We start from the raw sequence: 56,264 nt of genomic DNA on the forward strand, positions 1-56,264 counted from the left end.
TTTGTTGCGCTGTGGCTTTGCCGCCCCTACCAGCCGCTGGGCCGGGGCCGCGGGGGTGACCCGCCCCCCGCGCGTCGACCGGGGGGGCGTGGGCGGCCCCGGCCCGGCGCAGCGCGGCCACCTCGGCGGCGGACTTGCGCATCCGCAACTCGCGCAACACGTCGCCGGCGAGCGACTGTTCGGCGGCGGGCAGGGCGGCGCGGAAGGCGAGCACCTTCTCCGCCCACATGTGGTTGTCCAGGCCGATCCGGGCCACGCCGGCGGGCAGCCGCTCGGCGATCAGCGCGTACGGATCGTCGGTCTCGGCCCAGCCGGCCACGTCGATGCCGAGCGCTCCCGCGGGTGACGCGAGGGCGGCGGGCTTCTCCAGGCCGGGTACGACCAGGAAGGGCTCCGCGCCGACGGGCACCACCAGGCAGGTCAGGCGCTCCAGCGGAAGCGCCTCGTAGCCGGTGAGATAGCGCAGGTCGGCGCCGGGCGAGATGAGCAGGGCGTCCAGTCCCGCGTCGGCGGCTGCCTTCTGGGCGCGGCCGAGGCGGTCTGTGGGGTACAGGGCTGCGTCGTGGGTCACGCGCTTAACATATGACACGTCACACGACTCCGGGCAGTCCCGGAACCGGATCAGCAGGCCGCGGGGCGGGTCGCCTCGATCGCCGTGTGCACCGCGTCCCACAGGTCGGCGCGGGCGCGCAGCGAGACGGTGACGGTGCCGGCGCTCTCCCGCCACGCCCGGGCCGGGTCCGCGGTGGCGGAGCACAGCTGGGCGAGCAGACGCAGCGCCATCGGGCCGTGGTCGTCGCCGTCCACCTCGATGTGCCGGGCGAGGTACTCGCCGAACACCGCGAGCCGGCCCTCGTGCCGGGAGTCGAGCGTGGTGAGGTGGTCGAACATGCGCGGGATGAGTTCCTCACGGCCGAGTGCGAAGGACGCGGCGATGCAGTGCAGCGGGGCGTGTTCGACGACCTGCCAGGTGCGCGCCACGAACGCGGCGGCGCCGGTGGGTGCGCCGCACGCGACGACGGCCTCGGGCACCGGGACCTGGTCGACGAGCAGGCCGAGGAAGCGCCGGGCCGGGCGGGTGTCGGCGCCGGCGGCGTCCATCGCGGCGAGGTAGAGCTCGAAGTGGCTGAGCGGGCCCAGCGAGGTGGTGTCGCTCTCCTCGCCGAGCACGATCTCGTTGACCATGCGCCGGATCTCCGCGTCGCCGCGCGGCACCCACGGGATCTCCACGCAGGTCAGCCGCCGTTGCAGGCTTTTGAGCAGGGACATGAAGTCCCAGACGGCGAACACGTGGTGCTCCATGAACACCCGGATCGCGGTGATGTCGGTGAGGTCCCGGTAGACGGTGTGCCGGAGCACGCGTTGCCGCACGGGTGCGGTCTCGCCGAGCAGCCGCGCGATGTGATCGGTGGCACGTTCCGTGGCGTGCGCGCGCGGGAGGGTGGTGCCGATGGGGCTGGTGAGTGCGGTGGTGTCCATGGTTCCTCGCGAGGGATCGGCAGTTGCGGCTACCGATGGTAGAGAGAGCGCTACGCGGTGAAACATTTGTCGCGGATTTCCGGGCGCGGGTAGGACGCGCGTGCCATGATGCACGTTTGCGCGAAGCGCTCGGGCACGGGTCGCCCGTCGTCGACGTCGCGCCCGGGGCGGGGCAGGGATAGACCGCCCGCACCGCCCGTGGCGGCCGGCTCGACGGTCGGGGTTGCCCGGGGGCCGGCCGCCCGGTGCCCGTCCTCGATCCCGGCGGGCCCTCGCGGCCCGGTTCGGCTTACCCGGTCAGGAGTCCTGGGTCAGCTTCGCGGCTTCCTCCGGGGACAGGCCCCAGGATTCGAGGAGGGCGGCGTCGACCCGGGTCGAGGCGTCCCCGACCGTGGACGGGGTGTCGGACAGTCGCGGGGCCGGGGCGGGCTGAAGGGTGCCGTCGGGGCGGATGAAGGTCTCCCGGGCCCGGTTGTGCGGGTGCTCGGCGGCCTCCTCCCAGGTCAGTACCGGCGTCACGCACGCGTCCAGCGGCTCGAAGACCGCCGTCCACTCGTCCCGGGTCCGCCCGGCGATCACCGCGGCGAACCGCTCGCGCAGGACCGGCCAGCCGGCCCGGTCCATCTGTGCCGGCAACTCCTCCTCGGCGAGCCCGAGTCCGGCCAACAGCAGGGCGTAGAACTGCGGTTCGATCGCGCCCACGGCGACGTGGCGTCCGTCGGCGGTGGTGTACACGTCGTAGAACGGCGCGCCGGTGTCGAGCAGGTTGCCGCCGGGCTCGTCCGCCCAGCCGCCGAGCCCGCGCATGCCGTGGATGAACGCACTGAGCAGCGCCGACCCGTCGGTCATCGCCGCGTCGACCACCTGGCCGCGCCCGGACGTACGGGCGGCCAGGAGCGCGGCGAGGATCCCGAACGCGCAGAACATCGCGCCGCCGCCGTAGTCCCCCACCAGGTTCAGCGGCGGCACCGGACGCTCGCCGGTGCGCGCGAAGGAGTGCAACACCCCGGAGATGGAGATGTAGTTGATGTCGTGCCCGGCCCGCGGCGCGAGCGGCCCGTGTTGCCCCCACCCGGTCATCCGGGCGTAGACGAGGGCGGGGTTGCGCTCCAGGCAGACGTCCGGTCCCAGCCCGAGCCGCTCGGCCACGCCCGGGCGAAACCCCTCGACGAGCACGTCGGCGCCGGCGATCAACCGCAGTACCGAGTCCCGCGCGGCCGGGTCCTTGAGGTCGAACTCCAGGGTGCCCAACCGCCCGCGGCCGACCACCATCGAGGGCATCGACGCGCCGCCGGGGCGATCCACCCGGAGCACGCCGGCGCCGGCGTCGGCCAGCATCATCCCGACGAACGGTCCGGGCCCGATCCCGGCCAGTTCGACCACCTTGACGCCATCCAGCGCACCCATGCCCACTCCCCACGCCACGCCACGATCGAATACCTGGCACAGTCAAGCAGACCTGTCGCCGGCGCGCCGCTCCCCTGCACGAACCGGGTGAGCCGCGCATCGGACCGGCCGCGAACCGAGCGGCCGGTCTCCGGGCGGGTGAGAAGTGCGGGCGGGACGTGCGGGCCGGAAGTGCGGGCGGTCTCAGCCGCCTTGCATGCGCACGATCTGGAGCGCGATCATCAGATTCAGCCGTAGGTGCGGATCCTGGGTGAACGGCCCCAACAGCCGCTCCAGCTTGGTGATCCGATAGCGCAGCGTGTTGTAGTGCACATACAGCCGGCGTGCGGTCTCGGCGACGTTGAGGTTCGTGTCCAGCAGTGCCTGCAGCGTGTTGCGCAGGTCCGCCGCCTCCGGATCGCGCGGGTGGGCCAACGACCGCAGCGCCTCGCGTGCGAAGCGGTCCAGCTCGCCCGGATCCGGAATCAGGCTCAGCAGCCGAAAGACGCCCAGTTGATCGAAGTCCGCCACCGCGCCCGGCCCGTGGATACGCCGACCCGCCGCCACCGCGCGTCGGGCCTGTTCGTACGCGGTCGGCAGTGCGTCCAGGGACTCCGCCGGTCTGCCGATGCCGGTGCTGAACGAGCGGATCACGGTGCCGCAGTCGGCGTGCACCACTGCGGCGAGTTCGGCCACCAGCCGCGCGGACTGCCCGTCGTCCGGCGCGCCGAGCAGGGCGACCACCTCGCGCGGATATGCCGCGACGGCCGCGTCCGGTGCCCGGGCGGCGACCGCCGTGAACCAGGCAAGGGCCAGCGCCTCCTGCCCGGCCCGCACCGCCCGCGCATCCCCGCTCGCCGCGGGCGGATCGGCCTCGGCAACCACGACCAGCAGCGGGCCGCTCGGCAGCACCGTCCACCCGGTGAGGTCGGTGCTGCGTCCGGTCAGCAGGTCGCGCATCAGGTCGCTGCGGTACTTGGCGTCCGATGCGGCCCGGGCCAGCCTGCCCGTGAGCCCGACCGCGGTCTCCACGATCGGCCGCCCGGCCGGGCGCGGGACCTTCGTCGGGGTGGGGGCCAGGGCGCCCGCCGCGGGGTGCGGGTCCTCGCCCGCGTCCCACGCCGTCGACGCGCCCGCCACCCGGGCCCTCGGCAACGACGCCGGGTCGGGCGCGCTCGCGCCGCCGCCGACCGCCTTGCGGCGCCGGGGCGGCAGCCGACGTGGGGCCGCGCCGGCCACCACCGCACGCGCGGTACCGGTCCCGCCGGCACTGTTGTCACCGGGACGAAGCGGTGGTTCGCCCCCCGTTGCCGTTCCGCCCGTGTCCCCGTGGTTGCCCATATACCGACCGTAGCGTCACGAACACGCGCACGTCAGCACCGCGGAGAGCGTGCGGGCAGTGCACACCCGGAGTGCGCGGGGCGCACGATCCCGGTGCGACGCCCTTCTCGGTGGGATCGCATTCCGTCCGGAGATTTCCCGGCGTGGCGTGCTTGACCGTTGTGTCCGGATCGCCATAGCTTGCGGTCCAGCGGCAGTGCCGAATCACTCCCCGGCCCCGCATCGAGACGAAGCCTCCGGTCGTTCCCCCGCGACCGGGGGCTTCCTCGCGTCACGCCGGTCGGATCGCCGTCCGCCCCTTGGCGTTTCGGGCTCCGACACACCACCGCCCGCCCCCACGAGCGGCACCTCACCACCCCAAATGCCGTTCGCCCCTCGGATTGCCGGGCCCCGCTCGGTACGATGCGCGGGGACGAACGCGTGGCGGCGCGGACACCATCCGTGACCGCCTCGTACGAGCCGGCGTGACGGGCAGCGGAACGGGAGAGGCTCTAAGGGGCGTCGCCGATCGGGCGGAATGGACGCACCGGGATTCATCGGCAGCGGGCCGACATCCTCTCGAAGTCCCCTCGGGGACACGGGCACGCGGAGAGGACCGGCCGGGGGAAGGGGGGTCCACCGTGGGACAGACCGAACGTGGCGCACGCACCGGAAGTCCGGCCGAACTGGCCTGGTTGCGCGGCATGGACGCCTACGTCGCCGGCGAATACGGCCAGGCGGAGGTGCAGTTCCGGGCCGCGGTCGAGGCCGACCCGGGCATGGCCGACGCATGGCTGGGGCTGCATGCGCTCAAGGTGGAGGTGGCCACCGCCGTGGTGGCCATGCACACCCACCGAGAACGCTTCGGCGAGCAGCGCGCGAAATACGGCCGGCCGCTCAACTCCTGGTACTGGCTGGGCTGGTGGGTGCAACTGGTCCTGGAGACCCCGCGCGACCTGGCGCTGGCCCACGCATCGCACTGGTTGGACGGGCGCCACCTGCCCGAATTGGACGCGGCACTCGCCCTGTGCCCACCCGCCGAACAGGACGCGGCCACCCGGTTCCTGCTCGCCTGCCGGGCCTATCTGGGCAAGGACTGGCAACAACTGCTCCGGCACACCGCGGGGTTGGACGACGACGCGCTGCTGGGCGTGGAGGCGGGCCTGTTCGCGGGCATGGCCCGGGTCCGCCTGGGCCTGTACGCCAAGGCCGAACAGGTGCTCGCCACCGCCCTGGTGCGCTGCCGCTCGGAGCACCCGCAACGCAAGGAGTTGCGCTACTGGCTCGCCCGCGCGTACGAGGAGACCGGCCGCACCCCGGCCGCGCTGCCGCTGTATCGGGCCGTGCACCAGGCGGACCCCTCGTTCATGGACACCGCCGCGCGGCTGTCCTCGCTGGCGGCCGGCGAACCGCTGGACGAGTACGGCGGGATGACCGCTCGCCTGGCCGGGCCCGTGGTCGGCCGAGGCCCGCTCCCGGACGTGCTGCCGCCGATACCCGCGACCGCTCCCCCGCCGGCCGGCCCGCCGCCCGCCGCCGAGATCGAGCGCGAGCCGGACCCGACCCCGGACGGCGACGACCTCGACCCGCGGCCCGACGCGGACGTGCGGGCGGCCGGCCGATCCGCGCCGATGCGCCCGGCCGCCGCCCCCGAGGAACTCGCGCTGGTGTTGGCCGAATTGCAGTCGATGGTCGGCCTGGAACCGGTCAAGCGTCAGGTGCGCGCGTTGTCCGCGCAGATGCGGATGGCCCGGCTGCGCGAGGCCCAGGGCCTGCCCGCGCAGGCCCCCAAGCGGCATTTCGTCTTCTCCGGCCCCTCCGGTACCGGCAAGACCACCGTCGCCCGGCTGCTCGGCCGGGTCTTCGCCGCGCTGGGCCTGTTGGAGAGCGACCGCCTGGTCGAGGCGCAGCGCTCCGACCTGGTGGGCGAGTACCTGGGCCAGACCGCGGTCAAGACCAGCGAGTTGATCGACTCGGCGCTGGGCGGCGTGCTGTTCGTGGACGAGGCGTACGGCCTGACCAACGTGGGCTATTCCAAGGGCGACGCGTACGGCGACGAAGCGCTCCAGGTGCTGCTCAAGCGGGCCGAGGACGACCGGGACCGGCTGGTGATCATCCTGGCCGGCTATCCGGAGGGCATGGACCGGCTGCTCACCTCGAATCCGGGCCTGATGTCGCGGTTCACCACCCGGGTCGAGTTCCCGTCCTACGGCGCCGAGGACCTGGCCCGGATCGCCGAGGTGATGGCGGCCGGCGGCGGCGACACCTGGGACGAGGACGCGGCGGCCGAGTTGCGCAGCATCACCGGCCATGTGCGCGAGCAGGGCTGGATCGACGAACTGGGCAACGCCCGCTTCGTCCGCACCCTGTACGAGAAGTGCTGCATGTATCGCGACGTGCGCCTGGTCGAGCTGCCGGACGGCCCGGACCTGGCCGAGCTGACCACGCTGCGCCTGTCCGACCTGTTCCAGGCGTACGGGGATCTGGCGGACGGCCGGGGATAGCCCGGCGCGGCACGGGTAGGGCTATCCGATCATCGCTTTCTTGCCGATGGCCGGGCGCGGCAGGCACCCGCCGGGTCGCCGGTCGAGCAGGACGGAAGGGTCTCCCGTGGCCAAGCAGAGCGTCGCCGAGCAGTTCGTGGACATCCTCGCCCAGGCGGGGGTGCGCCGGTTGTACGGCGTGGTGGGCGACAGCCTCAACCCGATCGTGGACGCCGTGCGACGCAATGCCGCGATCGATTGGGTGCACGTGCGGCACGAGGAGGTGGCCGCGTTCGCCGCGGGCGCGGAGGCGCAGCTGACCGGTCGGCTGGCCGCGTGTGCGGGCAGTTGCGGCCCGGGCAACCTGCACCTGATCAACGGCCTGTTCGACGCGCACCGCTCGCACGCCCCGGTGCTGGCGCTCGCGTCGCACATCCCCAGCGGCGAGATCGGCACCGGGTTCTTCCAGGAGACGCACCCCGAACGACTGTTCGTCGAGTGCAGCCACTACAGCGAGATGATCGGCACGCCCGAGCAGATGCCCCGGGTGCTCCAGTCGGCGATCCAGCACGCGGTGGGCCTGGGCGGAGTCTCGGTGGTCACCCTTCCGGGCGATGTCGCGGACCGGCCCGCGCCGGAGCGGGCCTACCAGTTGGCGCTGCCCACGGCGCTGCCGGCGGTGCGCCCGGGCGACACGGACCTGGCCACGCTGGCCCGGATGGTCGACGAGGCCGCGCGGGTCACCCTGTTCTGCGGCGCGGGCACGGCCGGCGCGCACGAGGAGGTGATGGCGTTCGCCGCCCGGATCAACGCGCCGGTGGGCCACGCGCTGCGCGGCAAGGAGCACATCCAGTACGACAACCCGTTCGACGTGGGCATGTCCGGGCTGTTGGGCTACGGTGCCGCGTACGAGGCGATGCACGAGGCGGACCTGCTGATCCTGCTGGGCACCGACTTCCCGTACAACGCGTTCCTGCCGCAGGACGTGGCCACCGTGCAGGTGGACGTGCGCCCGGAGCATCTGGGCCGGCGGACCACGCTCGACCTGGCGGTGTGGGGCGATGTGCGCGAGACGCTGCGGGCGCTGACCCCGATGGTGCGGGCCAAGACCGACCGCCGGTTCCTGGACCGTATGCTCCGCAAGCACGCGGACGCCCTCGAAGGGGTGGTGAAGGCGTACACCCGCAAGGTGGAGAAGCACGTGCCCATCCACCCGGAGTACGTCGCCTCGATCCTGGACGAGGAGGCCGCCGAGGACGCGATCTTCACCGTCGACACCGGCATGTGCAACGTGTGGGCGGCGCGCTATCTGACTCCGAACGGGCGACGCCGGGTGATCGGTTCGTTCTCGCACGGCTCGATGGCCAACGCGCTGCCGCAGGCGATCGGCGCACAGTTCCTGGACCTGGACCGGCAGGTCGTGTCGATGTCCGGCGACGGCGGCTTCTCGATGCTGATGGGTGATCTGCTGACCCTGGTGCAGTCCGACCTGCCGGTGAAGATCGTGCTGTTCGACAACTCGTCGCTGGGCATGGTCGAGTTGGAGATGATGGTCGCCGGGCTCGAACCGTTCGGGACGACGAACAAGAACCCGGACTTCGCCGCGATCGCGCGGGCTGCGGGTGCGTTCGGGGTGCGGGTGGAAAAGCCGAAGCAGGTCCGCGGTGCGCTGCGGGACGCCTTCGCACACAAGGGCCCGGCGCTGGTCGACATCGTCACCGACCCCAACGCGCTGTCCATCCCGCCGAAGATCACCGCCGGACAGATCCAGGGCTTCGCCCTGAGCGCGGGGCGAACCGTCCTCAGCGGCGGCGTCGGCCGCAGGGTCCAGATGGCCCGGTCGAACCTGCGCAACGTGCCGAGGCCCTGAGCCCGCAGCCGCAGCGGGGCTCGACGCGAACCATCCGGCCCGGTGGTGCTAGCGCGCGTCGGGGGCGGCGCCGTACTTCTCCGCCAGCGAGCGCAGTTCGCGTGCGGCGGTGATCGCCTCGGCCTTGCCGTTGGAGGTCTGAATGCCCATCACCGGCAGGGTGTCCCCGTTGGACATGTCGATGTAGACCCACGGGTCGCCCTGGCGCAGGTAGACCCGGACGATCTGGGCCCAGTCCAGATGGGTGGTGCGCAGCAGGTTGACCACGGTCACCCCGCCCGCCGCCGCGACCACCTTCGGTCGGCCGAGCATGATCATCGCGGCGAGACCGAGCACCCCGGTGCACGCGACGCCGAGCCGCGAACCGAGCCCCCAGCCGCCCTTCTCCGGAAGCATCACCGCCAGCACGCAGAGCCCGACCAGGATGACCGCGCCGAGCACGGCGGTGATGAGCCGACTGCGCTTGGCGTACCAGGTGCGCGGAAGGTCGGCGGCAGGGGTGGGGGCGCTCATGGTGGAACGGATCTCCGGGGGAAGAGGGTGATCGGTCCGCCGACGCACGCGCCGGCGGACCGATCGGGTGTCAGAGGCGGCAGGCGTGGATGCCGGTGACCAGGATCGCGCGGGCGCCGATCTCCCACAGGTCGTCCATGATCTGCTGGGCGTTCTTGCGCGGGACCATCGCACGCACCGCCACCCAGCCCTCGTTGTGCAGCGGGCTGACCGTGGGCGACTCCAGGCCCGGGGTCAGCGTGACCGCCGCCTCCACCCGCTCGACCCGGATGTCGTAGTCCATCATCACGTAGCTGCGGGCCACCAGGACGCCCTGGAGCCGGCGGACCAGTTGTTCCAGGGCGGGCGAGGTCTCCGCGCCGGCGCGGCGGATCAGCACCGCCTCCGAGCGCAGGATCGGCTCGCCGAACACCTCCAGGCCGGCCTGCGCGAGTGTGGTGCCGGTCTCCACGACGTCGGCGATCACGTCGGCGACGCCCAGCTGGATCGCGGTCTCCACCGCGCCGTCCAGCTTGACCAGCGCGGCGGCCTCGATGCCGTTGTCGGCGAAGTCGCGCTCGACGATGCCGATGTAGGAGGACGCCACCCGCAGTCCGGCCAGGCCCTTCTTGCCCTGCCCGGCCAGCTCGCGCGCCAGTGTGGCGGGCGCGGCGTAGCGGAACGTGGCCGGGGCCAGCCCCAGTTGCAGGATCTCCTCGGCCTCGGCGCCCGAGTCCATCAGCAGGTCGCGCCCGGTGATGCCGGCGTCGAGCCGGCCGGAGCCGACGTAGATGGCGATGTCGCGCGGGCGCAGGAAGAAGAACTCGACGTTGTTGTCGGGGTCGGTGAGGACCAGTTCCTTGGAGTGCTTGCGCTGGCGGTAGCCGGCCTCATGCAGCATCGCCGACGCAGGCTCGGAGAGGGAACCCTTGTTGGGGACGGCGATGCGCAGCATGAAATGACCCTTCGGGAAGTGCCGAACGAGGTTGCGGGTACGACGGCGTCCCCGGCCCGGGCGACGGGCCGGGGACGGCGGTCGTCACAGGTGAGCGTATACGTCCTTCAGCGAGATGCCGCGAGCGACCATCATCACCTGGAGGTGGTAGAGGAGCTGGGAGATCTCCTCGGCGGTGCGGTCGGCGCCCTCGTGCTCGGCGGCCATCCACACTTCGGCGGCCTCCTCGACGACCTTCTTGCCGATCGTGTGCACGCCGGCGGTGACGAGCTCGACCGTGCGCGAGCCCTCCTGGCCCGAGGCCGCCTTGGCCTGCAGCTCGTCGAAAAGCTGTTCAAACGTCTTCATGGTGCCCATCGCGTGGTTGTGGGTGGCGTGGCGCGGACGACCCGTGGGTGCATCTGCGGGTGCGTCGATCAGGCCGAACGCCGCGGTTCGGAGAGCGTACGCAACACCATCGCCGTCGCGACGGCCGCCTCCACCGCTTCGCGGCCCTTGTCCTCGCGCGAGCCGGACAGGCCGGCCCGGTCCAGCGCCTGCTCCTCGGTGTCGCAGGTGAGCACCCCGAAGCCGACGGGCACACCGGTGTCCAGCGCGACCCGGGTCAGGCCGTCGGTGGCGGCCGAGCACACGTACTCGAAGTGCGGGGTGCCGCCCCGGATCACCACGCCGAGCGCGATCACGGCGTCGTGACCGCTCCCGGCCAGCGCCTTGGCCAGCACGGGCAGTTCGAACGCGCCGGGGGCGCGGATCAGCGTGGGTTCGGTGATGCCCAGCTCGCTCAGGGCCTTGAGGGCCCCGTCCACGAGCCCGTCCATCACGGTCGTGTGCCACTGCGCGGCGACCACGCCCACGCGCAGGTCACGGCAGCCCTCGACGGTCAGTTTCGGGGCTCCTGCGCCACTCATGTCTGTCGGTGTCCTTCGGCTGGAACGGCTGAAAGCCTGGATGCGGTATGCGGTATGCGGTGGTGGAGTACGACGAATCGAGCTCCGGTGCGGTGCGGCGGGGACCGACGGGTCGAGCAGGGTCCGACGGTCGAGCAGGTTCGAGCGGGTCGAACCTATCGGCGCGGCCGGGACGGTACCGCGCGCGTGTCACCGGTACGGGTGAGGCCGATCGGGTCAGGCGGTGCTGACCGCGTGGCCCTTCGCGTCGACGACCTCGGCGACCTCGCCGACCGAGGGCGCGGTCGCGGCCTCGTCGTCGGGGTCCAGCCAGGGCAGGTCGTGCCCCATCCGGTCGCGCTTGGTCAGCAGGTAGCGCAGGTTGTCCGCGGTCGCATGCACCGGAAGCGCGACCCGGCCGGTGATCTCCAGGCCGTAGCCCTCCAACCCGGCGCGCTTGGCCGGGTTGTTGGTGAGCAGGCGCATCGAGCGCACGCCCAGGTCGACCAGGATCTGCGCGCCGGTGCCGTAGTCGCGGGCGTCGGCGGGCAGGCCCAGTTCCAGGTTGGCGTCCACGGTGTCGTGGCCGGCGTCCTGGAGTTGGTAGGCCTGGAGCTTGTGGATCAGCCCGATGCCCCGACCCTCGTGGCCGCGCATGTACAACACCACGCCCCGGCCCTCGGTGGTGACCCGCTCCAGCGCGGCCTGCAACTGCGGACCGCAGTCGCAGCGCAGCGAGCCGAACACGTCGCCGGTCAGGCACTCGGAGTGCACCCGCACCAGCACGTCCTCGCCGTCGCCGAGGTCGCCCGCCACCAGCGCGATGTGCTCGACGCCGTCGGCGGTGCTGCGGTAGCCGATCGCCCGGAACGTGCCGTGCTCGGTGGGCAGCCGGGTCTCGGCGGCCCGCTCGATGGTGCGTTCGGTGCGCCGGCGGTAGGCGATCAGGTCGGCGATGGTAACGATCTTGAGGCCGTGCTCGCGGGCGAACGGGACGAGCTGCGGCAGCCGGGCCATCGTGCCGTCGTCGTTGACCACCTCGCAGATCACGCCGACCGGCGCCAGCCCGGCCAGTTCGGCCAGGTCCACGGCCGCCTCGGTGTGCCCGGGGCGGACCAGCACCCCGCCCTCGACCGCACGCAGCGGGAAGACGTGGCCGGGTCGGGTCAGCTCGGTGGGCACCGTGTTCGGGTCGGCCAGCAGCCGCACGGTGTGGGTGCGGTCGGCCGCCGAGATGCCGGTGTCGACGCCGTCCTTGGCGTCCACCGAGACCGAGTAGGCGGTGCCCTTGCGGTCCTCGTTGACGGCGGTCATCGGGGGCAGCTTGAGCCGGTCCAGGTCGGCGCCGCGCATCGGCACGCAGACCACGCCCGAGGAATAGCGGATCATGAAGGCCATCAGCGCCTGCGTGGCCAGCTCGCCGGCGAAGATCAGGTCGCCCTCGTTCTCCCGGTCCTCGTCGTCGACGACCACGATCGCCTCGCCGGCGGCCATCGCCTTGATCGCGTCCTCGATGGTGTCGAGCACCAGTGGCGCCTCCGGCGCCGCCTTCTGTGCCGGCACCTCGATGTCGGTGTTTTCGCTGCTGGTCTTCACGCCGTTGCCCCTTCCAGGTGCCGATCTGCCCCGCGGGCAGCCCCGTTGTCCCGGTACCGCCGGGAGCGGTTCCACCAGTCGACGAGCCCGGCCACGCACATCACGAAGAAGACGCCGTAGACCAGTCCGCTGAACACCAGGCCGTGCTGCACGGCGAGCGGCACGCCCACCATGTCCACCGCGATCCACACCAGCCAGAACTCGAACAGGCCGCGGGCCTGGGCGAGCATCGCCACGACCGAGCCGACGAAGATGTACGCGTCCGGCCACGGCGCCCACGAGATGCCGGTGTGTTCGAGCAGCAGTGCGAAGCCGACGGTGCCGGCCGCCATCAGCGCGACCAGCGCGATCCGCTCGTGGGTGCTCCCGAAGCGGATCTCCACCTCGCCGGTGTCGCGCCGACCGCGGGCCCAGCGCCACCAGCCGTAGCCGGCCGCGAAGATGATGACGACGTTGCGCATCGCGCTGCCGCCCAGGTGCACCGAGGTGTTGGCGGCGATCAGCAGCGCCGCGCCGAGGATCTGTACGGGCCATGCCCACAGGTTGCGGCGCAGCGCGAGCCACACGGTGGCCAGCGACGCGGTCTGGCCGAGCAGGTCGGACCACGGCACCGGCTTGTCGGCGACGGTGAACGCGGCGTCGTTGAGCCAGCCGATCACGATGCCCCCACCTGTGTATCGGTCCCGTGTGTGCCCAGCCGCTCGACGTACTTGGCGATGATGTCGACCTCGAGGTTGACCGGGTCGCCGACCGTCTTGACGCCCAGCGTGGTCAGCGCGAGCGTGGTCGGGATCAGGCTGACCGTGAAGCTCGCGTCGTGGGCCTGCACGACGGTGAGGCTGATGCCGTCCACGGTGATCGAGCCCTTGTCCACCACGTAGCGGGCCAGGTGCGCGGGCAGCGCGATCTCCACGACCTCCCACTCCTCGCCGGGCGTGCGGGCGAGGATCTCGCCGGTGCCGTCGACGTGGCCCTGTACGAGGTGGCCGCCCAGGCGACCGCCGAGCACCATCGGGCGCTCCAGGTTGACCCGTGCGCCCGTGGTGAGCGCGCCCAGGCTCGACTTGTCCAGGGTCTCCTGCATCACGTCGGCGGTGAACGTCGCCTCGACCGGGTCGACCTTGTCGTCCACGACGGTCAGACACACCCCGTTGACGGCGATCGAGTCGCCGTGCCGGGCACCGGTGGTGACGACCGGGCCGCGGATGGTGATCCGGGCCGAGTCGGTCAGCCGCTCGATGGCCACGATCTCGCCGAGTTCCTCAACGATTCCGGTGAACATGCGTCAGGACTCCTTCGTTCGGCCGGCGGGTTCCGGCCGCGGGCGGGCGGTGATGCGAATGTCGGTGCCGAGGCGGGCGACGTCGTCGACGTCCAGTCGCAACACCTCGGAGATGGTGCCGATTCCGGCCGGACCCAGGGCGGTGGGTCCGGCGCCGAGCAGGGCCGGGGCGAGATAGCCCACGACGGTGTCGATCAGGCCGGCCGCGGCGAACGCACCGGCCAGGGTCGGGCCGCCTTCGAGCAGCACGGCGCGCACGTCGCGCGCGTACAGCTCCTTCAGCAGCGCGGGCAGGTCCAGGCCGGCGTCGGCGCGGGGTATGCGCAGCACGGCGGCCTCGGGCAGGTGGGCGGCGTCCGCGTCGGGGCCGACCGCGATCAGGGTGGGTGCCGCGTCGTCCAGGACCCGGGCGGTCGCCGGGGTGCGGGCGTGCGTGTCCACGATCACCCGCAGCGGCTGCCGGGCGCCGGGCACGTCGCGCACGGCCAGGTGCGGGTCGTCGGCGAGCAGCGTGCCGGAGCCGGCCAGCACCGCGTCCACGCTCGCCCGCAGGGTGTGTACGTCGGCGCGCGAGGCCGCGGAGGTGATCCAGCGGCTGCTGCCGTCGGCGGCGGCGCTGCGGCCGTCCAGGGTGGCGGCGTACTTCCAGGTCACGTGCGGGCGGCCCAGTCGGGTCGCGGTCAGCCAGGCCCGGTTGCCCGCCTCGGCCTCGGCGGCGAGCAGGCCGCCCTCGGCGTCGATGCCCGCCGCGCGCAGCACCGCGCCGCCGCCGGCCGCGGCCGGGTTCGGGTCGGCGACCGCGTAGCGCACCCGGCGGATGCCGGCGTCGATCAGGGCCTGGGTGCACGGGCCGGTGCGGCCGGTGTGCGAGCAGGGTTCGAGGGTGACGAAGGCGGTGCCGCCGCGGGCCGCGGACCCCGCCGCGCGCAGCGCCTCGACCTCGGCGTGCGGGGCGCCGGCGCGGGTGTGGAAGCCCTCGCCGACCACGGTGTCGTCCGGGCCGAGCACGACGCAGCCGACCACGGGATTGGGGCTGGTGTGGCCGAGCGCGCGGCTCGCCAGCGAGATGGCGCGGCGCATGGCGGTGGTCTCGTCGACCGGCCGGGCGGTGTTGCCCTTCACCTCGTGCCTCCTCGCGTTGCGACGCGGGGCACCGGGGTGCTTTCGGGCAGGACGGCACGACGAATCGACGGGCGGGGATGCCGGCGCACCGTGGGTACGCGGACATGCCGCAGTCGCTCGCCGCGCGCTACCTCCCATCCGGACTTTGACCGTCGGTACCGGAATTCCACCGGTTCAGCCGGCCGTCGCTCCACGTGATGTGGGGCGTCGACCGGGTCGCGGACTGTAACCGCCGGTTCGGATTTTCACCGACCCCGGAGCGCGCGTACGTGACTTTCGTACACCTCGAAGTGTGCCACGACGGCCGACAACGTTGACCTTGACCAACCTGTGCCGTCCGTCACGGTGCGTTCGTATACCCGAACGCGACTGCGGCGTGGATGATCTGACGTATCGTCAGCTCGACGGTCGAGGCGGTGCCGAAGGACTGCCCCGACGATGAGATTCTGTGCGCATGACCGTGCAGATCAATCCGAGCATCCTGTCCGCCGACTTCGCCCGCCTCGCCGACGAGGTGGCGCAGGTGCGCAACGCCGACTGGCTCCACGTGGATGTCATGGACAACCACTTCGTCCCGAACCTGACCATCGGCCTGCCCGTGGTCGAGAGCCTGATCAAGGCCACCGAAACGCCGATCGACATGCACCTGATGATCGAGGACCCGGACCGCTGGGCACCCGCCTACGCCGAGGCCGGCGCGGGCAGCGTGACCTTCCACGTCGAGGCCGCGACCGCCCCGATCAAGCTCGCCCGGGACCTGCGGGCCAAGGGGGCGCGGGCCTCGATGGCGCTGCGACCGGCCACCCCGATCGAGCCGTACGAGGATCTGCTGCCGGAGTTGGACATGCTCTTGGTGATGACCGTCGAGCCGGGTTTCGGCGGGCAGAGCTTCCTGGACGTCATGCTGCCGAAGATCCGCCGCACCCGGCAGTTGATCGCCAAGCACGGCTTGCAGATGTGGCTCCAGGTGGACGGCGGGGTGTCCGCGAAGACCATCGAGATGTGTGCGGAGGCCGGCGCGGACGTGTTCGTGGCCGGGTCGGCGGTGTTCGACGGCCGCGATCCCGGTGCCGCGGTGGACAGGTTGCGCGCGTTGGCCACCGGAGCCGCGGAGCGCTGCGCTCACTAGGGCGGTTGGTGTGCCCACCCGCCCGTCCGTTGCGCTGGGTGAGCAGGCTGCGGTTTCACGGACTCGGGGTGGGGCTGATCGGGCCCGTGGAGCTTCGTCACAATGAGTGAAGCCGGGGCCTCTCGTCGTCCTCGCCGGGGCGGGAGGCCCTCAGGTCGTCGCGGACCAGATCGTCCAGTGGTCGGTTTCGTGGATCGGGCCCCGGGCCGGGAGCCTGTCCCGGATGTAGGCGGCCAGGTCGGAGAGTTCGTCGTCGGTGAGGTCGTGCAGGATCGACCGGCCGGTACGGGCCGTCAGGTCGGCGACCACCTCGCGGGCGTCGGCGTACTCGCGGCGCGTCTCGGTCAGCGCCGCGGTGCGCACCGCGCCGAAGCCGGCCTCGCCCAGGGCCGCCGTCACGGCCTCGGCGGTGGGGCGTCGGGCCGCTTCGATGTCGAGCAGGGCGGGGAACCGCTCGAAGAACCAGCCGCGCAGGTGGGTCGGTGTGCCGGGGCGGGTGACATCGGCCGGGGTGCGGTCCTGGACGATCAGCGCGCCGCCGGGCGCGAGCAGTCGGCGGGCCTCGCGAAAGCATCCGACGAGGTCGTCGAGGTGGTGGATCAGGGCCCGCTCGAACACGATGTCGGCCGCGCCGGCCGGAAGGCCGGTGGCGTACGCGTCGCCCTGGTGGAAGGACAACCCCGGCCGCTCCCCCGCCCGCTCCCGGGCGCCGGACAGGATCGTGGCGGAGAAGTCCACCCCGATCGCGCTCGCCGCGCCCAGATCCAGCCACGCCGTCGTGTACACCCCGCCTCCGCAACCGACGTCCACCACGCGTGCGCCGGCCGGGGGGACCAGGTCGCGAATCAGGCGCGCCCAGTCCTCGCCGGCGGCGCGCCGGGCGTAGGTGAGCCGGTTGGCGGGGCTGTGGAAGTCGATGGGCATGGTCGCCCTCCCTGTCGAGGCTTCGTTCGCCCTGTTCTTCGTTCGTTCGCTCTGGTTCCGACCACTTCTACCTTGATATCAAGATACTTGAAGTCGAGAGGGTTCCTCAAGGCATCCTCGGCGGTTCACGGGAGGCGGGTGGTCTCGCGTGGCCGGGCGCGCCGGTCGGCGGTCGGCGATGGTCGGGTCCGGGGTGTGCGGCGGCGTTGCCAGGCCAGGTATGCGCCGGTGCACAGGGTGACGCCGGTCATCGCGGCGATGTGCTCGCGGCCGGCCAGGTTCGGCTTGACCACCACCTCGGCGATCATCAGCAGCCACACGCCGGCGAGCAGGATCGGCGCACGACGCACCATGGCGATGCACACCACCAGGCCGACCACCGCGGCCGAGGGGCCGGTGTCCAGGATGTCGCCGTGCCGGGCGTCGATGCCGAGCAGGTGGTCCGGGCCGAGCCCGACCATCACCCTGGCGGCCAGCGTGCCGCACAGCGTGGCCACGTAGGCGATCACCAGCGTGCGGCGTGCCCCCAGGTCGAGTTCGGCCAGCCCGAACAGGACGAGAACCTGGATCAGCGCACCCCACACCGGCAGGTCCGGCGCGGGCACGAACAGCGAGACGGGCGTGCGCAGCAGCGCCAGAGGGAGCGGAATGCCCGCGCTCACCCCGCCCAGCGCACGCACCACGTCGCCGCCCCACGCGGTGCGCCAGGCGAACCAGAAGCCGAGGGTCAACAGCACCGTGCACATGGTGAGCGGGATCGCCGACAGGCCGTGCGCACGCAGCTCGCGCGCCGGAATCGCGGTGAGCCGACTCCACTCGCCGCGCACCGCTCGCGCCGTGCGGGCGAGCAGGCCGGGGCGCGGGGTACTGCGGGCGAGCGTGGACATGGGTACGGCGGCTCCTGCGGTGGTCGGCCGGCGGTCGCCCTCGGGTCTCTCGGACCCGAGGAACGACCGATGCGGCCGAGCCCGAAGTGACGACCACCCTCGCCGTTATGCCCCGCATCGGGGGTATCCAGCCGCTTTTCACCCCGTCCGTGCGGGTGATCGCGCCGTGCGTGCGGGTGATTCAGCCGGTACGACGAAGCAGCGCGAGGTACATCGCGTCGGTGCCGTGCAGGTGCGGCCACAGCTGTACGTCCGGGCCGGTGCCCAGGTGCGGCACACCCGGGAACAGCGGCCGGGCGTCGACCAGCTCGGCCTCGCCCGCGCGCAGGATGTCGTCCACCACCACGCGCGTCTCCGCCGGATGCGGCGAGCACGTGACGTACGCGATCACTCCGCCGGGCCGGGCGGCGGCCACCGCGGTGCGCAGCAACGCGCGCTGCAACTCGCCCAGTTCGGGAATGTCCTCGGGCTTGCGGCGCCAGCGCGACTCGGGTCGGCGGCGCAGCGCGCCCAGGCCGCTGCACGGCACGTCGGCGATCACCCGGTCGAAGCTGCCGGGTTGCCACGCGGGTCGGGTGCCGTCCGCGGTGATCACCTGATGGTGGGTCAGATGGCCGATCGCGTTGCGGACCAGGCGGGCACGGTGGTGCCGGCGCTCGACCGCGAGCAGCGACACGTCGCGCCCGGTGGCGATCGCGGCGAGCAGGCCGGCCTTGCCGCCGGGGCCCGCGCACAGGTCCAGCCAGCGGCTCTCGGCACCCTCGACCTCGGCCTCGGCCAGTGCGGCGGCGACCAGTTGGCTGCCCTCGTCCTGGACCGCGGCCCGGCCGTCGCGGATCGCCTTGATCCCCGCCGGGTCGCCCTCGGGGAGGGTGGCCGCGTACGGCGACCAGCGGCCGGGGGTCGCGCCCGCCTCGTACAGTTCGGCGAGTTCGACCCGGCCCGGGCGGGCGACCAGGGAGATCGTCGGGGCGATGTTGTCGGCGGCCAGCAGCGCCTCCATCGCGGCGCGGTCGTGCGGGTTGCCGCGCGCGCCCAGGGCGTCCCACAGGGCCTGCACGATCCAGCGCGGGTGCGAGTGCAGGACCGCGAGGTGGCCCTCGGGGTCCTCGTCGTAGGGCGGCGCGATCTGCCGCAGCCAGGTGTCCAGGTCCTGCTTGGAGACTCGGCGCAGGATCGCGTTGACGAACTTGGCACGACCGTCGCCGAGCACCGCGCGGGCCAGTTCCACGGTGGCCGAGACGGCGGCGTGCACGGGGGTGCGCATGCTCAGCAGCTGGTGTACGCCGAGCGCGAGCACGTCCAGGACCGGCGGGTCGATCTCCTTGATCGGCCGGTCGGTGCAGGCCGCCACGATCTGGTCGTAGGTGCCTTGACGGCGCAGCGTGCCGTGCACGAGTTCGGTCGCGAAGGCGGCGTCGCGCGGGATGATCTTGCGTTCGCGCAGCAGTGCGGGCAGCACCAGGTTGGCGTACGCGTCGCGTTCGCCGACCGCGTGCAGGACGTCGTAGGCGGCCAGGCGCGCGGCGTCGGGACGCGGGCGGCGGTAGGGGCGTGCGGCGGGGGCGTTGGTCACGGTGCTCAGTTCGTGCCGAGGGTTTCACCGGGCTCGGGGTGTGCGCCCCGGGCCCAGTCGGTGGCGGCCATCATGCGTTTGCCCTGGGGTTGGACCTGGGTGAGTTCGATCGCGTGGCTGCCGGTACCCACCCGGACCACCTTCTTCTCCACCGCGATCTCGCCGGGGGCCAGCGCGTTGTCGCCGCCGCGCAGGCGGACCGGGGCGAGCTTGAGGCGCTCGCCGCGGAAGGTGGTCCACGCCCCGGGTGCGGGCGTGCAGCCGCGCACCACCCGGTCCACCCGCAGGGCGGGCGCGGTGAAGTCGACGCGGGCGTCCTCGACGGTCAGTTTGGGCGCGAGGGTGACCCCGTGCGGCGGCTGGGGGCGGGCCTCCAGGCTGCCGTCGGCGATCCCGTCCATGGTCGCCACCAGCAGGCGTGCGCCGGATCGGGACAACCGCTCCAGCAGGTCGCCGCTGGTGTCGGTGGGGCGGATCTCGTCGGTGACCGTTCCGAAGACCGGGCCCGAGTCCAGGCCCTGCTCGATCAGGAAGGTGCACGCGCCGGTGATGTCGTCGCCGGCCAGCACGGCGTGCTGCACGGGCGCCGCGCCACGCCATGCGGGCAGCAGCGAGAAGTGCAGGTTGACCCAGCCGTGCGCGGGGATCTCCAGCGCGGCCTTGGGCAGCAGCGCGCCGTAGGCGACCACGGGGCAGCAGTCGGGGGCGATCTCGGCGAGTCGGGCCAGGAACTCCGGGTCGCGCGGCTTGGCCGGGCGCAGGATCTCGATCCCGGCCAGGGCGGCGCGTTCGGCCACCGGGCTCGCGACGAGCTTGCGGCCGCGGCCGGCGGGCGCGTCCGGCCGGGTGACCACGGCGACCACCTCGTGCCGGGATTCCAGCAGGGCTTCGAGTGCGGGTACGGCGACCTCGGGGGTGCCGGCGAAGACTAGGCGCATGGGGGTTTAGAGGGCCTTCCCGAAGGTGCCGTGAGGGGAGAACTTGACCTGCGGCGGGGCCTGGCCGGCCCATTCCGCCTCGCGCAGCGCGCGCAGTGCGGCCTTGCGCTGCTCGCGGTCGAGCCGGTCGATGAACAGGATGCCGTCGAGATGGTCGGTCTCGTGCTGGATGCAGCGCGAGAGCAGTCGGGTGCCCTCGATGGTGACGGGGTCGCCGTGCATGTTGAAGCCCTTGGCGACCACGCCGTACGCGCGCTTGGTGTCGTAGCGCAGACCCGGCAGCGACAGGCAGCCCTCGGGGCCGTCCTGTTCGTCCTCGGACAGGTCCAGGTTCGGATTGATCAGGTGCCCCACCTCGCCGTCCACCTGGTAGGTGAACACCCGCAGGGCGACCCCGATCTGGGGTGCGGCCAGACCGCTTCCGGGCGCATCGCGCATCGTGTCGGTGAGGTCGGCGACCAGTCGCCGCAGCTCCTTGTCGAACACGGTGACCGGGTCGGCCTTGCTCCGCAGGACGGGATCCCCGAACAGGCGGATCGGCTGGACTGCCACGGGTGTGCTCCCCCATCGGTGGTCGGACGTGGTGCCGGGTGTCGCCGGTGCGCGACGGCGCCGCGGCACGGTCGTGCCGGGCGGTGGTGCTGCCGTGCTGTTGTGGTGCCGTGCTCGGTGGCGTGTGGTGCTGCCGTGCGGTGGTGCCGTCGATCGAAACCGGAGAGTGACAAGTCTACTGAGCGGCCGGGCCCCGATCCGCGCGTGCACCGTGGCACGAGGCGAGCACGAGGTGAGGTCACGCGGGGCGCGGCCTCGTGGGTCCGGGGCGGGTGGGGTCGGGGGCGGGGTGCGCGGTCCATCGGGGCGGGGTCCGAAGGCGGGATGCGGAGGGTGGATGCGGCGCGGGGCAACCCCGATCCGCGAGGCGGACACTCTCGGGGTGTGACCACGGATCAGGAGCAGGAGGACGCGGACCACGTGTTGTGGTCCCGGGTCCGAACGGGGGATCGCGATGCGTTCGCGGTGGTGTTCGACCGGCACGCGGGGGCGGTGTATGGGCATGTGTTGCGGCGGATCGGGGACGGAGGCGAGGCCGAGGACCTGACCTCGGCGGTGTTCCTGACCGCGTGGCGGCGCCGCGCGGAGGTGACCTTCGACCGGGACAGCGCACTGCCCTGGCTGCTGGGTACGGCCAATCGCACGCTCGCGAACCGGCGGCGTGCGCTCAAGCGCTATCGGGCGCTGGCGGCGCGTGTTCCGCTGCCACGGGACGTGCCCGATCACGCGGACGAGGTGGCCCGGCGGATCGATCAGGAACGCGCGGCGGAGGCGTTGCGGCGCTCGGTGGCGCGGCTGCCCCGGCACGAGCGCGACGTCGTGGAGTTGTGCGTCTGGGGCGGCCTGGACCAGCAGGCCGCCGCAACCGCGCTCGGCGTCGCGCTGGGCACGGTCAAGGCGCGGATGCATCGGGCGCGGAAACGATTGGGCGGCCTGTTGGCCGAAGAGGGCGTGCACGCGGGCACGTACCGAGGCATCGAGGAGGCACGATGAGCCCGTACAGCGAGGACCGACTGCCGGGGCACGAGCGACGCAGGCGCGAACTGCTCGCGATGCTGGACACCCCGGAGCCGTCCCGGAGCCGGGCGTTGATGCCGGGGATCGCCGCGGGCGCGGTGCTCGCGGTGTGCACGGTCGCGATCCTGGCCGCGCAGCCGTGGCGCGACCCGCGGAATCTGTCGCCCGCCGGCCCGGTGGCCGGGCAGGACCCGACACAGGGAGTGCCCGCGGACGCGGCGAAGCCGGGCGATCCGGTGCCGTGGGATGTGGCGAACCGAACGTTGGCCGCGTGTCTCGGGCAGGGTCGCATGGCCGCTGCGTCCACGCCGCCGACCTTGGCGTCCGCGCCGCGGGCGAGCGGACCGTCGCCGTCCGAAATCGCCTCCGGATGGCCGGCGTCCTCGCCGCCGGGGTCGGGTTCGCCCGGAACCCTCCCGCCGCCGAGCATGGGGGACACGCTGCCGTCCGGCACTCCGCCGGAGACGGGCGACATGCCGATGCGCACGCCGATGGGAGGAGCGGACGCCACCGGCCTGCCGAGGCAATCGACCGGGTCGACTCCCCTGTGGTGGCCCACGGCCGGGCCGACCGTCGGCGGACCGGGCGGCACCGGTGGCCCGACCGTGCCGCCCACGTGGACTCCGCGGCCGTCCGGGACCTCGGCCGCGCCCGATCGTCCGGTGTGGAAGGTGCGCGAGCCGGACGCGGCGTTCAAGCCGTACTTCACCGCGTGGGAGCAGGACTGGACCGGCGCGCTCCAGCCGTTCGTGCTGGGCAAGGCCGGCAAACCCGATCTGGTGGTCTGCCACGGGGAGCAGTCCCCGCCGGAGTTGCCCGCGCCGACGGCCGCCGACGGCACGCTTGCGGGGGTGTTCGAGGTACGCCGGAGTCCGGCCTCGCCGCGTCTGTCCGAACCACTCGCGGCGCGCCTGACCTCCTCCACGACGTGGTGGGGCCGCACGACCGGTGCGGTCGCGCGGGTCGTGGTCGAATTGCCCGACGGGAGCACGCGGGGCGCGGTGGTCCGCAACGGTGTGTGGCTCGCGAACGTGCCGGGCGAGGACATCGTCCCGGTCCGGATCAGGGCCTACGACGCGGCCGGCACCCTGCTCCACGAACGCGCCGCCGACCCCGAATCGCTGCGCTGCGCGGACGCGCCGACGACCAAGGCGTGCGGGCGCCGAACCCACTGGGGCTGAGCACCGGCGGGGCCTGGGCACGACGGTTTCCCGAGACGACCGTCCCGCCTGCCGGCCGGGCGCCGGCGAGCGCGGGGGCGTCGGGGCGCCCGCGGGCCGATCCCGATCTGCGCCGGTCCGCTCCCTCCCGGTCCACCGGGCGGGAGCGACCCACGCGGCGGCGGCCCCGGCTTGCGCCGCGCCGACCACCGCTCAGCCGATGTCCGGCGGGTCGATCCTGATCTGCACCGGGTCGCCTGCGGCCCGGGCCAGGCGCAGGGTCTGGGCCGCCTTGAGGGCGTGCGCCAACTCCGCGCCGCGGCCGGGTTCGATCCGGAGCAGGACCCGTTCGTGGCGGGTGGGCGGGGCGATCCGCCGGGCCGGTTCGCGGGTCGGCGGCGGGGCGTCGCCGAACAGGGCTCGGGTGAGTTCGGCACGGGTTTCGGCCGCCCTGGGGTCGGGCTTGGCCGGCGCGGGGGGTGGCGTGCGCGGCGTGGTCGGGGCGACCGGGACCGGGCCCAGTACGTCCGCCCCGTCGGGCAGCCGAAGCACCGCCAGGAAGTCGGCGATCCCGGCCGGCGGGCCGGTCACCGACGCCATCCGCGACACCGGCGGCAGGTTCAATTCGGCCCGCTCGACCAGTTCGGTCAGCGCGTACCCCTGCGGGTCCCATCGCACCAGCGCCTGTACCGGGCGCAGCGTGGACTCGGCGACCACCACCAGCGTGCCGCCCTCCCCCGCGGGCCGGACCAGGCTCGCCGCGTCCAGCCACCGGCGCAGCGCCTGCTCGCCGGCCCGCAGGTCGGGCCGGGTGAGCAGGGCCCAGCCGTCCAGGAGCAGGGCCGCCGCGTAGCCGCCGGGCGCCACCGGTTCGGCGCCGGGCGTGGCGATGATCAGCGCGGGCAGGTCCGGCACGGTGGTCAGGATCGCGTCCCGCCCGGAGGTGCGCACCGGCACGGTCGGGAACGCCCGGCCGAGTTCCTCGGCGGTCCGGCGCGCGCCGATCACGCCGGCCCGGATGCGCTCGCCGCCGCACACCCGGCAGCGCCACTGCGGCGCCGGACGAGTGCACCAGCCGCAGGTCAACACACCGTCCCCGGAGGGCAGTTCGAGCGGGCCCGAGCAGTGTGCGCAGCGCGCGGGTTCGCGGCAGCGCAGGCACGAGGTGCGGACCAGGTAGCCCCGGCGCGGGACTTGGACCAGCACCGGCCCGGTCCGCAACGCCTTGCGGGCCACGTCCCACGCCAGGCTCGGCAGCCGTGCGGCTCGGGCGGCCTCGTCCCGGGCCAGGTCCAGATCGCTGCCGGTGGTGCGCACCAGCGGGGCGGCGGCGCGCACCGCCGCGCGGTCTGCGTCCAGCGGCCGGGCCCACCCGGAGCGGACCAGCTGGGCGGCCTCGACCGTGGTGGCGTGCCCGCCGACGGTGAACGCGGCGTGTTCGCGCGCGGCCCGCATCGCCAGCACCTCGCGCACGTGCGGGTGGGGCGCGTTGAGGTCGGCGTGCGAGTCGTCGCCGTCGTTCCAGACCAGCGCCAGGCCCAGCTCCACCACGGGCGCGAACATCGCCGCCCGGGTGCCGACCACCGCGCGAACGCTCCCGCGGTTGATCGCCAGCCAGCGCCGGTAGCGCTCCTCCGGCCCCAGGCCCGAGGTCAGCGCGACGTGTCGGCCCCGGCCGAGCAGGGCGGTCAGCGCCGCGTCCACGCGTTCCACCGACTTGGCGTCCGGGACCACCGCGAGCGCACCGCGGCCGCCGGCCAGGGTCGCCGCCATCGCCCGGGCGATCTCGTCCGGCCAGTACGGCCCGGGCAGCGCGGTCCACACGGTGCGCGGCGAGTCGCCGGCGGTGAGCTCGGCCAGGTGTGCGGTGCCCGTCGGGTAGCGCGTCCACGGGCCGGGGGGCGGCGGGGCAGGCCGAATCAGCGGCTCCCCCGAGGGTTCCGCCTCGGCCCGCGCGTGCCGCGCCGGCAGCGCGAGCTGGACGATGTCGGCGAGGCTGCCCGCGTACCGGTCCGCGACCGCCCGGGCCAGCTCGATCATCGGCGGCGCGAGCACGATCTCGGGCGAGACGACGCTCGCCAACGGCGCCAGTGGCCCGCCGTACGTACTGCGCTCGACCCGTTCGACGATCACCCCGTCGATCAGCCCGCCGCCCTGCCGCCGGCCGTCCACGACCTTGGCTCCGAACCGCACCCGCACCCGCACTCCGGGCTGCGCCACCTCGGCCAGCTTGGCCGGCACCGAGTAGTCGAACAGCCGATCCAGGTGCACGAGCCCCTTGTCCACCACGACCCGCGCCACCGGCAACCGCTCGGCCTGCGCCTTGGGCCTGGCCCTGCGCACCCGCGCCCGCGCGCCCCGCACCGCCCGCCGCGCGTCCTCGACCCCGAGCGTGAGCTGCCCGTCCCCCTCGTCACCCACACCCGGATCGTTCGTCGCCACACCAGGCATCCTGACAGACGGGTACGACGATCCCGCACAGGTACCGAGCCACCCGGCGGGGTCGACCTTCCCGCGGCGTCGGGCGGCTCTCCGGCCCATCACATACCGAGGGGCATACTTCGCAGTATGACTGCGACCACCATAAAGGTTGAGATGAGCGTCCGAGACGATCTCGCTCGAGTAGCCGCAGAGGATCTCGGCGGCGTCACCTTGAACACCGCGCTCACTCATCTGCTCACCGAGCACCGCAAAGCGGCCGTGCTAGCCGCCTACGCGCGATTGCAGGCCGACGCCTCCGCATGGACCGATTACGAGAACGAACTCGACGAGTGGGACGGCGTGGCCGGCGACAATCTCGGCAGTGAGCAGTGAGCCGGAAGTCCGCCCCGTGGCAGGTGTGGATGGCCGACCTTTCCCCCGTCGTCGGCTCGGAGCAAACCGGTCGACGGCCGGTGGTGGTGGTCAACTCGCCGTTCTACGCCTCCTTCCCCATCGCGATGGCGATCGTCGTGCCGCTGACCACCCAGGACCGGGGACTGCCTCATCACGTCTCGGTGTCCTCGGCGCGGTCCGGCCTTCGCCGGCGGAGTTGGGCACGCACCGACGACGTGCGGGCGGTTTCCGAGCGGTGGCTCCTGGGACGCCCGTTGGGGAGCGTCGACGACAAGGAAGCCGACGACATCCGTACCTACCTGCGGTTGATGCTGGACATCTGATCGGGCGACGTGCGTCGGGGGCCTTCCCGGCCTACTCGACCTCCACGCCGTGTGACTCGGCGACGCCGAGGAGGCCGTTGCGGAAGCCGTTGGTGGTGGGGGAAAAGGTCCAGGCGTCGTCGGTGCGCACGAATGCGCCCAGGACCATGGCGGTCTCGCCCGGGCGGCGGGTGGGTACGGGGTGGTCGCCGAGCCGGCGGCCGTCGGCCTGGTCGAGGCGGGTCAGTCTGGCTCCGCGCAGCGCGGCCAGGTCGCCGCTCGGGGCGCGCTCCTGGTCGACGGCCGCGGCCAGCACCAGACGGTCGGCCGCCCGGGGCAGCAGGGCCAGGTCCACCAGAAACGCCACGCCGTCACCGATCCGGACCGCACCTTCGGGGCTGGCCGGATTGTTGAAGAACACGAAGTGCTCGTCGCCGAGCACCCGTCCGCGGCGGCAGACGAACGCGCACGGGTCCAGGGGCGGCGCGTTGCCCGGTTCCCAGGCGAGTTGCACCAGGATCCGGCTGCCGGGCGCGGCGGTCGGCGCCCCGCCGGTGCCCGGACCCAGGCGACCGCGCAGGCCGTGTTGGGCGAGCAGGCCGACCAGTTCGGGTCCGGTGACCAGGCCCAGCGGCTTGTTGCGGATGAACTCGTGGCTGCCGGGCCCGAAGCCGGACGTGGTGACCAGCAAGCCCTTGTTCGCGCCGTGGTGTTGCACGGTGCCGGCCAGATCCCGCACGGCCGTGGGCGGGACCGTGTTGCGGTAGCGCTTGACCTGCACGACGATCTTTCCGCCGCGGATCGGGTCCGGGTCCACCGCGACCACGTCCACCCCCTGGTCGCCGCTGCGCGCGGTGGTCTCGACCTGCATGCCCATGCGCGAGAAGAGCTCGGCGATCAGGTTCTCGAACTCGATCGGATCCATCACGAACAGATCCGGATCGTCGTCGCCGGGCCGGGCGGGCGCCGGGGTGATGGTGGGAGTCGGCGCCGGGGTCGGCGCCGATGCGACGCTGTCCGCGAGCCGGCTCGGTTGTACGGGGGTGGGCCGGTCCGGGCGGGCGGACAGGGTCCCGCCCATCGCCTCCAGGCACGCGACCGCGTCCACCCGATCGAGGCTGATCTGCCGGAACTGCTCGGCCCGCGCGGTCACCGTGAGCAGGTACGTGCGCCCGTGTCGACCGGTGGCCGGGTTCACCGCCTGGACGAAGCCGTTGAGCACCACCGAATCGAGGATGCCCTCGTGGTCGGCGAAGAAGACCTCGGCCAGTATCCGGATCGCGCTCTGCGCCAACACGTCGCGGTGGATCGTCCGCCGATCGGTCGCGGTACGCGCGACCTCCTTCTCCTGGTCGTCGGTCTTCACGTAGCGCACCCGGGCCACGGCCGGCACCACGTCCGTCGTCGGCAGCTCGTGGTCCACCACCAACTGCCGCGCGGCGGCGTCGAAGGCCACCGTCGAGTGGTCGGAGAAGCCCTCGGGCCAATCCGGCGATGCCAGCAGGACACCCTCGAAGTAGTCCTCGATCGCCTCGGGATCGCGCGCCGCGAGCCGCCGCACGAGATCGTCCACCTGCTGGTTGCGCTGCGCGGCCAGGGCGCGTTGGCCGTTCGCCCAGTCCTCGAACCGGCGGCGGTAGTCGTCGTATTGCTGCTGCCGCTGGTACTCGGCGGCCTGCGCCGCCCGCAGGTCGTGGTCGTAGCGCGCCTGCGCCTGCGCCCGGTCCTGCTCGTAGCGCGACTGTGCACCGGGCGCGAAGCTGCCCAGGCCGGAGGGAGGGGCCACCTGATAGCGCGCCGGATCGGGCATCGGGATGGGTCGGGCGAGTTCGCCCGGTTGGAACGGCGGGATCTCCACGGCGCTGCGCAACCGCTCGATCCGGAATCCCGGCGCGCTCAGCCGGGCCCGAAGCACGCCTTGCAGCTCGGCGACCCGGTCCTCGATCTCCGCTGTCCGGCGGGCCACTTCGGCCTCGCGGGACTGCTGATAGGCGCGCTGCGCCTCGCGGTCGGCCCGCGCGGCGGCCTTCTGCGCCTCGCGCCGGTTGCGTTCGTCGGCTCGCAGTTGTTGCTGCTGCGCCCGCAACTCGGCCTCGCGTTGCCGTTGTTGTTGCCGCTGCAGCTCGGCCCATGCCCCCAGCACGCCGGTGCTCCGCCGACTCGCCACGCTATCGCCCTTCCGCCCTGCACCCGTCCGCCCCCCGCGCTCGAACACATCCTGCCGTGTCGGACCGACCAGCGCGAAAGCGGTCGGTGTCCGCACGTGAACGCGCCTCCGACCGCCGCCGGGAACCGTACCTGCCCGCTCCCGGCGGCGACCGGAACGTGTCACTCGCAGCCGACTCCGTCTCCGTCGCGGTCGAGGTGCCGGCCGTAGCCGGGGTCGCCCCGGCGGATCGGTGCGGCACCCGCGGCCCGGACGGCGGAGCAGTTCTTGTAGTAGGCGGGGCCGCTGCCACCGGTGCTGCTGCCGTCGCCGATCGTGCCGGCGCCGGGGTCACTGCCGGACGTCCCGCCACCGGACGTTCCGCTGCCGGACGAACCGCCGGACGCGGAACCACCGTTGCCGCCGGTTCCGCTCGCGCCGCCGCCCGAGACGTTCCCGCCCGACCCGCTGCGGGGCGTCGGTGCCGCGCTGCTCGGCTGCGTGGTCGTCGGCGGCGCCGTGGACGGTGCCCGGGTGGTGGGCGGTGCCGAACTCGGCGGGGCCGTGCCGGGCGACGCGCTGCCGGCCGGCGTGCTGCTGCTCTGCGACGGCTTGGGCCGGTCGGACTTCTTGTCCCCGTCCCCGTCGCAACCGGTCAGGGTCAGCGTCAACGTCAAGGTCGCCGTGACGATCCCGGGAAGCAGGGCCGACCGGGTTTTCGGCAAACGGGTAGCCGATATGCGCATGTGCGAGTTCCCCCCTCGATATGTGCCGCCCGGACTCTAGCCCTCATCGGGTCCACCGACCCGGGCAACCACCGATCTCGTCTTCGAGCGGACGTCGGGCGCGTCGGTTCGGGACGCACTGCGCCCAGCCGGGACGGGACGGGACGGGGCGGGCCGGGCCGGGCCGGGGCCGGGGCGGCCGGGGCCGGGGCGGCCGGGATGGGGCGGGCCGGGATCGGGGCGGTCGCCGAGCGACTCGCGAAGGGTGGGCGATTCTCGTTCCTCGTGATGTGCTGGGCTCTGTCGATTCCGTTCGTGCGGTTCACCCGAGACCGCACGACGGACGGCACGGCGAACAGCACGGCGGACGGCACGAGCAACGGCACGGTGAACGATCCGGCGGATCGCACAACGGTCCGCACGACCGAGCGGGAGAGCCTCATGCGCACGATATATCCACCCATCGAGCCCTACGACCGGGGCAAGTTGGATGTCGGCGACGGTCAGTCGATCGCCTGGCGACGCTACGGAGTCCCGGGTGGCAAACCGGCCGTCTTCCTGCACGGCGGCCCCGGCGGAGGTTGTCTGCCCGACCATGCGCGGGCGTTCGATCCGGAACGGTACGACGTCCTGCTCTTCGATCAACGCGGCTGCGGCGAAAGCACGCCGCACGTGAGCCGGTTCGAGGTGGACCTGAGCACGAACACCACCTGGCATCTGGTCGCCGACATCGAGAAGTTGCGCGAACTGCTGGGCGTGGAGCGGTGGTTGGTCTTCGGTGGTTCATGGGGCAGCACCCTCGCGCTCGCGTATGCGCAAACCCACCCCGAGCGGGTCACCGAGTTGGTCCTGCGTGGCATCTTCACGCTGCGACGCCGGGAACTGGCGTGGTTCTACCAGAGCGGGGCGTCGATGTTGTTCCCGGAGGCCTGGCAGGAATTCCTCGCGCCGATCCCGGAGGACGAACGCGACGACCTGATCGGCGTTTCGGGCGCCGGCTCAACGATCCGGATCCGAAGGTGCGCGAGCAGGCTGCGATCGCGTGGAGTGCGTGGGAGGGCACGTTGGTCGCCCTGCTTCCCCGGCCCGACCTGGTCGAGATGCACCGACAACCGGAATTCGCCCTGGCCTTCTCCCGGATCGAGAACCACTACGTGCGCAACGGCGGTTTCCTGGAGGAGGGCCAACTGATCCGCAACGCCGACCGGCTGCGCCACATCCCGGGCGTGATCGTGCAGGGTCGCTACGACCTGTGCACTCCCCCGGCGACGGCCTACGATCTGCACCGGGCCTGGCCGGAGGCCGAATTCGTGATAGTGCCGGATGCGGGTCACGCCTTCTCCGAACCGGGCATCACCCACCACCTGATCGAGGCCACGGACCGCTTCGCGCGGTGAGGTACGCGCCGTGTCGAGGCGCCTGGACGGGGTGGGGCGCTCCGCACGGTCGGGTGCGCGGGCCGTGTCGGGGCCGAGGCGCTTCGCGTGGCGACGTGCGCGGGCCGCGTCCGGAGCCGAGCCGGAACGCTCCGCGCGGTCGGGCGCGTGCGCCGCGTCCGGGCCCGGAGCCGGGGCGGAGCGCTTCGCGCAGTGTGGTGGGTCGCGTCGGGCCGGAGCGGCGGGGCGGAGCGCTTCGCGCAGTGTGATGGTGGGTCGCGTCGGGGCCGGGTCCGGGGTCCCGGAGAATGGTCGGATGAGTGCTTCCCGTGACATCCTCACGCGCCCGGCCGCCGGCCCCGACCGCACGCTGCGGTACGGGCCGGCGGCGGATCAGGTCGTCGACCTCTGGCAACCCGCGGCCGACCCGCACGCGCTCGTCGTGGTCGTGCACGGGGGGTATTGGCGGGCCGAGTACGACCGCAAGTACACGTATCCGATGTGCGTCGCGCTGGCCGCCGACGGCTACGCCGTCGCGAGCATCGAGTACCGCCGGGCCGGGCAGCCCGGCGGCGGGATGCCCGGCACGTTCGAGGATGTCGCCGCCGCGCTCGATCTGTTGTGCGCACAGGCCGATTCACCCGTGGTCCTGCTGGGGCACTCGGCGGGCGGGCACCTGGCGGTCTGGGCGGCGCTGCGCGATCGGCTGCCGGTGGGCGGCGTGGGCCGATTGCCGGCCGCGCCGCCGATCGCGGGCGCGGTGTCGTTGGCGGGCGTACTCGATCTGGACGCGGCCCTCGCCCTCGACCTGGACGACGGTGCGGCGGCGGAGTTCCTGGGCGAGGACCGCTCGGAGGCGGTGCTCGCGCAGGCGGACCCGACGCGGTTGGCGGCGGGTGGCGTGGGCGGCCGTGGGCTGATCCTGTTGCACGGCGACGCCGACGAACAGGTACCGATCGCCCTGGGTCGGACCTTCGCCGCGGCGTCGGGCGCGACGTTGCGGGAGTTGGCCGGCGTCGGCCACTTCGAGCCGGTCGACCCGCTCTCGGCGGTCTGGCCGGAGGTGCTCCGGGCGGTCGCGGAACTCGCGGGCTGACCCGGTCGAGCCGGGCGGGTGGTGGGCGGTCGGAAGCGGTCGCAGGCGGTCGGCCCGAAGGGCGTGCGCCGGTGGGCGGCGGACGGCGGGCGGTGGGCGGCGGGCGGTGGGCGGTGGGCGGCGGGCAACAGGCTTCGGTCGGCGGACGGTTCGGGGCCGGTGGTGGTCGGCCGCCGGGCTGTCGGCAACGGACGGCGCGGGCCGTTCGGGGTAGCGGGCCGCCCGCCCGGCGCGATGCGACTGCCGCCGGGTTCCCGGGCCGCCCGCTACCGCTGGTTGGCCAGCAGTACGCCGATCCCGCCGATCGCGATCCCGGCGACCGCGGCCGGTCGCAGGGCCTGGTCGAGCAGGAGCCACGCGAGTACCGCCGTGGCGGCCGGGGTCAGGAAGAACAGCGTGCCGACCCGACTCGCCGAGGATTGCCGCAACATCAGGTTGAGCAGCGTGAACACGCCGATCGAATTGACCAGCACCATCCACGCGAGCGTCCCGACGAACGGCCCCCACGCATGCACGTGCGGCGTCTCGAACAGCAGCGAGCCCAGCCCCATGAACGGCGCGCTGACCAGGAACTGCACGGCCGTACCGGTGCGCAGATCGACGTCGTGCACGTAGCGCTTCTGGTACACGGTGCCCACGCTCAGACCGAGCAGCCCCACCACGGCCAGGACCAGCGCCGGAATCGACAGGTGGGTGGGATCCGCGACGGCGAGAACCACGCCGATCGTGCCCAGGCCGAAGCCCAGCCACTGCCGCGTGCTCACCCGCTCGCCGAGGAACCGCCCGGCCAGGAGCGCGATCAGCACCGGATTGAGCCCCTGCACGAGAGCCACCACGGCGGCGGGTAGCCCCATCGAGAGTGCCGTGTACAAGGCGCCGAACTGAAGCGCCTGGAACAGCAGTCCGGCGACCACGACGTGAGCGAGTCGACGCCCACGCGGCCACGGCGCCCGAACCGCAAGCGCGAACGCCCCGAGCAGCAGCCCGGCGAGCGCGAACCGGAAGAAGGTGAGCAGGAGCGGCGGCGCGGCGTCCACCCCGATCGCGCCGATGATGAACGCGCTGCTCCACAGCAGCACGAACACGGGCGGTATCGCCTTGCCGACCAGGGCGGCTCGCGGGCCCGGGCCGCCGGCGGCTCGCGCTCCTCGGTCGCCGGCGGCTCGCGTGCCCCGGTCGCCGGGATCGGGCGGATGTGCGCCGGCGGTGGGCCCGGGTCGGCCCGGGCGGGCACGGCCGGCGGCGGCGGTGGTGGTGCTGGTGGTGCCTGTGGCGTCCGTGGCATCCGTGGCATCTGCGCCTTCCAGGGCGTCCATGGCGTCCATAGCTGCCGTGGCGTCTGCCGATCCTGCGATGCGTGCGGTACGTGCGGCGCTCATCGAGGTCCACTCCCGTGTCGAAGCGTCGGACGAGTAACTACTCAATCAGGTTACTCACCATGGCGCGCTCCGCACTAACCTGTCAATCCGGTTATGCTGGGTGGGTGACCTTCACCTTCATCGGCGGCGACATCGCGCTCGACCTGGTCGGAACCGTGCAGCAGCGCCGCACCGAACCCCGCGACCTGCTGGACACGCCGGCCGCACTCGGGTCCTGGGCGGTCGCCGCCGGCCTCGTGGACACCGCGCCGGCGGTCGACGACGACGCGCTCGCGGGCACGATCGAATTGCGCGAAGCGCTGTACCGGCTGGCGTCCTCCCGGGACACGCCGGAGGGGTACGGCGCACGTGATCGCGCGACATTGAACGGCTTCGCGGCCGGCGCTCCGGTCACGGTCGCGCTGGCGGCGGACGGTCGGGTACGGCGTACCGGCGACATCTCCGCCGTCCTGGCCACGGTCGCGCGCTCGGCGGTCACCCTGTTCGGCGGCGCGGATGCGGCCCGCGTCCGGGAGTGCGAGGCGCCGACGTGCACCCGCCTCTACGTCGACTCGTCCCGCCACGGCAGCCGGCGCTGGTGCGACATGCGCCGCTGTGGAAACCGCGCCAAGGCGGCGAGCTTCCGCGCCCGCCATCGGGACGGCCTCGCGGCCGACGCCTGACGCGGCCGAATACCCGCGCACCACGGCCGAACCGCCCGGCGGGCCGGGTCGATTCGGGCGGTCGGTCGCCTACGGCCGGCTACCCGGGCGCGCCCAATGTCGAGGCCAGGATGCGCAGCGCCTTGTCGACCACGTCCCGGTCCTCCTCCGCGATCGGCCTCAGCAGCCCGTCGAGCGCGTCGATCCGCGCGCGCATCGCCGCCCGGGCACACTCGCGCCCCGACTCGGTGAGGCAGACCAGCACCGAACGGCCGTCCGCGGGGTTGGGCCGACGCTCGATCAGGTCCTTGCGGGCCAGTCGGTCCACGCAGTGCGTCATCCCGCCCGACGAGTACATCACCAACGGTTGCAACTCACGCAGCGTCAGCCCCGGCCGATCCGGTCGGGTCGCGAGCACGACAAGCACCATGTACTCCGGCGCGGTCAGCCCCAACGCGCCGATGCTGCGCCGGTCGAAGTCCTCCATCGCGATCATCGCCTGATGCAGCCGCACCACGAACCCGACCGAGGACGCCTCCACGTCCGGCAGTACCGCCGACCATGCCGCCACCACGGAATCGGCGTAGTCGGCCCGTGCATCGCTCACGTCGTACTCCCTGGCAGCCCGCGCCCGCTTGGTCCCGGCCGCCACCGTAGTATCGGCGCCCCGCCGCCGGCTCACAGCATCCGGAAGTCCTCGTACGAGAACGCGGGCGAGACCACGCACGACACCAGCACCTCGCGCCCGGCCGCCGGCCGAGCCGTCTGCCACACCCCCGGCGGAATCAGCAATTGCGGCTGCTCACCCGCCTCCACATCCGGGCCGAGCAGGATCCGGTGCGGCTCGGCATCGGGAGTCGTACCGTCCCCGCCCAGCCGCAGTTCGAGTGGTCCGCCGCGATGCCAGAGCCACAACTCGGCCGATTTCACGACGTGCCACGCGGACTCCTCGCCCGGACCGAGCAGGAAGTACATGCCGCTCGCGGTGTCGCGCGGCCCCGGGTATCCGGGCGGGGTCACGCTCACCCCGCTGCGCCAGGTCTCCCGGTACCAACCGCCCTCGGGATGCGGCATGAGCCCCATGACCCGGGCCAGGTCCGGCGGATCGAGGCGGGGAGGGTCAGGGTGGGGTGTGGGTGTGGGCGTAGGAGGCGCGGGGGGCTCGGAGGCGGGTGCAGGGCAGGGGCCGGGCACGGCGTCGGCGTCGGGTACGGAGGACATGTGTGCTCCCTCGACTGGCGTGGGTTCCGGCGCCGGACGCGGCCGGAACCCACAGCCTCACACGGGCAGGCGTTATCCCGCGGGTGCCGTGCACGGCGCGCCGCCGCACACGTCGACGACCCGACCGGTGGCCAGGAACTCCGCCTTCTGTTGTCGGGCGACCGGCGAGTTGCGCGGGTCCGAGTGCGGGTCGCGCCCGTACTCGGGTCCGATCGGCGGCGTATTGGTCACCGGTGGCGCGGGCGACCCGCTGTCCCAGACCACCAGCGCGGACCCCCGGTACGGCTCGCGCGGCAGCGGCCGAATTCCCCAATAGGGATCCCGGTCGGGGTTGCGTCCCGGCGCGATCGCGGGCTCGTGGATCCGCGCGCCGATCGTGCGTGCCTCGGTCTCGGCGGTCACCGTGGAAACCTGGTGGTCACCGAACGCGATCTGCATCAGCACCTGGTGGCGCGGCGTACGTGGCAGCGGGGTGTGGTCCAGGCCGCTCGCATAGCCGTTCGTCTCGCCGCGGTCCCACAACATCTGGAACAGCGACAGCACCACCTGCTGATCGAGCTTGTCCGGGAAGCCGGCGTCCAGGATCTGCCCGTACGGCCCGAAGTCGGAGCTGCGGTTGAGCAGGACGCTGTAGTTCATCCCGGTCACCCCGAGCACCCCACGTCTGGCGTCCTGGGACACCGCGACCAGCGACCCGCCGAGAATGCCGCCCTGGCTGTTGCCGTCGTAGACCAGGCCCTTCGATATGTCGATCAACGGCCGCCCGCTGTCGGTACGAAACGCCGGGTCGGCGGCGAAGCCCTGTTCGTGGATCATGTCGCGACCGAGGAACAGCGCGTTCAGGAAGCCCTGTCGGGTGCGATCCGGCACCGCGCCGAAGCTGCCCGGGTCGGCGAGCGCGCGGGCGACGGTGGGCAGGTCCTCGTCGGCCATGCCGATCCACTTGGTGGCGCAGAACGTGATGTCGTGCTCGGCGGCCATCGCTTTGACGTTCCCGCCGCCCACCTCGTTGTTGCTGCCGAGCAGGCCGTGTCCGTACAACGAGGCCTGCGAGGGCCGGTCGAACGCTGCGCGCGGGATCTCGCAACGGAACTGCGCGGATTGGGTGTTCCCCGGCAACTGCCGCGGCAGCCCGTCCCGACCGAGGTTGAGCGTGGAACCGGTGGGACCGCCGGGCCGGTTCAGATAACTGGGTACGGTGACCGTGCCGGTCACCTCGCGAGCGATCCGCGAATCCTGTTCCGGCGTCGAGTTCTTCACTCCGGTCACCGTGAACTGCGGCGCCCGGTCGCCGAGTCGACCGAACGCGTCGTCCCGCATCCGAAGCATGCCGCCGGTGAGGTTGCGCTCGCTTGCGACGGTGAAGTCCCAGGCCAGGTAGAGGCCGCGACGATCGACGCCGGCCCGGTCCAGTCGATCCAGCGCCGGTCGAAGCTGCGCCTGGCGAGCGGCCAACGGGTCGCGGCGCGGCAGGGTGCGACCTGCGATCCTGGCGAACGTCTCCGGCGCGGCGATCACGTGGCCGTCCGCACCGCGCAGGTTGCGCAGGCCGACCACGTAGTGGTGGCCGGGGACGAAGTTCTCGGCCGGGTGCACCAGCAACGCCTGCCGGGTCGAATCCGTGGCGTTGGCGTCGAGTTCGGCCCAGTAGGGCCGGCGTTCGCCGGTCTCGGTGTCGAGGATGACGATCGGCGCGTTCCGGGCGAGCGACGCGCCGACGTCGGTGACCGGCGCCGCACCGCTGCGGCCGAGGTCGACGCCGGGGATCCGGGTGATCAGCGTCGAGCCGGGCGAGAAGCCGTCGTTGCGATTCCAGTCGTCCGGCGTGGCGCCATGCGGCATCATCGCCGCCGTGAACGCGACCCGACGCCCGGTATCGGTGCGCCGATCGGCCTGCGTGTACCAGTTGTTCGGAAACGGCAGCAGACACGCGGCCGGATCGATCGGATCACAACCGGCTTCGCCACCCGGATGGTTCGGATGCGCCTCGGCGGCGGGTGGAACCAGGAACGACACCAACAGGGCGGCCACCGCGACGACGATCGCGGCCGGCCGTCGGCGTCGAGGACGGTGCGCGGTTCGGCTCACTATTCCTCCAACTCCTACGACGAGCGAGGGCTGTGCAGGAATATCCACCGACATCTTGCAGCGCTTGCGTCGCAAGGGGAACGGGGAACGGAGGTGGCGAGTGGGTACCAGGCACGCGGGGCGACTTGCGGCGGGCACGCGCGTTCCCCGCCACGGGGAGCCTTGGTTCTGTGGCGGGGAACGCGGTGGGGGTGGTGTGGGGGGGTGGGTGTCGAGTCGGGTCGAGTCGGGATCGGTCTGGTGGTGGTTTCGGCTGTAGCTGTAGCCGTTGTTCTGGTTCTGGCTGTAGCTGTCGTTCTGGTTCTGATTCCGGTTCTGATCCCGGTTCCGGTTCTGATTCCGGTTCCGGTTCCGGATGTCGTTTCGGGTTGGCTTGGTTGGGGCTTTGGTTGGGTTCCGGTTCCGGTGCCGGTCGTCAGACCTTGGCGAGCTTGCCCGGGTCGACCGATACCTCGACCGTACGGAAGCCGCCGGCAACGCCGGGCAGCGTGAAGCACACGTCGGCACGGCCCATCGTGGTGCGCACGACCACTCCCGGTGCGCCTACCGGGACGGTCTGCTTGGTGAAGCCGCCGATCGGCTGTGTCGCCTTGACCCTGTCGCCTACCTTCACATTCATCGTTCCGTTTCTCCCCGTTGCGTACATGGCATGGGTCGCCCACACGCCTCGCGGCTCTTCCGGGGTCGCCCAAGTCGCGCGGCGGCGTGGCACGGAGTACGGCACGCCCGGAACCTGGCCATCGGCATGCAAGCCGGGCGGGGTCGTAGGGGCAGCCGTCACCAGAATAGGCGGACGTCCGCGCATTGGCGCCTGTATTTCGGCGCCGGGACGCCTCCATTTCGATGCCGAAGTCCCGATTGTCGCCGGGTGTGGCCGGGTGTGGCCGGCCGGCGTACGGTGCGTGCCCGATTGTTGGTTTCGCGGACGACATGTAACCAACTCGGCGCGATACCAACCGACATAACGGTGCACGCCGTCGCCACGCAGGCGCGCAGCGGCTTCGGGGGCGCGGGCGCGACGTGTGTGTGGTCACTCGTACGGCGCAACAACCGGCGCGTTCGCCCATCCGCCGGCCGACGATTGATCGATGACGCCGTCGCGAATGCAGCCTCCGGATCCCGGGCAGGCGCGGGCATGACCGCCGTACTGGTCGCCGCCGGCGCCTTCCTGATGACCCTGCTCGGCGGTTGGGTGGCGCAGCGCATCGGCGACCGTCGACACCTCGTACTGGGCCTCGCCGCCGGGCTGATGCTCGGCGTGGTCGCGTTCGACCTGCTGCCCGAGGCGCTGTCCGCGGCGGGCGATCGGCTGGGCGGCGTGCCGCAGGCGCTGCTGATGTTCGTGTTGGGCTTCCTGGTCCTGCATGTGGTCGAGCGCTCGGTGGCGATCCACCGGGGCCACGAAGGCGAGTACGCACCACATGCCCACCACCACGGCCCGACCATGGGCGCGGACGGGCGGGCCAAGGGCATCGGCCTGACCGCCGCCGCCGCGCTGGTGGGGCACAGCGTGATGGACGGCTTCGCGATCGGCGCGGCCTTCCAGGCCGGTACGACGGTGGGCACCACGGTGGCGATCGCGGTGGTGGCACACGACTTCGCGGACGGCTTCAACACGTACACGGTCACCCGGATGTACGGCAACGACCGCCGCCGGGCCGTGACCCTGCTGGGCGCGGACGCCCTCGCACCGGTGACGGGCGCGGCCATCACGCTCGCGTTCACCATCCCGGAACACGCCCTTGGCCTCTACCTGGGCTTCTTCGCCGGCTTCCTGCTCTACCTGGCCACCGCCGACATCCTGCCCGAGGCCCACAGCCCACACCCTTCGGGCTCGACCCTGCTGTGCACGATCACGGGCGTGGGCTTCCTTTGGCTGGTGATCTGGCTGGCGCAGTAGGCGGCGGCGGGTTGGGGGTTGGGGGCGCCCGAGTCTCGACGAGGATGTTTGTGTGGCACGGCGGCCGGCGGCTCGGTCGTCGCCTCGGGGCGTCGGGGCGTCGGCACCGTGACGGCTTTCTCGGCTTGTTCGCCGGCCGGGTCGACCGTACGGGTGGTCGCAGCGGGGCCGGCGGCGGCCGGGCGGGTTGTGGAGTGAGTACCCCTCGGCCGGCCATGATCGTGGTTGCGATCGGGTCGCGGCCCTGGTCGCTGTTTCGGCCATGGTCGCGGGCGTAGCCGGCTCGGCGACCTCGGGTCGGTGGCCATACCGAGACGAGGCCCCTCGCGGTCGATGCATGCAGCCGCGTAAGCCTCGCTCAGCGCAGCATCGGGCCGGTGCGCTCGATCAGGTCCCAACGGTTGCCGTACAGGTCGCGAAAGACCGCGACGACGCCGTACTTCTCCCGCCGAGGCGGCTCCTCGAAGATCACGCCGGCGGCGAGCATCCGTGCGTGCTCTCGGGCGAAATCATCGGTGTACAGGAAGAGTCCGACCCGGCCACCGGTCTGATCCCCCACCCGGGACCGCTGCTCGTCGTCCACGGCCCGGGCCAGCAGGACCGCCGCCTCGTTCGGCCCCGTACCGGGCGGCGCGACCACGACCCACCGCTTGCCATCCTCCATCGGGGTGTCCTCGCGCAGGTCGAACCCGAGGGCGCGGGTATAGAACGCGATGGCCTCGTCGTAGTCCCGAACAACCACCGCCACGAGCCCGAGCCGGTTCATCGTCCGCTCCCGCCGGCCGCGACCGCCGAGCCGGCGGCGAGCGCGAGGCACAGCGGCGAGTAGGCCATCCGATCCAACCGGCGAAAGCGCTCGGAGGACGACCCCGGCGACGCGACATCCGTGCGACCGACAAGGCCGAGCACACCACGCAGCCCCAGGACGCCGGCCACCCCGAACGCCCCGGTCCGGGCCAGCGCGGGTCGACGCCTCGGCCGCCCCGCAACCAACAGCGCCGCCGCACCCAGTGCACCCGCGACAGCGAAGCACGCCGCCGGCCCGGGCACACTCGACTGCCCGACCACCGCATCCGACAGCGACTCCCGATCGGGCAACGGCCACGACGACCCCAGCCCCCACGCAACATGCAGCCCGGCAAGCGCGGTCAAACTCCCGACCGACACCCGCACGGCAACGCCCTCGATGGTCATGCGCCCCAAGCTACCTCCACGCACCCACACACCCCGGCCACGGGTCGACGACAAACCACAACCGAACCAACCACCATCCGACCCGACGCGGCTCGACGCGGCTCCTACCGACCAACGGCAACCACGAGCAACCGCAACCGCGACGACGGCGGCGTGACAACGGCAACGGCAACGGCGCAGCGTCGGGTGACACGTCGTCCCGAGCGCACCACGCGCCGGGGACGGCTCCCGCGCGACGTCATGCCGGCGCCCACGCCTCACAGCCGGGTCGCAAGGCAATGCCTTCCCATCGGTCCCGTCGCCAAGATCGGGCTTGCCGGCTATTCGCCACCCAGGCACACCCCGCCTGCCCGAGTACCCGGTTGGGCGGCTCCCCGGCTGGGTGGGTGCGCGGGTGCGCGGGGCGCGCGTACGCGGGTGCCGGAAGCCCCGGGGCCCGGGAGAACGAGTGCGCGGCTGCCCGGGTACACGGGTGCCCGGGCGCCCGGGTGCGCCGCTGCCCGGTGCCGGACGGACCGGCCGGCACCGGGCAGCGGCAGGTACGCGGGTACGCGGCAGCCCAGAGCGAGGGTGCGCGGGCGGGCGCCCGGTGCCGAACGAGCCGGCCGGCACCGAACTCGCTGCCGCAGGCGAGTCGGTCGTGGTGCTCGGCACGCACCGAGCGGCCCGGCCGGCACCGGGCACGGCAGGTACGCGGGTGCGCGGCAGCCCAGAACCCGGCTGCGCGGGTGGGCGGCTGCACGGGTGACCGGTACCGGACGAACCGGCCGGCGCCGAACTCGCTACCGCAGGCGAGTCGGTCGTGGTACTCGGCACGCACCGAGCGGCCCGGCCGACACCGGGCGCGGCGGGTACGCGGGTGGGCGGCAGCCCAGAGCGCGGCTGCGCGGGCGGGCGGCTGGGCGGGTGCGCTGCTGCCCGGTGCCGGACGGACCGGCCGGCGTCGAACTCGCTGCCGAGGGCGGGTCGGTCGTGGTGCTCGGCACGCACCGAGCGGCCCGGCCGACACCGGGCGCGGCAGGTACGCGGGTGCGCGGCAGCCCAGGGCACGGGTGAGTGAGTAAGCGGCTGCCCGGGTGCGGGTGTAGCGAGTTCCCGGCGGCGCTGACGCCGGGGCACGGCAACCCGGAAGCCCGGGGCCGGGTGAGCGAGTGCGCGGGTGAGCGGCTGCGCGGGCGCCCGGGTGCCCGGCCGCCCGAACGTCCACCAATCGGCTACCGGCCGTCCCTTGCCTGCAAAGCGGACATGGACATGGCCCTGCCGACGGTGGTCGGGTGGCCGAAGAGGCCGGGCAATCCGCCCGTGTGCAGGAAGATCGTGCGGTGGCCGGGCCGGACCTCGCCATCCTTGACCGCCGCGATCAACCCGGCCATCGCCCGCGCGGTGTAGATCGGGTCGAGCACGATGCCCTCAGTACGCGCAGCCAACGTCAACGCGGCCATCGCCGACTCAGTCAACGTTCCGTATCCGTCGCCGACTTGATCCGACCGCACCCGCAACTCCGCTCGCGCACAACGCGCGTCGTCCCGACCCGAAAGCAACCCGTGTACGGTCCCGGACGGATCGTCGACGGCGCCACAGTGCACGCCGAGCACCCGTTCGGGGCCGAGTTCGTCGACCAGCCCCGCCATCGTGCCACCGGAACCCAGCGCCACCACGACAACATCCAACTCGGGTTCCTGACCGATGAGTTCCCGCGCACACTCCGCGTAGCCACGCGCCCCGAGCAAACTCGACCCACCGAAGGGCAGCACCACCGGAACGCCACCACGTTCCCGCAGCCGCGCGGCCACCTCCTCGGCCATGGCGTCGAGTGCCGCCCGCCCCACGTCGCCGGCCCACACCACCGTGGCGCCGAACAGCCCGTCGAGCGCGATGTTTCCGGACGTCGACGCCCCACCCGCGCCCGCCAGGACCAGTACAACGTCCAGACCCAACCGCGCACCCGCCGCCGCGGTCAGCCGTGCGTGATTGCTCTGCGGCGCACCCGTGGTCACCAGCGTGGTGGCACCGGCGGCAAGCGCCGCGCCACAGGTCCATTCGAGCTTCCGTACCTTGTTGCCCCCGCCGCCCAGACCGGTGAGATCGTCCCGCTTGACCCACAGATCGTCCGGACCGAGACCGAGTGCGACCGCCAACCGCGGCGCAGGTTCAAGCGGCGTGGGCCAGGTCCCGAGCAACACCCGCCGAGGCATCCGACCTTCCGACTCCATCGCCATCACCCTCCGCCTGTCGCCCCACACGGATCACCTGCCGGCCGCCGCATGGCCGCCTGCCGCCTGCCGCCTGCCGCCTGCCGCCTGCCGGTCATCGTGCCACGGCAACCATCCCCCGACGGTTGCCGATCGTCGGCGACATCCCCGGCGCGTCCCTCGGAGCGATTTCCGCTGTGAGCGGACCCCCTTGCCTTCGGAGAACATCGGCGTAAGTTGAATTACATGATTACAACAAAGCAGGAAGCCGTACGAGGCTGGTTCACCGGACGCCTCCCCGAGGGACTGTTCACCGCCCTCGTCGACGTGACCGTCGACCGCGAGGAAATCACCGTCATCGGCCGCATCCCCGAGCCGGAACTCGCCGACGACGTCTCCACCGACGAGCGCGACGCGGCCCGCGACGGCCGAATCGCCGAATTCCGCGAACGCACCCGCGAGGACCGCATGGCCGTGGCCCGCGAAGCCGAGCGCCGCTTCGGCCGCAAGGTCTCCTGGGGCGTCGAATGCGGCAGCACCCGCGCCCTCTACACCACGGTCTCCGTACCCGTCATGACCCGCCTCCGTCAGCCCGAACGCCAGGTCCTCGACACCCTGGTCGCCGGCGGCGTCGCCCGCAGCCGCAGCGACGCCCTGGCCTGGTGCGTACGCCTCGTCCAGCGCAACACCGACACCTGGCTCACCGACCTCCGCGAGTCCCTGGAAACCGTCGAACGCATCCGCACCCAGGGCCCCGACACCACCCCCGCCAAGTAACCCCGTCCCGCCCTCGCCCAAGTTCCCCACGGCCGACAGAACCGACAAATCATCGCAATCACTCGACACCACAGACAGCCGAAAACACACCAGTCACGCGCCCCATCCGCCAAGGCTCGGGGCGGCGCCACCCGGCCACCGGGCACTGCCGCCCCGCTCGTCGCAACACCGCCCGAGACCCCGCCCGAGCCCAAGTCCCCCAGGACTCAGGGCGGCCACCGACCATCCGGAACCGGCGCCCCGCTCGATGCCAACACCTGGACAGGCCCCAACCCGAGCGCCCGCGTCCGCCATCGGCACCGCGCCGGCGGCTCTCGCCGAGAACGTGACGACGGACCGGGTCGCCGCCGCTCACGAATCAAACCGCCCCACGCCAAGGCAACCGGCCCACCGGAAGACGACGTTGCAGCCCGACTCCGGTGAGCGGGGCTGCGCCGGCGGTTCCGACCGGGAACGGTGTGGCGGTCGTCGGTTCGGCGAAGTCCCGCGCCTTGGGGCGGTGCAGCGGAGCCGTCGACGATCCGTCCCCCCAGCGTCCCGAAACGCCCCACCTTCGATCCGGTTCGGCTCCGCGCGGGGCGTCGTGGCGTTAGGGTCTGTTTGAAAGTGGATCTTGGTCACGGCCATTCGCCGATGGCGGCGATGGTGACGGTGGCTTCGTAGCGGACGGCCGGCTTGTCGAACCTGCCGGCCACTGCGCGGTTGCGTTGCAGCCGGTTGATGCCGCACTCCACCGCGTGGCGTGCCTTGTAGTCCTCGCGGTCGAAGACCGGCGGGCGTCCGCCCGCCGGGCCGCGTTTCATGCGGTTGCGGATCCGGTCGGCAGGTTCGGGGATGGTGCAGGCGATCCCGCGTCTGCGCAGCAGTGCGTGGTTCGCGCGGGAGCTGTAGGCCTTGTCACCGCGCACCCGCCCCGGGCGGGTGCGCGGTCTCCCGGGTCCGATCCCGGGGACCCGGATCGCGTCCGGGAGGTTCGCGAACTGCGTTGAGTCGCCGCGCTGTCCGGCGGTGATCAGCAGGGCCGGCGGACGCTGGCCCTGCTCGCAGACCAGGTGGATCTTCATGGTCAGCCCGCCGCGGGACCGTCCGAGCGCGTGGTCGGACGGCTCGTCGACCACGCCGCCGGGCGGCTCGCGCTGCAGATCCCCTTTTTGCGGGCACCGGCCGCGTGCTGATGCGGCTGGGCGATCGTGGAGTCCACGTTCACGTCCCGGATGATCAGACCCCGTGCGTCCGCGCGGGCCTGCACGTGCTCCAGGACCCGCGCCCAGGTCCCGTCGCGCTGCCGGCGCCGGAACAGGCTGGACGCGGATTCCCACGGCCCGCACCGCTCGGGTATGTCCCGCCACGGCGCACCCGTCCGGGTGCGCCACCGGATCGCGTTCAGCTGGTCCCGCCGCGTGAACGCGGTCGGCCTGCCGCGCTTTCGCGCGGCCGGCAACAACGGCTCCAGCACAGCCCATTGACCCTCGGTCGGATCTCCCCGCCCCACACGACGATCATCGCAGACCAAGATCCACTTTCAAGCAGACCCCAAGGTCTCGCGGCCGGCCGTCCACGACGTCGCCGGTAGGTTCGGCCACCCACGCGCCCTCGCGGACGGCGTCGCCGGCTTCGACAGCCGGGGTCCACGCGCTCGCGGGAACCCCGGGCCGACACAACAGCGCGCCTGGGCAGGGTCGTTACCGCAGGACGGACCTGCCCTCGAACACCGCCTCCCGGATCTTCATGTCGTCGCATGTGCCGTCCTCTTCGAGGAACTCGGGGAGGACCACCTCCGCCAGGATGTCGACCTTGCCTTCCCCACCGAGGTAGACACCGGCGTTGGCGCCGTCGGAGTACGGGTCGGCCGGCCCGCCCGCACCGGAGTCGGCGCTTGCGACCAAGCGGGCGTCCGGTTTGCCGGCGAAGTAGATACAGCCCCGGCCGCCCGTCTCAAGCCAGGTATGGGCAGACACCGGCCCCTTGACCACGAGGGCGCCCGCTTCGGTCAGTGACGTCGCAAGAAGGTTCCGGACGGTCAACGACCGACCGACGAACAGGCAACTGTCCCAGAGGCACACCAGGTCCTGCGCCACGACCGAGCCGGTGACGTAGAGCGTTGTGTAGACATCCATGTTCAGGAAGGTGATGGGACCGCTGACGGTCAGGTCGCCGTCGATGACGTAGACCGTGTCCTCGCCCTCGCCCTCGTCCTCGTCCTCGTCCTCGTCCTCGTCGGGACCGTTGCCCAGCGCCAACGCGCCGTCGATCGCCAGGTCACCGCGGTGGACGTAGAAGTGCTCGGGCTCTTCTCCGAAATAGTCATCGACATCCCAGTCAGGGTTGTTGCTCGCTTCGGCCATGTCGTACCGCTCCAGCGCCTCCTCGACTGGCACGGCATCCCAAGTTGCGCCGGGTAGTCCGAGAAACATGCCTCTCCCTATCGACAGCGGGCCCTCGACGGGTGCTCACCGCTGCGGTGTTCGGTAGCTGCCGTGATCATCCCTCCTCGCTACGACAACATGCGGGCCGGCCGTCATCATCGCCGCCATCGGCGAATGGCTGTGACCAAGATCTACTTTCAAACAGTCCCTAGCGCGCGGCGAGGGCTATCCGCGCCAGCAGATCCGCGAACAGTTGGGGTCGGCTCAGGAACGGGTGGTGGTCCGTCGGGATCTCGATCACGTGGTCGGCCCGGGTGGCTCGTTCCCGTTGCCAGGCAGCCGAGGAGCCGCGGTCCTCGGTGCAGACGACGTACGTGGAAGGCACGTTCCTCCACGCAGCCGCAGCCGGGCTCTGGCCGAACACGGCCATGGACTGCGGTACGAGCCGGCGCACCGCCTCCGCCACGATCGCCGGATCGTCGCAGCCCTGAAGGAAGACCTCGGCGGCGGTCTCGGATCGAGCAGAAATCGTCCCGTCGCTCCCGACCTCCATCCACGGCGCAGGCTCCGCCCCGGCGAAGTCCGCCAGGGTCTCGCCGGGTTCGGGCATCACGGACGTGACGTAGACCAGACGGCGCACCGAGGCCAGTCCGGCGGCGGCCTCCGTCACGACCATGCCTCCGTAGGAATGGGCGACCACGATGGTCGGCTCATCGGTGTCCTCGAGCACCGCGCGTGTCGCCGCGATGTCGTCGTACAGGTCGCCCAGCCCGGCCACATCCGGTCCCGCGCTGGTCAGTTCGACCGCCCGCGTATCGAGCCAATGCGCGGCGAGCGGCTCCACCATGCGGTGCCACCACCACGCGCCATCCGTCACGCAGGCCCCATGTACGTAGACGACTCTCATTGCAGAACCTCCCCGTCGGCTCCCTTCACCGCTTGTGCGGCTTCCCTCATGATCAACACAGGGAGCGGCCCGCAGCGCACGATTCCGCCACCGGCGGATTCCGCCGTCGGCACAAGCCGACCGGCAGTTCACCAACCCCGCACAACGGCGGGGCACGTCCGGCCGATCCGTGTCGCACGGTGCCCAGCCATACCTCCGCAGCGCACAGCCTTCCGCGCTGACGCCCCCTCACCAGAGATCACCGCTCCGCACTCCGATCACCGCCCACAAACAAGAGCACCGCTCTCCCCCACCCACGACGCCTCACGCTCACCTCCCAGGGCAGGCCCACCCGGCACCGCACACGAGCGAACCGATGCCCGCCGCAAGCAACGAGCGCCCCACAACCCGAGTCGCCCCCAGCCGGTAGTTGGCAGCCGGTAGCCGGTAGCCCACCAACGGTGTCCGACCAACCGCGCGTCGCGGTCCATCTCCGCGCCCGCACCCGGCACCTCGTCGCGGCCGCGCAGCGCAGCCGCGCTCACATTCCTGTCTGTAACCAGCAGCCGCTCCCGCGATCACCGCCCACAATCAGAAGCACCAACCCCATCCGAGAGCACCAATCACAATCAAGAGCACCGCTCTCGTTAGAGATCGCTGCCTCAGCTCGTAACAGCGCATCCAGCACTCAAAGCCACCCCCGCGGAGGCAGCAAGCACCATCTCCATCCGATGGAACGCGAGAGCACTGCTCCCGGCAGTGAGCACCACACTCAACCGCGAGCACCAACCACAAGCGAGAACACCAGCCAGAAACAAGAGCATCAACCGCAAGCGAGAGCACTGCTCTCGTATCAGAGCACTGAGCGAAAGTCGGACTCAAGTCAGACTCCTTCGCCATCGACCTGCCCCTTCTGCGACGCAAAGAGCCCAGCCTTCGCGTGCCGCCTGCCACCCGCCCGGCCCCAAGATCAAATCGAGAACCGACCGGTTGATAGATAGCGGGACGCGTGTCGGGACACCGCGCACGGATCGGCGCCGCAGAGAACAGGTATGCGAGAGCACCGATCTCAAACGAGAGCAGTGCTCTTGACTTGGAGCAGTGGACGCAGAATGATGCTCTCAGACGAGAGCGGTGCTCTCGCGGTTGAAACGGGGAGGCTCGCATGATCGTGCTCTACTGGACCGCCATGGTGGCTCTGTTCCTGGCCGAGTTGGCCGTTGTCGGAGCCACCGCCTTCTGGGGGTTCACTCTCGACGCGGGCCGGCCGCTCCGGATCCTGGCCGGGCTGGCTGCGCCCGCACTGATGATGTTTCTTTGGGGTCGGTATGCGGCAGCCAACAACGCCGATGCGCTCACGGGCCTCCCCCGGATCCTCTTCGAGGTGGCCTGGTGGGGTACGGGCATCGCGGCGTTCATCGCTGCCGGCCTCCTTCCCGGCGCGATCGGCATCGCCGTCACCCGCCTCACCGGGCTCGCCGCCCAGCGCAGCAAGGCGCACACACAGCGCGGCACCGAGGCCGAGGCCAAGGTCTGAAAATTGCCCGAGGCGATTCCCCTCCGACGACGGAACAGCATGCGGCCGGCGAGGTGAGGTGAGGCGGAGCGGTTGTCGGCTTCGGTAACCACCGGTCGGCAGCATGTCGTCCAGCCGTGGCAGTCACTTCCCAGCGCGGGCACCGCTCCGCAGATAACCCGCCTGCCGCCTCCTCCACCGCGCAACAACCCGACGCATCACGGCTCTTGGCCGGTGAAGACCGTGTCCACGAGCAACCCCAGGCCCAAAGCAGCCCTGACCAGGCGGCCGAGTCGGTGACAACCGCACCATGCCACCCGAATTCGCCCGCCCCTCGCGGCCACGCAGAGCGCAAGCGCCGGGCGACGCGCACCATCACGCCCCGACCCGGCCCGGCCTGACGTAAGCACAAAGCGACCCGGACCCGCGACCCGTCGAGATGCGACGTCCGACTCGCGGAAGCCGAGGGCTCAACCGCGTCACCGAAGCACCCCACCCCCACAGGCACGCACAGCGGAAGTACCGGGTGCGCACGCACCACCCCAGACCCGAAGCAAGCACAAAGTGAGCTTGGTCAGCTTTGACGGACGCCGTCGTTGTGGTGCTCAGGTTGCGGCGAGTGTTCTCGTATTCGACGGGCGTGCGATCGCCGAGTTGCTGTGCCGCCTGCGTAGGTTGTGCCAACGCTAGATGTACCTCGAAGACCTTGGCGTGGGCGACGGCCCGGCTGGGTCGGGGCCGATCGGTGTCGAGGGCGTCCGCGTCTCGGGCGGGTCGAAGTCCTTCGCGACCTGAGCTGAGCTGAGCTGACCGGCCGGTGGCCCTGCTGGACAAGGCCATGATTTCGACCCTTAACTCCGGGGCGAACAAGCGGCGAAGCCGAGGCTTCTTCCCCATGCAGTGCAGTCCACGATGGACATGCTCCCAGGGAAGGCGTGCCCCTATCCAAGGTGTCCGTCACCGTCAATGTGGATCAAGCCCGCCGGTCGGCTCGACCCCGCCCCGTCGTGTGACGGATGTCGCCCAAAGGGAGCCGTGGAACCAACACACATGCCGCGGGGTGGCCGAAGGCCGTGTCCGCAAGTAGATCCAGACCCCAAAGCAGCCTGCCGGGCCGCGGACTTTGCGGTCGGTTTTGACCCGCAGGGTCGGTGAGAGAATCCCGCCGTGCCACCGAAGCACCCCCACCCCCGCAGGCACGCGCAGCGGAAGCACCGGGAGCGCTCCGCCACAGAACGACGCAGGCACCAAGCGACCTGACCCCGCGCTCCCGTCGAGACGCCATGTCTGTCCGCCTGTGGGGAAGCCGTGGGCCCGGCCAGGTCGCTTTCGCAACCGGTTGACCCGCAACGTCGGTGAGAACCACGCCGTGTCGCCGAAACACCCCCCGCCCACCCCCGCCTCTGCCCAGAGCGGAAGCGCCGGGTGCACAGCATCACGGACCAACACGAGCATCACACGACCGACCTCGCGCCCCGTCGAGGCCCCGAGGTTCGTCTATAGAAGCCCTGGGCCCAACCAGGTCGAGTCCGCAGTCGGTCGAAGGACTGCGCGCCGAGGCGTCGACGCACCCAGCACCCCGACCCACCCCGACCCACCCCGACGCACCCCGCAGCACCCCGCACCCCCGCGACCCGCCCCCGCGGGAACGCACGGTGCAGCGGAAGCATCGGGTACGCGACGCTGCGGGAGCAAGGCAAGCGCCGAGCGAGCGGCGGCAAGGCAAGCGCCGGGCGGGCGGCTGGGGCCCGCCCGCCGTCGAAATGTGATGGCGTGTCGAGGGGCGTGGTGGTGACCACCCGGCGGGGCTGAGGGGTTGGCCCGGGTACCGTCCGCCGCCTGCGGGCTTGTCCTTCGCCGGCGCCCCCGCCCGCCCCGACCCGCGCTTCTCGCCCCGTCCGGGTCCGGGTCCGGCTCCGGGTCCGAGACCGGGTCCGAGTCCGGGTCCGAGTCCCCGTCCGCGCCCGCGCCCCCGCCCGCCGAGGGTTCGGCCGCCTCCACGAGTGGCCACTGATCGGAGACGTCCCGCACCCATGGCAACGGCTCTTGCCGGGGCGGGCGGCCCCCGGAGCGGCGCCCTACCGTGACAGGCGTAGCCGCACGGTTGTTCCCATTGCCGCCGTCGAGCGGATTTGCACCAGGTCGCAGATTTGGTTGGCCATCCACAGGCCCCGGCCGCCGTCCTGGTCGGGGGTGGGGCGGTGGCGGCCGGCGAGTGGGTCGACGATGTGGCCCGCGTCGTGGATTTCGCAGACGAACGAGGCGTCCTCGATCCAGACCGTGACCGTGCCGTGGCCGCCGCCGTGCACGATGCTGTTGCCCGCGATCTCGCTGACGGCCAGGATCGCGTGGTTCACCTGCGCGCGCGCCGCGTTGCCCATGGCGCGGCGGACCAGGGAGCGCACACCGGCCAGTTCGCCGGAGCGAAACGCCAGACGGTCGGCGTGCCCGGGTACTGCGGGCAGCGCCGGGCCGGTCAGGGTCGCGGCGAAGTCACCCGCGGCGAGGCGTATCCCGCCACGTTCGGCCGCGCCGGCCAGCACCCGCGGATGCGAGTGCCGCACGCCGTCGATCACTTCCGCGTCGAGCGCGGATACGTCGTACGGACACAGGAGTTGCCACGCCACGTCGTCGAATGCCAGGTTGAGCAGCGCCTCGTGGTGTCGGCACTCGACGATCTCCTGGGGGCTGCGACCGGCCCAGATCGGCTCGCCGATGCCGCGGAACACGCGGGCGCCGTTGCTCTCCGCCCAGTCCTGCCAGACCGGGATGATCCGGGCCGGATTGCGGCCCACCCGCTCCATGTCGATCCAGGCCACCCGATCGGCGTCGGCGCCCAGTTCCTTGCGCAGCGCGCCGGCTCGCGGCTCGATCACCGCGACACCGACCGCCTCGCCGTCGACCAGACCGGCCCGGACGAAGCCGGCGGTACGCTCGACGAACTCGTCGATGCCCGCGTAAAGCAAGGCGTCGTGCCGGAACATCGTGGCCGTCGTCATCCGGTCTTCACCTTCTCCAATACCAAGCCCGGGACCCGGTCCCATCCGGCAAGCCGAACGAGCACGCACAGTTCCTCGGAAACGCAACGCAGAACCAGGCGTCTCCCGGGCTGAATCCGCACCGCAGCCTCGACCAACGTACGGATGCCGGCGACGTCGATGAAGTTCAGCGACGACACGTCGACGTAGAGGTCACCCGTACCGCTTGCGCTCTGCGCGACCAGGGCCGAGCGCACGTGCGCGCAGTTGTCGAGGTCGACCTCGCCGAACAGGCGCACACCCAGTGGCGGCGAGGTCCGCTCCACTCGGAGCACGCTGTCCGTGTAGTCGACACCCATGCTCGTCCCTCCCCACCACCGATCGTTCTGAGCAAGCTACCCGACACCGGCCGTCCGACACCGGTCACCCCAGGCGTCGTCGCAACCACAGCAGTGCGCCGTGCGCCTGTGCCCGCTGGAACGCTCGCACCGTCGGCAGTCCGGGCGGGGCGGGCCGCAGGCAACTCTCGGCAAAGAATCCGGCCGCGGCGGCGAGGACGGCGGTGATCCGGTCCGGGTCCACCCGCCGCGCCGCGAGGTGGGCCTCGATCGGGTCGACGGCCGGCTCGCCGTTGTGCATGATCACGCTCGGTGCCATCAGGACCACGTCGAACCACGCGGCGCCGAGTACGGCCCACGGCCAGTCGACGAAGACGACCCGGTCCGCGGTGAGCAGGATGTTGTCCGCGCGCAGGTCGCAGTGTACGAGCGCGGTGCCCTCGGCGGCGGCCGACCAGTGCGCCTCGTGCGCGGCGAGCCGATCGACGTGGGCGCGCGTCCAGGGCCCGAACGACTCGGGATCGAAACCACGCGCCCAGGCGCCGAACGTCTCGGCTAACGATTCGGCCACTGCGGGTACCTCGACGGGCGACGGATCCAGTGCGGCGGCGAGTTCGGACTGGGCGGTCAGGACCCGTTCGAGGTCCTCGGGGCGCCACGGCTGCGCGGGCGTGTGTCCGTCGACGTCCTCGAACGCCAACGCGACCCAGCCGTCCAGGTCGACCAGGGCGAGCAGGCGCGGTACGGGGGCGTCGGCCGGCAGCGCGGCGGAGATCCGGGCCTCCGCGCGGTGCAGGTCGGGCGAGTCGGGGTTGGCTTCGAGCCCGACCGCCTTGACGAACGCACGCCGGCCGTCCGCGAGTTCGACACGGGCGGCGACGCCGGGCGAAAATCCGCCGACCTGGGTGACGGCGCGGACGACCGATGCGCCGAGCCGCGCCTCGACGGCGGCACGCAGTCCGGCCGGCGCGGCCTCCCACGGCATCCGGGCACCGGCGGCAAGGGGCGGCGCCGGAACGTCCGGGCGTGGCCGGGCGGCCTGGCGGGTGGGTGGGGCCTCGGCGGCGCCCTGATCGCTCATGCCCCCAGGATTCCCATCCCGCCCGACTCCGGGCAAACGTATATCGGCCCGCACCCCGGCTCAGGCGCCCTTCCTCCGACAGCCCGCCCCCGCCGGCAGCCGTCCCGCCGGCGGCCGTCCCACGGGCAGCCCTCCCGCCGGCGGCCGTCCCCGCGCCGGGCAGCCCTCCCTCCGACGCCCGCCCTCGCGCGGCCGCGCCACCAGGAACGGATTCGGACCGGCGGCTCGGCCGTTACCGTTCCGTCCAACTTCGGCCATGTGATGTCCACCTGACGCACCGTAGGCCGCCGCTACCGTTGCCGGCATGATCCGCATCCCTCTTTCGTCCCTCGGAGTCGTCCGGTGATCGGTTGGTTCGAGGCCGTTGTACTCGGCTTGGTCCAGGGGCTCACCGAGTTCCTGCCGATCTCCTCCAGCGCACACCTGCGCATCGTGTCGGCGTTCGCCGGCTGGGAGGACCCGGGCTCGGCGTTCACCGCCGTGACCCAGATCGGGACGGAGACCGCCGTCCTGATCTACTTCCGCAAGGACATCGGCAAAATCGTCTCGACCTGGGTGAAGTCGCTGTACACCCCGTCCCTGCGCGGCGAACTCGACGCGCGCATGGGCTGGTACATCATCGTCGGCACGTTGCCGATCGGGATCCTGGGCCTGGTGTTCCAGGACACCATCGAAACCACGTTCCGCGATCTGCGGCTGATCGGTACGACGCTGGTCGTGTTCGGCCTGATCCTGCTGTTCGCGGACCGGATGGCGCTGAACAACCGGGGGATGGACAAGCTCAACGGCAAGGAGTCGTTGATCTACGGCTTCGCCCAGTCGCTCGCGCTGATTCCCGGCGTCTCGCGCTCGGGCGGCACGGTCACGGCGGGCCTGCTGATGGGATATCGGCGCGAGGTCGCGGCGCGGTACTCGTTCCTGCTGGCCATCCCGGCCGTACTGGCCTCCGGCGGCCTCGAATTGTTCAAGATCGGCGAGGGTCCGGCACCGGCGTGGGGGCCGACGATCCTGGCCACCGTGGTCGCGTTCGTGGTCGGCTACGCGGCGATCGCGTGGTTCCTGAAGTACATCAGCACGCACAGCTTCACGGTGTTCGTGGCCTACCGCGTGGTCCTGGGCCTGGTCGTCCTGGGCCTGGTGGTCTTCGGCGCGCTGGAGCCGACGGCGGGAGCGACCGAGTAGGTTCCCACCCCCCTTCGGCGCCCCCGGGGCCCGATCCTCCCGACATCATGACGCCCGGGTCCGCCGCGTACCCCACCCGGCGGGCCCGGGCGTCGCACGTTGGCGCACGGTCGCGAAGCGACCTCCCGGGCGGGTGCCCTCGCGCGCCCGTGGGTGCCGAATCCCGGCAGGCGCGGCAGGCACTTGCCGAGTCCAGTCCCGTCAGGCATGGCAGGCACTTGCCGAATCCCGGCAGGGTGCGGCAGGCACTTGCCGAATCCCGGCAAACGCAGCGGGCGCTGATCGCTCTCTCGGTATCCGCTCGTCAGTCACTCGTCGCCGAGCATGGCGAAGACGAAGGCCAGTCGGCGGTCCACCCATGGGGCCAGGACGCGGACCGGTTGATGGCGTCCGTCCGTGGTCATCACCATTTCGCCGGCGGCCTTCCAGGCGAGCACGCGTGGGCGGACCGGGCCGAGCGAACCGTCGTCGCCGGAGAGCAGGGTGTCGAAGGTGAGGCTGAGCGCGGTGTCCGCCGTGTGCGCCGCCAACCTGCGCGGATCGGTCGTGGCGAAGAGGTTGCGGCCGACGATCTCGGGCCGGCCGGGTTGGTCGATCCGCCACGTGTGCTTGAGCAGTCGACGGGCGGGCGGAATCCGGCGGATGGTACCGACGGGTTCGCCGTCGGCGGCCCGGACCCGGTCGTGCCGTACGCCGTCGACCGTCTCGGCGGCGTCCACCGTGCAGAGCAGGCTGCCGTCGGGCAGGTACAGCGAGCGGCGGTCGTCACCGGCGAACGCGCACGGGGTGAAGAAGCCGCCCGATCCGCCACCGCGGAGGATGCGGATCCCGACCCGGGAACCCGTCGCGGACTTGGCGGCGGCTGCGGACGAGGAGGCGAGCGAGCCGTACGTGAACGCGCTCACGCTCTGCCAGTCGGTCGAGTCGGCCGAATCCGTCGCGTCGGTCACGTCGGCAGGCGTCGGCCCGTGCGACTCGGGGGTCGCGGAGCCCGGGGTGCCAGTGGGACGTGCCGGGCCTGCCGGGCCTGCCACGTCTACACCGTCTGCCGCGTCTGTGACGTCTGCCAGGTCCGCGGTGCGCGCTGTAGGCCGGGCCTCGGAGGTGTTCGGCCGAGACTCGGGCGTGGGCGACCCGCTCGGATCGGCCATCGGCCCCGGCCCCGGCCCCGGCATCGAATCCGAATCCGAGTTCGAGTTCGGCGCCGACCCCGGCCCCGGTATAGCGGGCGGTTCCGCCTGGGGTCGCGCCCTGCGCCTGCCGAACACCATCCGGGCCCCGTCCTCCTCCGTCACGACACGTCGATCGGCGTGGAGGCGAGCGGGTGGCGGTCGTCCGCGCCGACGCGACCGTCCGCGCGTGATCGCCGCACCGCCCGTACGCCTGCGCGCCGGTACGGGTCCGACCGTACCGGGAGGGCTCAGTCCTCCTCGAACCCGGCACACACCGCCTTGCGTCCGCTGCTGCGCAGTTCCACCTTGAACCGCTGGGTGAGCGCGGCGACCACGAGCAGGCCGCGGCCGGCCTCCGCGTCCTCCAGTACCTCCACGGGAGACGGCAGCGAGCACGGCAGGCAGTCGAGTACCTCCACCCACAGGACCCGGCCGTGCAGCGAGGCGGAGACCTCGTAGTCGCCGTAGTCCCCGGCGTGTTCGACCGCGTTCGAGGCCAGCTCGGAGGTGACCCGGACCGGGTCGTCGGACTCGAAGCCGACCCGTTCGCAAAAGCGGCGCACGTGCGCGCGAGCGGCGGAGACCGTTTGCGGTTTCGACACGAGCCGTACAGTCGAGCGCGTTCTGGACACGGTGGTGGCCACGTCTCCCCCTCCAGTCGGTCGGGCTGCTGAGAGCACCGTGATCGAATACACCCTGGAAACGGGCCCGAACTGCGATTATCGGTCGCCGAACGTCCGCGATCTGGTAAGAACCGCGGCAAGATCGGTGAACCACTTGGAAGTTACCGAATCCGAGCGCCTTCCGGGCGGATCGCTTGGCAAAGAAAACCGCGAATCGCATCGGACAAGCCGCACGTATGACGCCAACCCGCCATCCGAGCCCGGAAGTTCACCGAATCCGCAGGTCACAGCCACCTTACCGGCGACACGACGAGAGCGCGCGACGTCGGGACGCCGATGAAAAAGCGGCCGGGCCCGGGCGCGCCGAGCAGGCGTGCGCAGGCGCGGAAGGGCGCGCGGCGGACGGGCCGAACGGCGCGTGGGGGCGTGCTTTCGCTGCGCGTAGACGCCGGCTTCGGGCGGCCGCACCGGCCGCAGGCGGATGAGAGGTGACGGGTGGGTGGCAGGTGGCAGGTGACGGGTGGGCCGGCGTGTCGAGGCCGGTGCTTACGGCACGGCACCGCACCGCACCGCATCGCATCGCACCACCCTGCGCCGCGCCGCGCCGCACGGCCCATCCCACCCGCGCTGCCCTCCGTCAGAACCGCACCGAGCGTTCGAGCGACTCGATCTCGCCGAACCGTTCGGTGGCGCTGCTCGGCGCCGAGGACAACAGGTAGATCGGTACCACCCCGGTGTCGATCACGGTGACCCGGAGCCGGAACGGGGCCACGTTCTTGTCCTCGGGGGTGCACTCGATGTCCATCAGCCACGCGTTGCGGCCGTCGATTCTGGCCGCCTCGTTGGAGCGGACCGCGTCCTGGGCCTTGGCCGGGTAGATCAGTTCGAGCTGGGCCCGGCCCACGGTCTCGGCCACCTCCGGCATCGTGCGCGGTTTGGACACGTACGCCTTGGTGTCCACCACGCCGACCATGAACGTCCCGAGCGGGTTCTTCGGGTCGGCGGTGGGCTTGGCCGTGGGATCGGCGGTCTTGGGGTCGACGGTGGAGGCGACCGAGGAGTACAGGCCGACCGCGGTGTCCGGCGGCTTGGCGTACCAGCCCTGGGGCAGCACGTACGAGATGTGCGCCTTGGGGTCGCGGATCTCGCCGGGCCGGGCCGAGTGCGTGGGCGACGGCGTCGCGGACGACCCGGC

At 72.2% G+C, this 56,264-nt stretch carries 52 protein-coding genes and 1 riboswitch (1 of these 53 only partly in view); of the genes, 15 read left to right on the forward strand and 37 right to left on the reverse strand.

Translation table 11 applies throughout. The features are described 5' to 3' along the window. The 4 genes from ACIBM5_RS35460 to ACIBM5_RS35475 all read right to left on the reverse strand — a co-directional run. On the reverse strand, positions 1-571 hold a 571-nt coding region (locus ACIBM5_RS35460; protein ID WP_396010807.1), incomplete at its 3' end, for an aminopeptidase P family N-terminal domain-containing protein. A gap of 50 nt (positions 572-621) precedes the next feature. After that, the gene (locus ACIBM5_RS35465; RefSeq protein ID WP_396010808.1) at positions 622-1,479 is read right to left on the reverse strand and encodes a DUF3050 domain-containing protein; all 858 of its coding nucleotides are present in this window, start codon (positions 1,477-1,479) and stop codon (positions 622-624) included. 297 nt (positions 1,480-1,776) lie between these two features. Beyond that, a complete protein-coding gene (locus ACIBM5_RS35470; RefSeq protein ID WP_396010810.1) occupies positions 1,777-2,886 on the reverse strand; it encodes a CaiB/BaiF CoA transferase family protein in 1,110 nt (369 codons plus the stop codon). Between the two features lie 183 nt (positions 2,887-3,069). Continuing rightward, complete coding sequence (locus tag ACIBM5_RS35475) at positions 3,070-4,206, reverse strand: PucR family transcriptional regulator (RefSeq protein WP_396010811.1); 1,137 nt, start codon at positions 4,204-4,206, stop codon at positions 3,070-3,072. A 683-nt stretch (positions 4,207-4,889) separates the two neighbouring features. On the opposite strand from ACIBM5_RS35475, the gene ACIBM5_RS35480 reads away from it, so the two are divergent. Together ACIBM5_RS35480 and ACIBM5_RS35485 are read left to right on the forward strand one after the other, a co-directional pair. Further along, a complete protein-coding gene (locus tag ACIBM5_RS35480) occupies positions 4,890-6,689 on the forward strand; it encodes an AAA family ATPase (RefSeq protein WP_396010881.1) in 1,800 nt (599 codons plus the stop codon). A gap of 106 nt (positions 6,690-6,795) precedes the next feature. Further along, complete coding sequence (locus ACIBM5_RS35485; protein WP_396010812.1) at positions 6,796-8,538, forward strand: pyruvate dehydrogenase; 1,743 nt, start codon at positions 6,796-6,798, stop codon at positions 8,536-8,538. Positions 8,539-8,586: 48 nt separating this feature from the next. Here ACIBM5_RS35485 and ACIBM5_RS35490 read toward each other — a convergent pair whose 3' ends face one another. From ACIBM5_RS35490 to ribD, 8 genes are all read right to left on the reverse strand, one after another. Beyond that, on the reverse strand, positions 8,587-9,051 hold the full coding sequence (locus ACIBM5_RS35490; RefSeq protein WP_396010813.1) for a PH domain-containing protein: 465 nt from the start codon (positions 9,049-9,051) through the stop codon (positions 8,587-8,589). Between the two features lie 70 nt (positions 9,052-9,121). Next, positions 9,122-9,985 (reverse strand): ATP phosphoribosyltransferase, encoded by an 864-nt coding sequence (hisG, locus tag ACIBM5_RS35495; RefSeq protein WP_391586134.1) that lies wholly within the window; start codon positions 9,983-9,985, stop codon positions 9,122-9,124. Positions 9,986-10,069: 84 nt separating this feature from the next. Further along, a complete protein-coding gene (locus ACIBM5_RS35500) occupies positions 10,070-10,333 on the reverse strand; it encodes a phosphoribosyl-ATP diphosphatase (protein WP_391586135.1) in 264 nt (87 codons plus the stop codon). Between the two features lie 68 nt (positions 10,334-10,401). After that, positions 10,402-10,893 carry a 6,7-dimethyl-8-ribityllumazine synthase gene (gene ribH / locus ACIBM5_RS35505; RefSeq protein WP_396010814.1) on the reverse strand — a complete coding sequence of 164 codons (492 nt, stop codon included), beginning with the start codon at positions 10,891-10,893 and terminating at the stop codon, positions 10,402-10,404. Positions 10,894-11,109: 216 nt separating this feature from the next. Further along, positions 11,110-12,468 (reverse strand): bifunctional 3,4-dihydroxy-2-butanone-4-phosphate synthase/GTP cyclohydrolase II, encoded by a 1,359-nt coding sequence (locus ACIBM5_RS35510; RefSeq protein ID WP_396010816.1) that lies wholly within the window; start codon positions 12,466-12,468, stop codon positions 11,110-11,112. After that, entirely contained in the window at positions 12,465-13,127 is a 663-nt protein-coding gene (locus ACIBM5_RS35515) for a nicotinamide riboside transporter PnuC (RefSeq protein WP_396010817.1), read from the reverse strand. Before ACIBM5_RS35515 ends, ACIBM5_RS35510 begins: the two co-directional genes overlap by 4 nt. Then, a complete protein-coding gene (locus ACIBM5_RS35520; protein ID WP_396010818.1) occupies positions 13,124-13,750 on the reverse strand; it encodes a riboflavin synthase in 627 nt (208 codons plus the stop codon). Before ACIBM5_RS35520 ends, ACIBM5_RS35515 begins: the two co-directional genes overlap by 4 nt. 3 nt (positions 13,751-13,753) lie before the next feature. Further along, complete coding sequence (gene ribD, locus ACIBM5_RS35525; protein ID WP_396010819.1) at positions 13,754-14,872, reverse strand: bifunctional diaminohydroxyphosphoribosylaminopyrimidine deaminase/5-amino-6-(5-phosphoribosylamino)uracil reductase RibD; 1,119 nt, start codon at positions 14,870-14,872, stop codon at positions 13,754-13,756. Positions 14,873-14,992: 120 nt separating this feature from the next. After that, a riboswitch (FMN riboswitch) is annotated at positions 14,993-15,139 on the reverse strand. A gap of 187 nt (positions 15,140-15,326) precedes the next feature. Here ribD and rpe point away from each other — a divergent pair. Then, on the forward strand, positions 15,327-16,001 hold the full coding sequence (gene rpe, locus ACIBM5_RS35530) for a ribulose-phosphate 3-epimerase (RefSeq protein ID WP_396010820.1): 675 nt from the start codon (positions 15,327-15,329) through the stop codon (positions 15,999-16,001). 150 nt (positions 16,002-16,151) lie between these two features. Here rpe and ACIBM5_RS35535 read toward each other — a convergent pair whose 3' ends face one another. The 5 genes from ACIBM5_RS35535 to def form a co-directional block, all read right to left on the reverse strand. After that, positions 16,152-16,925 carry a class I SAM-dependent methyltransferase gene (locus ACIBM5_RS35535; RefSeq protein ID WP_396010821.1) on the reverse strand — a complete coding sequence of 258 codons (774 nt, stop codon included), beginning with the start codon at positions 16,923-16,925 and terminating at the stop codon, positions 16,152-16,154. A 125-nt stretch (positions 16,926-17,050) separates the two neighbouring features. Continuing rightward, entirely contained in the window at positions 17,051-17,812 is a 762-nt protein-coding gene (locus ACIBM5_RS35540) for a hypothetical protein (protein WP_396010822.1), read from the reverse strand. Between the two features lie 181 nt (positions 17,813-17,993). Further along, the gene (locus tag ACIBM5_RS35545) at positions 17,994-19,388 is read right to left on the reverse strand and encodes an RsmB/NOP family class I SAM-dependent RNA methyltransferase (RefSeq protein ID WP_391586143.1); all 1,395 of its coding nucleotides are present in this window, start codon (positions 19,386-19,388) and stop codon (positions 17,994-17,996) included. A 5-nt stretch (positions 19,389-19,393) separates the two neighbouring features. After that, positions 19,394-20,326 (reverse strand): methionyl-tRNA formyltransferase, encoded by a 933-nt coding sequence (fmt, locus tag ACIBM5_RS35550; RefSeq protein WP_396010823.1) that lies wholly within the window; start codon positions 20,324-20,326, stop codon positions 19,394-19,396. Between the two features lie 6 nt (positions 20,327-20,332). Continuing rightward, a complete protein-coding gene (def, locus tag ACIBM5_RS35555; protein ID WP_391586145.1) occupies positions 20,333-20,878 on the reverse strand; it encodes a peptide deformylase in 546 nt (181 codons plus the stop codon). A 384-nt stretch (positions 20,879-21,262) separates the two neighbouring features. Between def and ACIBM5_RS35560 the strand changes: the two genes are divergently transcribed. Beyond that, positions 21,263-21,871 (forward strand): RNA polymerase sigma factor, encoded by a 609-nt coding sequence (locus tag ACIBM5_RS35560; RefSeq protein WP_391586146.1) that lies wholly within the window; start codon positions 21,263-21,265, stop codon positions 21,869-21,871. Then, positions 21,868-23,076 (forward strand): hypothetical protein, encoded by a 1,209-nt coding sequence (locus tag ACIBM5_RS35565; protein WP_396010824.1) that lies wholly within the window; start codon positions 21,868-21,870, stop codon positions 23,074-23,076. The genes ACIBM5_RS35560 and ACIBM5_RS35565 overlap by 4 nt, the downstream gene beginning before the upstream one ends. 192 nt (positions 23,077-23,268) lie before the next feature. On the opposite strand, the gene ACIBM5_RS35570 is transcribed toward ACIBM5_RS35565, so the two are convergent. Continuing rightward, positions 23,269-25,506, reverse strand: a complete 2,238-nt coding sequence (locus ACIBM5_RS35570; protein WP_396010826.1) for a primosomal protein N' — start codon at positions 25,504-25,506, stop codon at positions 23,269-23,271. Between the two features lie 117 nt (positions 25,507-25,623). Here ACIBM5_RS35570 and ACIBM5_RS35575 point away from each other — a divergent pair, with 117 nt between their 5' ends. Then, positions 25,624-25,869, forward strand: coding sequence for a hypothetical protein (locus ACIBM5_RS35575; protein ID WP_396010827.1), 246 nt, complete (start codon positions 25,624-25,626; stop codon positions 25,867-25,869). A 29-nt stretch (positions 25,870-25,898) separates the two neighbouring features. Beyond that, entirely contained in the window at positions 25,899-26,213 is a 315-nt protein-coding gene (locus ACIBM5_RS35580) for a type II toxin-antitoxin system PemK/MazF family toxin (RefSeq protein ID WP_396010829.1), read from the forward strand. A gap of 31 nt (positions 26,214-26,244) precedes the next feature. Here the strand turns inward: ACIBM5_RS35580 and ACIBM5_RS35585 are convergent, their stop codons facing one another. Together ACIBM5_RS35585 and ACIBM5_RS35590 are read right to left on the reverse strand one after the other, a co-directional pair. After that, positions 26,245-28,359, reverse strand: coding sequence for a restriction endonuclease (locus tag ACIBM5_RS35585; RefSeq protein ID WP_396010830.1), 2,115 nt, complete (start codon positions 28,357-28,359; stop codon positions 26,245-26,247). A gap of 161 nt (positions 28,360-28,520) precedes the next feature. Then, complete coding sequence (locus ACIBM5_RS35590) at positions 28,521-29,015, reverse strand: excalibur calcium-binding domain-containing protein (protein ID WP_396010831.1); 495 nt, start codon at positions 29,013-29,015, stop codon at positions 28,521-28,523. Between the two features lie 489 nt (positions 29,016-29,504). Between ACIBM5_RS35590 and ACIBM5_RS35595 the strand changes: the two genes are divergently transcribed. The 3 genes from ACIBM5_RS35595 to ACIBM5_RS35605 all read left to right on the forward strand — a co-directional run bounded on the left by ACIBM5_RS35595 (position 29,505) and on the right by ACIBM5_RS35605 (position 31,535). Beyond that, positions 29,505-30,254, forward strand: a complete 750-nt coding sequence (locus ACIBM5_RS35595) for an alpha/beta fold hydrolase (protein WP_396010832.1) — start codon at positions 29,505-29,507, stop codon at positions 30,252-30,254. Further along, positions 30,218-30,460, forward strand: coding sequence for an alpha/beta hydrolase (locus ACIBM5_RS35600; RefSeq protein WP_396010833.1), 243 nt, complete (start codon positions 30,218-30,220; stop codon positions 30,458-30,460). Before ACIBM5_RS35595 ends, ACIBM5_RS35600 begins: the two co-directional genes overlap by 37 nt. A gap of 295 nt (positions 30,461-30,755) precedes the next feature. Beyond that, entirely contained in the window at positions 30,756-31,535 is a 780-nt protein-coding gene (locus tag ACIBM5_RS35605) for an alpha/beta hydrolase (protein ID WP_391586154.1), read from the forward strand. Between the two features lie 266 nt (positions 31,536-31,801). Here the strand turns inward: ACIBM5_RS35605 and ACIBM5_RS35610 are convergent, their stop codons facing one another. Further along, a complete protein-coding gene (locus tag ACIBM5_RS35610; protein ID WP_396010834.1) occupies positions 31,802-32,914 on the reverse strand; it encodes a DMT family transporter in 1,113 nt (370 codons plus the stop codon). A gap of 104 nt (positions 32,915-33,018) precedes the next feature. On the opposite strand from ACIBM5_RS35610, the gene ACIBM5_RS35615 reads away from it, so the two are divergent. Then, a complete protein-coding gene (locus tag ACIBM5_RS35615; protein ID WP_396010835.1) occupies positions 33,019-33,576 on the forward strand; it encodes a CGNR zinc finger domain-containing protein in 558 nt (185 codons plus the stop codon). 79 nt (positions 33,577-33,655) lie between these two features. Here ACIBM5_RS35615 and ACIBM5_RS35620 read toward each other — a convergent pair whose 3' ends face one another. The 4 genes from ACIBM5_RS35620 to ACIBM5_RS35635 all read right to left on the reverse strand — a co-directional run bounded on the left by ACIBM5_RS35620 (position 33,656) and on the right by ACIBM5_RS35635 (position 37,483). Then, positions 33,656-34,162, reverse strand: a complete 507-nt coding sequence (locus ACIBM5_RS35620; RefSeq protein ID WP_396010836.1) for a MarR family winged helix-turn-helix transcriptional regulator — start codon at positions 34,160-34,162, stop codon at positions 33,656-33,658. A gap of 71 nt (positions 34,163-34,233) precedes the next feature. Then, positions 34,234-34,638: a cupin domain-containing protein gene (locus tag ACIBM5_RS35625; RefSeq protein ID WP_396010882.1), complete on the reverse strand. Its 405-nt coding sequence runs from the start codon at positions 34,636-34,638 to the stop codon at positions 34,234-34,236. A 210-nt stretch (positions 34,639-34,848) separates the two neighbouring features. Beyond that, entirely contained in the window at positions 34,849-36,918 is a 2,070-nt protein-coding gene (locus ACIBM5_RS35630; RefSeq protein WP_396010837.1) for a hypothetical protein, read from the reverse strand. Positions 36,919-37,279: 361 nt separating this feature from the next. Then, the gene (locus ACIBM5_RS35635) at positions 37,280-37,483 is read right to left on the reverse strand and encodes a hypothetical protein (protein ID WP_396010838.1); all 204 of its coding nucleotides are present in this window, start codon (positions 37,481-37,483) and stop codon (positions 37,280-37,282) included. 516 nt (positions 37,484-37,999) lie between these two features. Here ACIBM5_RS35635 and ACIBM5_RS35640 point away from each other — a divergent pair. Beyond that, positions 38,000-38,764, forward strand: a complete 765-nt coding sequence (locus ACIBM5_RS35640; RefSeq protein ID WP_396010839.1) for a ZIP family metal transporter — start codon at positions 38,000-38,002, stop codon at positions 38,762-38,764. Between the two features lie 358 nt (positions 38,765-39,122). Here ACIBM5_RS35640 and ACIBM5_RS35645 read toward each other — a convergent pair whose 3' ends face one another. The 3 genes from ACIBM5_RS35645 to ACIBM5_RS35655 all read right to left on the reverse strand — a co-directional run bounded on the left by ACIBM5_RS35645 (position 39,123) and on the right by ACIBM5_RS35655 (position 42,171). Then, on the reverse strand, positions 39,123-39,530 hold the full coding sequence (locus tag ACIBM5_RS35645) for a VOC family protein (RefSeq protein ID WP_391586162.1): 408 nt from the start codon (positions 39,528-39,530) through the stop codon (positions 39,123-39,125). After that, the gene (locus ACIBM5_RS35650; RefSeq protein WP_396010840.1) at positions 39,527-39,958 is read right to left on the reverse strand and encodes a DUF3995 domain-containing protein; all 432 of its coding nucleotides are present in this window, start codon (positions 39,956-39,958) and stop codon (positions 39,527-39,529) included. The genes ACIBM5_RS35645 and ACIBM5_RS35650 overlap by 4 nt, the downstream gene beginning before the upstream one ends. Before the next feature lie 1,214 nt (positions 39,959-41,172). Next, positions 41,173-42,171: a pyridoxal-phosphate dependent enzyme gene (locus ACIBM5_RS35655; protein ID WP_396010841.1), complete on the reverse strand. Its 999-nt coding sequence runs from the start codon at positions 42,169-42,171 to the stop codon at positions 41,173-41,175. 225 nt (positions 42,172-42,396) lie between these two features. Here ACIBM5_RS35655 and ACIBM5_RS35660 point away from each other — a divergent pair, with 225 nt between their 5' ends. Next, positions 42,397-42,927 carry a hypothetical protein gene (locus tag ACIBM5_RS35660; RefSeq protein WP_396010843.1) on the forward strand — a complete coding sequence of 177 codons (531 nt, stop codon included), beginning with the start codon at positions 42,397-42,399 and terminating at the stop codon, positions 42,925-42,927. Positions 42,928-43,544: 617 nt separating this feature from the next. Here ACIBM5_RS35660 and ACIBM5_RS35665 read toward each other — a convergent pair. The 3 genes from ACIBM5_RS35665 to ACIBM5_RS35675 form a co-directional block, all read right to left on the reverse strand. After that, positions 43,545-44,419, reverse strand: a protein-coding gene (locus ACIBM5_RS35665) for an IS5 family transposase (protein WP_396010844.1) whose coding sequence is annotated in 2 segments (ribosomal slippage) — positions 43,545-44,026 and positions 44,026-44,419 — 876 coding nt in all. Because the reading frame shifts where the segments join, the coding sequence is not laid out codon by codon here. Between the two features lie 190 nt (positions 44,420-44,609). Next, positions 44,610-45,305 (reverse strand): hypothetical protein, encoded by a 696-nt coding sequence (locus ACIBM5_RS35670; RefSeq protein WP_396010845.1) that lies wholly within the window; start codon positions 45,303-45,305, stop codon positions 44,610-44,612. 196 nt (positions 45,306-45,501) lie between these two features. Next, the gene (locus tag ACIBM5_RS35675; protein WP_396010846.1) at positions 45,502-46,200 is read right to left on the reverse strand and encodes an alpha/beta fold hydrolase; all 699 of its coding nucleotides are present in this window, start codon (positions 46,198-46,200) and stop codon (positions 45,502-45,504) included. A gap of 1,144 nt (positions 46,201-47,344) precedes the next feature. Here ACIBM5_RS35675 and ACIBM5_RS35680 point away from each other — a divergent pair. After that, entirely contained in the window at positions 47,345-47,716 is a 372-nt protein-coding gene (locus ACIBM5_RS35680; protein ID WP_396010848.1) for a YrdB family protein, read from the forward strand. Between the two features lie 2,057 nt (positions 47,717-49,773). Here ACIBM5_RS35680 and ACIBM5_RS35685 read toward each other — a convergent pair. The 3 genes from ACIBM5_RS35685 to ACIBM5_RS35695 all read right to left on the reverse strand — a co-directional run bounded on the left by ACIBM5_RS35685 (position 49,774) and on the right by ACIBM5_RS35695 (position 52,092). Then, on the reverse strand, positions 49,774-50,694 hold the full coding sequence (locus ACIBM5_RS35685) for an anti-sigma factor RsbA family regulatory protein (protein WP_396010849.1): 921 nt from the start codon (positions 50,692-50,694) through the stop codon (positions 49,774-49,776). Continuing rightward, entirely contained in the window at positions 50,691-51,032 is a 342-nt protein-coding gene (locus ACIBM5_RS35690; RefSeq protein WP_396010850.1) for an STAS domain-containing protein, read from the reverse strand. The genes ACIBM5_RS35685 and ACIBM5_RS35690 overlap by 4 nt, the downstream gene beginning before the upstream one ends. Before the next feature lie 64 nt (positions 51,033-51,096). Further along, the gene (locus ACIBM5_RS35695; RefSeq protein WP_396010852.1) at positions 51,097-52,092 is read right to left on the reverse strand and encodes an aminoglycoside phosphotransferase family protein; all 996 of its coding nucleotides are present in this window, start codon (positions 52,090-52,092) and stop codon (positions 51,097-51,099) included. Positions 52,093-52,437: 345 nt separating this feature from the next. Between ACIBM5_RS35695 and ACIBM5_RS35700 the strand changes: the two genes are divergently transcribed. Further along, the gene (locus ACIBM5_RS35700) at positions 52,438-53,274 is read left to right on the forward strand and encodes an undecaprenyl-diphosphate phosphatase (RefSeq protein WP_391586249.1); all 837 of its coding nucleotides are present in this window, start codon (positions 52,438-52,440) and stop codon (positions 53,272-53,274) included. Between the two features lie 308 nt (positions 53,275-53,582). Here ACIBM5_RS35700 and ACIBM5_RS35705 read toward each other — a convergent pair whose 3' ends face one another. From ACIBM5_RS35705 to ACIBM5_RS35715, 3 genes are all read right to left on the reverse strand, one after another. Next, positions 53,583-54,224: a hypothetical protein gene (locus ACIBM5_RS35705; protein ID WP_396010853.1), complete on the reverse strand. Its 642-nt coding sequence runs from the start codon at positions 54,222-54,224 to the stop codon at positions 53,583-53,585. Between the two features lie 470 nt (positions 54,225-54,694). Further along, a complete protein-coding gene (locus ACIBM5_RS35710; protein WP_355529903.1) occupies positions 54,695-55,048 on the reverse strand; it encodes an ATP-binding protein in 354 nt (117 codons plus the stop codon). A gap of 658 nt (positions 55,049-55,706) precedes the next feature. Beyond that, positions 55,707-56,264 carry the 3' portion of a hypothetical protein gene (locus ACIBM5_RS35715; protein WP_396010854.1) on the reverse strand. Its footprint extends 93 nt past the window's final position, so the window shows 558 of its 651 coding nt (coding positions 94-651); the start codon falls outside the window, past its right edge; it ends in the stop codon at positions 55,707-55,709.

It is taken from the genome of Embleya sp. NPDC050493 (assembly GCF_044458105.1).
Taxonomy (GTDB): Bacteria; Actinomycetota; Actinomycetes; order Streptomycetales; family Streptomycetaceae; genus Embleya.

Bases quoted from the DNA above. Each gene is read 5' to 3' on its own strand.
- ACIBM5_RS35465 (WP_396010808.1), bottom strand. From the start codon at position 1,479: ATGGACACCACCGCACTCACCAGCCCCATCGGCACCACCCTCCCGCGC.
- ACIBM5_RS35470 (WP_396010810.1), bottom strand. From the start codon at position 2,886: ATGGGTGCGCTGGATGGCGTCAAGGTGGTCGAACTGGCCGGGATCGGG.
- ACIBM5_RS35475 (WP_396010811.1), bottom strand. From the start codon at position 4,206: ATGGGCAACCACGGGGACACGGGCGGAACGGCAACGGGGGGCGAACCA.
- ACIBM5_RS35480 (WP_396010881.1), top strand. From the start codon at position 4,890: ATGGACGCCTACGTCGCCGGCGAATACGGCCAGGCGGAGGTGCAGTTC.
- ACIBM5_RS35490 (WP_396010813.1), bottom strand. From the start codon at position 9,051: ATGAGCGCCCCCACCCCTGCCGCCGACCTTCCGCGCACCTGGTACGCC.
- hisG (WP_391586134.1), bottom strand. From the start codon at position 9,985: ATGCTGCGCATCGCCGTCCCCAACAAGGGTTCCCTCTCCGAGCCTGCG.
- ACIBM5_RS35500 (WP_391586135.1), bottom strand. From the start codon at position 10,333: ATGAAGACGTTTGAACAGCTTTTCGACGAGCTGCAGGCCAAGGCGGCC.
- ribH (WP_396010814.1), bottom strand. From the start codon at position 10,893: ATGAGTGGCGCAGGAGCCCCGAAACTGACCGTCGAGGGCTGCCGTGAC.
- ACIBM5_RS35520 (WP_396010818.1), bottom strand. From the start codon at position 13,750: ATGTTCACCGGAATCGTTGAGGAACTCGGCGAGATCGTGGCCATCGAG.
- rpe (WP_396010820.1), top strand. From the start codon at position 15,327: ATGACCGTGCAGATCAATCCGAGCATCCTGTCCGCCGACTTCGCCCGC.
- ACIBM5_RS35535 (WP_396010821.1), bottom strand. From the start codon at position 16,925: ATGCCCATCGACTTCCACAGCCCCGCCAACCGGCTCACCTACGCCCGG.
- ACIBM5_RS35540 (WP_396010822.1), bottom strand. From the start codon at position 17,812: ATGTCCACGCTCGCCCGCAGTACCCCGCGCCCCGGCCTGCTCGCCCGC.
- fmt (WP_396010823.1), bottom strand. From the start codon at position 20,326: ATGCGCCTAGTCTTCGCCGGCACCCCCGAGGTCGCCGTACCCGCACTC.
- ACIBM5_RS35565 (WP_396010824.1), top strand. From the start codon at position 21,868: ATGAGCCCGTACAGCGAGGACCGACTGCCGGGGCACGAGCGACGCAGG.
- ACIBM5_RS35570 (WP_396010826.1), bottom strand. From the start codon at position 25,506: ATGCCTGGTGTGGCGACGAACGATCCGGGTGTGGGTGACGAGGGGGAC.
- ACIBM5_RS35575 (WP_396010827.1), top strand. From the start codon at position 25,624: ATGACTGCGACCACCATAAAGGTTGAGATGAGCGTCCGAGACGATCTC.
- ACIBM5_RS35580 (WP_396010829.1), top strand. From the start codon at position 25,899: ATGGCCGACCTTTCCCCCGTCGTCGGCTCGGAGCAAACCGGTCGACGG.
- ACIBM5_RS35595 (WP_396010832.1), top strand. From the start codon at position 29,505: ATGCGCACGATATATCCACCCATCGAGCCCTACGACCGGGGCAAGTTG.
- ACIBM5_RS35605 (WP_391586154.1), top strand. From the start codon at position 30,756: ATGAGTGCTTCCCGTGACATCCTCACGCGCCCGGCCGCCGGCCCCGAC.
- ACIBM5_RS35610 (WP_396010834.1), bottom strand. From the start codon at position 32,914: ATGAGCGCCGCACGTACCGCACGCATCGCAGGATCGGCAGACGCCACG.
- ACIBM5_RS35625 (WP_396010882.1), bottom strand. From the start codon at position 34,638: ATGGGGCTCATGCCGCATCCCGAGGGCGGTTGGTACCGGGAGACCTGG.
- ACIBM5_RS35630 (WP_396010837.1), bottom strand. From the start codon at position 36,918: ATGTCGGTGGATATTCCTGCACAGCCCTCGCTCGTCGTAGGAGTTGGA.
- ACIBM5_RS35635 (WP_396010838.1), bottom strand. From the start codon at position 37,483: ATGAATGTGAAGGTAGGCGACAGGGTCAAGGCGACACAGCCGATCGGC.
- ACIBM5_RS35640 (WP_396010839.1), top strand. From the start codon at position 38,000: ATGACCGCCGTACTGGTCGCCGCCGGCGCCTTCCTGATGACCCTGCTC.
- ACIBM5_RS35645 (WP_391586162.1), bottom strand. From the start codon at position 39,530: ATGAACCGGCTCGGGCTCGTGGCGGTGGTTGTTCGGGACTACGACGAG.
- ACIBM5_RS35650 (WP_396010840.1), bottom strand. From the start codon at position 39,958: ATGACCATCGAGGGCGTTGCCGTGCGGGTGTCGGTCGGGAGTTTGACC.
- ACIBM5_RS35655 (WP_396010841.1), bottom strand. From the start codon at position 42,171: ATGGAGTCGGAAGGTCGGATGCCTCGGCGGGTGTTGCTCGGGACCTGG.
- ACIBM5_RS35660 (WP_396010843.1), top strand. From the start codon at position 42,397: ATGATTACAACAAAGCAGGAAGCCGTACGAGGCTGGTTCACCGGACGC.
- ACIBM5_RS35675 (WP_396010846.1), bottom strand. From the start codon at position 46,200: ATGAGAGTCGTCTACGTACATGGGGCCTGCGTGACGGATGGCGCGTGG.
- ACIBM5_RS35680 (WP_396010848.1), top strand. From the start codon at position 47,345: ATGATCGTGCTCTACTGGACCGCCATGGTGGCTCTGTTCCTGGCCGAG.
- ACIBM5_RS35685 (WP_396010849.1), bottom strand. From the start codon at position 50,694: ATGACGACGGCCACGATGTTCCGGCACGACGCCTTGCTTTACGCGGGC.
- ACIBM5_RS35690 (WP_396010850.1), bottom strand. From the start codon at position 51,032: ATGGGTGTCGACTACACGGACAGCGTGCTCCGAGTGGAGCGGACCTCG.
- ACIBM5_RS35695 (WP_396010852.1), bottom strand. From the start codon at position 52,092: ATGAGCGATCAGGGCGCCGCCGAGGCCCCACCCACCCGCCAGGCCGCC.